Genomic DNA, 57,215 nt, shown 5'->3' with positions numbered 1-57,215 from the left:
TGAAGTGTCGAATCGACACACTTGAAGAAGCGCAGATATTCGAGGCTGGCGGTTTGCTGCCACGTATCGCGAACGAATGCATCGCTGCGGCCTGAGGCAACGAAAGCTATGAAACCGATTTTTGCCTACGTTGGCTGTCGCACGACACGCGAAAGAAACGCGCGCGGCCGCGGCATCAGCGTCTTTGCAGTCGATCCGGTGAACCAGCGCTGGGAACTGACGGATATCTGCGAGGTCCCTGACAACCCGTCCTTTCTCGCATTGAACGCGCGGCAGGATGTCCTCTATGCGGTTCATGGGGACGGCAGCGAGCTTAGCAGCTATCGCGTCGAACATTCGAGCGGACGTTTGAGCCTGTTGAACCGGCAATCATGCGAAGGCACAAACCCCGTACATCTTGCGTTCTCGCGCGACGGCTTCTCGCTCATCGTCGCCAATTACGCAACAGGGACCGTGGCCCGGATTCCAGTCGGGCCGGAGGGCGAACTGGCACCTGTGTCCTCGCTCGTTTCGCTGTCGGGCACGCTGGGTCCGCACCGGACCGAACAAGCCGGATCCCATCCGCATCAGGTATCCCGCTACGCCACGACGCGATACAACACCAACTGGCACATCGTCCCGGACAAGGGACTCGATACGGTGTTCGCGATTCAATGGCTCGAGAGCGGCGAACCGCGCGTTGTTGGACGCCGATGCAGGTCCGGCGCGGGTCCCCGGCATGCAGCGTTTCATCCGACGTTGCCGCTCGTCTACGTGGCAAACGAACTGGATTCGACCGTCACGGCATGGGGCTTTGATGTCTTCACCGGAGTGCTGGAACCGCTGCATACCGTTTCGGTGATTCCCTGCAACGCCCACTGCGATACGAGCGCCGCCGGCATTGCGATCGATCCCGCGGGACGGACGCTTTACGTGTCCAACCGCGGTCATGACTCGGTTGCGACGTTGCCGCTCAACGGCACAAGTGGACTGCCAGGTCAGCCGCGATGGACCGACACCCAGGGCAATTTTCCGCGGTTCATCAGTCTGGACCCTTCGGGCCGTTATCTGTACGTCGCCAACGAGCGATCCGACAGCATCGTCCAGTACGCGCTCGACAGGTCGAGCGGCATGCCTTCGCCAACGGGACAGGTGGTGCACACCGGCAGTCCCGTATGCATCGTATTCAAAACCGTTCAGGAGTAGCACGTGACTCAAACCAGAATTCCAGCCGTCTATATGCGCGGTGGCACCAGCAAAGGGGTGTTCTTTCGGGCCGATAGTTTGCCGTTGGACCCGGCAGAGCGAGACTGGATTCTGCTGCGCGTCATCGGCAGTCCCGATCCCTATGAGAAGCAGACGGATGGCATGGGTGGTGCGACATCCAGCACGAGCAAAGTGGTGCTCGTGGGGCCTTCCTCGCGCCCGGACTGCGATGTCGATTATCTGTTCGGTGCCGTGTCGATCGACAAACCGGTGATCGACTGGTCCGGCAATTGCGGGAATCTGACGTCGGCCGTGGGTCCCTTTGCCATTTCGCAAGGTCTGGTCAACGCGCCTGCGGATGGCATCGCGACCGTGCGAATCTGGCAGGCGAACATCAACGCAAGAATCATCGCGCATGTGCCAACGAACAATGGCCAGGTCGAAGAGGAGGGCGGATTTGAGCTCGATGGTGTAACGTTTCCGGCCGCCGAAATCCGCATCGAATTTCTTGACCCAGGTGGCAGCGACGAGGGCGACCAGCTCTCGGGCGGCATGTTTCCGACGGGCAACGTCGTCGACGCCATCGACGTTCCAGGTTACGGGACTTACCAGCTCACGCTGATCAATGCGGGCAATCCCGCTATTTTCATCAACGCGGAAGATCTCGGGCTGAAGGGCAGCGAGATGCAACGCGACATCAACGACGATGAAGCACTCCTTGCCAAATGTGAAGCTATCCGCGCGCACGCGGCGGTGAGAATGGGCCTGGCGGCGACTCCGCAGGAGGTGACTGAGTTGCGCCCCCATACACCGAAACTGGCGTTCGTTGCATCGCCACGTGCCTACACCGCGTCTAGCGGCAAACGGGTTGAACCGGCAATGGTGGATATCAACGCGCGAATCCTGTCGATGGGAAAGTTGCATCACGCAATGACCGGCACTGGCGCGGTGGCCATAGCCGTTGCGGCAGCGATACCCGGAACGGTCGTGAACGTGCTGATGCCGGCGCCCCGGGCGGAACAGATACGGTTCGGCCATCCTTCGGGCGTGATGGCGGTAGGCGCCGAAGCGGAACAACGCAATGGCACATGGGTGGTCAGCAAGGCAATCATGAGCCGGAGCGCCCGCCGCCTGATGGAAGGTCACGTGCTGGTGCCGACCCCGCTGGCACATAACTCATCCCGCTGAAACCGGCAGAACGTTTAAGGTCCGCTTGCGGAATCCACTATAAAAAGGAGACGTCCATGAATTTCCCGCTTCGCCGTCTTGCGATGCTCACTATAGTGTCGAGCGCTTTCTGCGCATGTGCCGCTCATGCGGACGAAAAGATCACGATCATCGTCGGCGGTATGAACAAGCTGATTTATCTTCCACCGAAGCTGGCGGAAAGCCTGGGTTATTTCAAAGACGAGGGACTCGATGTCGAACTTCAGTCCCAGCAGGCGGGTGTCGACGCCGAAAATGAACTGCTCGCGGGAGCCGCCCAGGCGGTCGTCGGCTTCTATGATCATTCGATCGACTTGCAGGCGAAGGGCAAGGCCGTTGAATGCATTGTTCTTTTCGGGCTTGTGCCCGGAAGCATGGAAATGGTCCGCGTCGACGCCGCGAACCAGATCAGGAACATGGGCGATATCAAAGGGAAAACGCTCGGCGTGACGGGGCTGGGTTCCTCATCCACTTTCCTCGGGCAATATCTGGCGTCGCAATACGGTCTGAAAACGAGTGATTATTCGATGCTGCCTGTAGGTGCCGGAAATAGCCTGATAGCGTCCTTCAGACAGAAGCGCGTCGATGTGGCGTGGACGACAGAACCGACGACATCGTTGCTGCGTACAAGTGGCGATGCGAAGGTTCTCGTTGACCTGAACAGCGTCGAAGGAACCCGGGCTGCCTTGGGCGGCCTGTATCCCGCGTCCAGTCTTTATGTGCAGCGCAGCTGGGCGCAGTCACACAAATCCGAGGCCGGCAAGCTCGCCAGGGCCTTTGTCAGAACGTTGCGATTCATTCAAACGCACCCGGCGGAAGACATTGCGGCGAAGATGCCGGCGGACTACTACGGCGGAAACAGGGCCCTTTACGTGCAGGCGTTGAAGGCTTCTCTGCCCATGTACTCGCCAGATGGCAAGATGCCGCCGGGAGGGCCGGAAACGGTCCTGAAAGTGATGAGCGAATTCAATCCCAATATCAAAGGCAAGCATATCGACCTGTCGAGCACCTACACGAACGAGTTCGTGGAGCAGGTCAAATAAGGAGTCGGCATTGATGAAACTGAACGACACAATCGTCTCGGCGCTCGCGCCCAACGGTACGCTGCGTGCAACGATCAATCTGGGTAATCCCATTCTCGCGAACACGGATCAAGCCACGGGAAGACCTTTTGGCGTTTCAGTCGATCTCGCTACTGAGTTGGCTGAGCGGCTGGGAGTGCCGGTCGAGTTTCTTGTGGTCGACGCTGCGGCCAAAGCCGTCGACGCGGTGACAAATGGCCGTGCTGACGTCGGTTTTTTCGCCGTCGATCCTGTTCGTGGAGCAGGTATCGCTTTCAGTTCGCCGTATGTATTGATCGAAGGTTGTTATCTGGTCAGGCAGGATTCACCGATCACCGACATTAGTCAGGTAGACGAATCGCACAATCGCGTGGCGGTCGGCGGCGGCAGCGCGTACGACCTTTTTTTGAGCCGGGAGCTAATTCGGGCCGACATCATTCGTGTCCCGACGTCGCCGGTTGTAGTCGATACTTTTGTCGAGCAAGGCCTCGAGGTTGCTGCCGGGGTGAAACAGCAACTACTTTCCGATGCGATGCGACATAGCGGGCTGCGCCTTCTGGAAGAACCGTTTATGGTGATTCAGCAGGCGATGGGGGTGGCGAAAGCGCGGGGGGATGCCGCGACGCAACTGCTGGAGGCGTTCGTTGAAGAACTGAAAACATCAGGTCACATTGCCGGCCTGCTGGCGCGGCACGACATACGCGGTGCTACGGTAGCGCCCCCTGCAAAATGAGGCTGGACTTAGGGATGCGCGACGAAATGTGAAGAGGGCGTGCGTCCGCTATAAGTTCCCAATCGGCCATTCCAGCCCCATGGGCGACTGACTCTTGACGGTCGGCCACGGTCTGACGCGTCGGACGGCGATCGGCCAGGAGGAAACACTCGTCGCGGCCATCGTTTGGACATTCGTGGAACTGCTTCGCTTCGTCAACGGCCGCTCGACCACCTTTGTTGCACGTCGCGTCGCCGGCCACAGCCGTCATTAGTCGCTCAAAGACTCAACGGCTAGTATGGATTTCTCACCCGACGATGGTCGGCCGGTCCAGGCGAACTTCCCGGTCAAGAGGAGGAGCCGTCGCGGATGGCCCGCCCGGCGGCATTTGTCTTCTGCCGGCGGTATCAAACCGCCGGTCGCGGTGCTACCCAATAACCCGATGCAGCCGTCCCGGCTGCCCCCGAAGCTCCCGAACATGGGGGCGCCTTGAGGGTTCGGGCCGCATCCGATCGCCTCAATCTGCTTGATCAGTTGGCAATCGATGCGCCGCTGATCGCATCGTTTAAAACTGACGATGCAATGACGCCGTCACGCTTCTTTTTTGCAACGAAGTCATCGAGCCAGCGAGCAGCTCTTTTGGCCGCAAGATCGCACTGCAGTGCGGCACACTTCGCCACGAACTCCAGACAGCTTGTCAGCAAAAGTGAACTCTCGATCCATTGCTGGGGTAGGGAGCACTTTCGCCGTGCCCATCTAGGGCGGTATGGCGCGCAACTCAGTCGAAACGCAGCTTGTGCAGGTGTCGGCGGCCCGGACCGACAATAACCAGCTTTACCCTGGTGACTCAGCGCCTTGCCAATTTGTGCTCACCATCAAAAATTATGCACCCGGAGAATGAGTTATCCGCAAACCGGGCGACGCCGCACCCGCAGCTAGCCTTGGCGATACCTTGCCAAGCACGGGATGCGACGCCAAAAGGATTTCACGATGCACGTAGACGAAACGGCCACCTACTACACGGCCACGAAAAAGTATGAGCTGAGCTTTCCTTCTCTCGAAGACGACGTTCAGGCCGAGGTCGTCATCATCGGCGGCGGTTTCTCCGGGATTCATACCGCGCTCGAACTGGCTGAGCAGGGCGTGACGGATGTCGTCGTGCTCGAAGCGCGTTATCTCGGGTATGGCGGCACTGGCCGCAACGGCGGACAGGTGATGGCCGGCATCGGGCATGACCTGGATGCGATCCGGAGCGACGTAGGCGACGACGGCGTAAAAGCGATTCTCGCGCTCAGCGATCTCGGCCCGCAGATCATGCGCGAGCGTATCGCCAAGTACAACATCGACGCGGATTTCCGGAGCGGCTACGGCTATATGGCCTACAACGCGCGCCAGGCCAAAACGTTGCGCGGTTGGGAGAATGACTTCAAGTCGCTGGGTTCGCCCTACGAGATTCAGTATGTCGAAGGAAGCGACGTGCGCAAAATCATTGGCTCCGACGTATACCAGGCCGGCTTGCTTCACATGGGCGGCGGACACGTGCATTCGTTGAACCTGCTGCTCGGCGAGGCGACAGCGGTGTCGGAAATCTACGGCGCGCGCATCTTCGAAAACAGTCCCGCGCTGGAAATCACGTATGGCGAACGCATTCGTGTGCGAACCGCCAAGGGCACCGTGACCGCCAAAAAACTGGTTTGGGCCTGCGATGGCTTCAACAACGGTATCGAGCCGGAACTGCATCGCAGCACGATCAATGTCTACGCGTACAACTCGATGACCGAGCCGCTGAGCGCGGAGGTAATCCGGCAGATCAGTCCGATCCACGGCGCATATAGCGACATTCGCCCTGTCATCAACTACTACCGTGTGACCAACGAGAACCGGTTGCTATTCGGCTCGTCCACGGCGCTCGTCGAACATATTCCTTCGAACCTGAAGGAATGGAACCGCAAGCTGATGCTTGAAGTGTTCCCTTATTTGAAGGACGTGCAGATCGATCTGGCGTGGGGCGGCCCGATGGCGTCCACGCGCAATCTGTTCCCACAGATCGGCACCTTGCGGGATCGGCCCAACGTGTTCTTCGTGCAGGGCTATTCAGGATTCGGCGTCACGCCCAGCCAGATCATCTGCAAGATTCTCTCGGAAGGCATTCTGGGCGGCTCTGAACGATATCGGCTGGTCAGTTCGATCCCGCGCGCCAGCATTCAGGGCAAGGACAAGTACCGAGCGGTGCTAGTCACGCTGGGCAAGGTCATGCATCAGACGTCGGGTTACTGGCACGGTCGCCGTTGACGTCATCACATCCATCGAAGTCACATCAATTTCAACGGAGTTCAGGATCATGAGTTTCACAGCAATCAAACATGGCGTCGCACTTTCGGAACTGGACGCATGGGGCAGCCTCACCGGCCTCGGCGGCGAAATTCTGGATGGCAGCGATGTCCAGGCTTTCGGGAAATTCACGCACGGCGCGCCCACCGATGCGATTTCAGCGGGCTATTTCGGCACCTCGAAGGGCAAGTTCCGCCTCGTCTATCCGTTTAGCGAACAGGCCACGCTGCTTGCCGGCGAGATCAGGATAACCGACGAATCCACCGGCGAAACCCGTCATTTTCGACCGGGCGATACGTGGTTTGTGACTAAGGGCACGCCAACCGTCTGGGAAGTCATCGGTGACGAATTCACAAAGCACTATCTGTCGTTCGCATAAGTCTGTTGCAGGCTCACTGCTCGCGCGCCCGTCAGTCAGGGTTTTGCTGGGCGCGCGGGTCATTGAAGGATCGCAACGCCGGTCGCCCAACAGGCGCGGCGCGGCCACTGTAGGCGTTCACCGGATCGTCCAGCGACGCGTCATGCAAAGGAGGACGCACACGATGAGAGATACCCGCCAAACCACCGTTTGCGCGGAGCTCGCGCATCCGTCGGAGTTGACCGACCTGCTACTGTATTGCGTTGCGGCCGTGCAGGTCGAACCGGCCGGCGCGCCGGGCTGGTTCCGGCGTTACCGCAGCGCGCTCGCGGCGGTGATTTCCCGTGAAGAAGATGTATCGGACATTCTGTTGAGGCTGCCCGACTGCTGGAATATCGTCGATCACGCGCGCTGCAAAGGGTTGCACGATGAACCCGATATCGTGAGTGCGGACCCGCGCTTCAAATACGGCTTCGTCGACGCCAGTTGCGCGATCGTCGCCCACGACGACGGTGTGCGTTTCGTTCTGCTCATGCAGATTAACGCCGCCGAAGCTGCACTGTTGCCGCAGCGGCCGTTTCGCGAACGCACATCGTTCGAGCAGTGCATTTGCACCGTCTAGAAAATCGACACGTTTTCGTGTTGATAGCTTTGGCGCAAATCCGCTCAGTGTTTGCCCGTAATGTCGATGGCGATGCCAATTTGGGCTAACGCACAACAATTGGGCTGCTTAGAGTCCATCCAATCCGGTCGCGTAGCCAGGGTCTTCGCGGCACGACGACCGCCGCGCGCCCATGCGCATGTTACGAGGCGGGCGCTGCATTCGAGCAGCCCATCAGCTGCGAGCGGGCATCCGCGAGCAACCCGTGAGCGACTGCTGCTGTCCAGCTGTGAAACCTGCCAACTGAAACCTGTCATCCTTAGCCACGAGAGTGATGCGATGAATAACGTTGCAAACGTTGCCTTGAGCGAAGCCGCTCAGAAATTCCTGTCCCGCGAACACTGTCTCTTTATCAATGGCGGTCCGCAGTCCGCGCATTCGTCGCGCCGTCTTGATGTATTCAATCCCGCGACGGGCGAAGTCCTCACGACGGTGCCGGACGCCGACGCACAGGATGTCGATCGTGCCGTAGCCAACGCGCGCGACGCATTCGATCAGCGCGTGTGGAGCGGTCTACGCCCCGCCGACCGCGAACGTATCCTGCTGCATTTCGCGGACGTCCTCGAAGACAATGCAGAAGAACTCGCCCAGCTCGAAACGCTGAATCAGGGCAAGTCGATCAACATCGCCCGAGCGATCGAAGTTGGCGCAAGTGTCGAGTATGTTCGCTATATGGCGGGATGGGCCACCAAGATTACCGGCGAAACGCTCGACGTGTCGATTCCGTTTCCGCCCGGCGCACGCTACACGGCATTCACGCGCAAGGAGCCAGTCGGCGTCGTCGCGGGTATCGTGCCGTGGAATTTCCCGCTGATGATCGCGATCTGGAAGCTGATTCCGGCATTGGCGGCAGGCTGCACCATCGTTATCAAGCCGTCGCCGGAAACGCCATTGACCGCGTTGCGACTCGCCGAACTCGCTATCCAGGCGGGTATCCCGCCGGGCGTATTCAACGTTGTGACGGGCGGTCGCGAATGCGGCTCGGCACTTGCCGCACACCCAGGCGTCAACAAGATCTCGTTTACCGGTTCGACCCCGACCGGAAAACTGGTCGGCGCGGCGGCGGGGCAGAACATGACACGCTTTTCGCTTGAACTGGGCGGCAAGAATCCGGCCATCATGCTGGCCGATGTCGACGTGGATCAGGCGGTGCAGGGTGCGCTCGCAGGCGGGTTCCTGAATCAGGGACAGGTGTGTGCGGCGGTCTCGCGCATCTACGTGCATCGCAGCAAATACCGGCAGATTGCCGACGGTCTGGCCGATATGGCCAACGCGATGACACTTGGCCCCGGTCTCGATCCGTCCGCGCAGATCAACCCGCTGGTGTCGAGCCAACATCGCGATCGCGTCGAGCAGCATATCGCGCAGGCGAGGCACGACGGTCTGCGTTTTCTGGCGGGCGGCACGCGCGTCGATGTGGCTGGCTACTACGTGCGTCCGACCGTGATCGCCGATGTGCCGCACGACGCGGCGATCATCCGCGACGAAGTGTTCGGGCCGGTCCTTGCGCTCGTCCCTTTCGACGATCCCGCCGACGCGTTGCGCCTCGCTAACGACTCGCCCTATGGTCTTGCCGCAAGCCTGTGGACGAACGATCTGCGCGTTGCGATGAACTTGGTCCGCGACATCGACGCCGGCACGGTGTGGGTCAATTCGCATGTGCCGCTCGATCCCAGCATGCCGTTCGGCGGCATGAAACAGTCGGGCATGGGCCGCGAATTCGGCAAGCATGCGGTCGAAGCATTTACCGAAATCAAGTCGGTGTGCATCGCGCATTGACCGACGGCACGCCTCTTTGGTGGCGCTTGTCGGCATTTCGGAAAATTGACGGCTATGTTTTCGAAAATAGACACTGCTATGCTTTGAAATAGCGGCGAAAGCCGGCATTGATAGGATGATTCATTGGCGCGGGTTTCACGCGATGAATCTTTCCGACCGGCATGCGTATGCGGGAGACATAGATGGAGTTCAGGGTCAGCGCGCTCGACGACGTACACGACCATTCGCTCGCGGTGGACGGGTGGGAACAGGTGTACCGTCAGATGACGCCTGGACGGTTCGAAAGTACGCTTGTCCAGGCCTGCGACGACAACTTTCAGTTCTTCCGCGAGTCGACCAACCGTCGCGTCGCGCAGGCGGGCATATCGCCACCAGGCTATTCGTCGATTGCCGTGCCGCTGTACGCGCTTGCGACGGGCACCTTCCAGGGGCATCATGTCGACGGGTTTGCGCTGATGCTGCTCGGACCGGGCGAAGAGTTTCATTTGCACACGCCCGAGTCGATGCACTACATCGGTGTGAGCCTGCCCACGCAACTGATGCAGCAACTTGTCAGCGAAACCGTGGACGAAAGCGCGGTGGCGAAACTGTCGCAAAGCGTGTTGCGCTTGCCGGAAGAGGCCGCCGCCGCGCTTCGACAGCAGCTGGTGCCGTTTCTGGATGCGACGGAACAGAGCGCGGACCGTCTCGACGCGGCCGCTTCCGCGCGACGCTTCCAGGACGAGGTGACGAGCATGTTTCTCAGTCTGTTCGAAGGCGCAACCGGCGACGCGCACGACCTGACGCATGCCACCTATAGCGACATCGTCCGTCGCTGCGAGCGGTTCCTGCAGGAGTACGCCGATCATCCCGTCACCGTGCTCGATCTCTGCCGTATGGTGCGGTGCAGCCGTCGTACGCTGCAAACCAGCTTCCAGCGCGTCGCCAACGTCACGCCAGTGGAGTATCTGCGTTCGCTGCGCCTGAACGCCGTCCGTCGCCTGTTACGCTCCACCAGCGCCCCAGAGCTTCTCATCGGCGATGCGGCGGCGCGTTGGGGCTTCACGCATCTGAGTTACTTCGCCCGCGAGTATCGCGACCTCTTCGGCGAACTGCCTTCGCAAACGCTTCGTAAATCCTGAGCGGCGCTCCCGCGTTTTCGACCACTTCGACGCGTGTCCGGACTCTGTCCCGATGGATCAGGCCGTGCATGTACGGCTACGTGTCGGCGTTTTCCCCAAGCCGATATCGTATTGCCAATTTGTGCTCCCGGTAACCAATTTTGGCTTCCTACATTGCAACTCATCTGCTCTGGATCGGTAGAGCAGGCGGTTCCCCGCTCAATGCGGAAGTGCAATCGGGTGGCTCAGGCGGCCCGATATAAACAATAGTGATGTCAACCGGAGCGAGAGCCATGAGCGTCGCGTTAGAAACCAAGTCTTCGACCGAGTTGCGCCAGGGCGCACTTGGGTTGGGCTTTATCGTTTTCTTTGTCATTTCAGCTGCCGGACCACTGGTGGCTATTGCAGGCGGCTTTCCCATCGGCATCATGCTCGGCAATGGCGCTGGCACACCGTCGCTGGTCGTCGCGACCGTTGCGATCCTGCTGATGTTCGCAGCGGGTTATACGGCGATGTCGCGTCACATTACGAATGCGGGTGGCTTCTATGCATTCACCGCGCGCGGGATGGGCGGCGTCGCGGGCGGCGCGGCCGCGCTGATCGCGCTGCTCGGTTACAACACGATGCAGATTGGTCTGTACGGGATGTTCGGCGCCGTGTGTTCGGGATTCCTGAGCGCGCATTTCGGTATCAATGCGCCGTGGTGGGCGTGCTCTTTCGCGGCGATGGCCAGCATTGCGGTGCTCGGCTACCGGCAGATCGATCTGTCCGCGAAGGTGCTGTCGCTGCTGGTGTTCGGCGAGTACATCGTCGTGCTGATTCTCGATGTCGCCATCCTCAAGTCCGGCGGCGCGCACGGTATCGATCTGGTGTCGTTCAAGCCAGCTACCTTCCTCGGCGGCACGCCCGCAATCGGCTTTCTGTTCTGTTTTGCGAGCTTCATCGGCTTCGAGGCCACCACGATCTATAGCGAAGAAGCGAAGAATCCCAAGCGGACCGTGCCGCTCGCCACTTACATTTCGGTGCTTCTCATTGGCGGCTTCTATGCATTTTCGTTGTGGTGCATCGTGATCGGTGCAGGCAGTGGCGAGATCGTCAAGACACTTACCGCGCTCTCCGATCCGACAACCTTCATGTACTCGCTATCGGATCACTACGCGAACCGCGCGCTGACGGCGGCAATGAGCGTGCTGTTCATCACGAGCGTCTACGCCGGTCTGCTCGCATTTCACAACTCCGCGTCGCGCTATTTCTACGCGAGCGGTCGCGAAGGCCTGTTGCCCGCTTCACTGGGCCGCACACATGCGCTGCATAACAGCCCGCATATTGGCTCGCTGTGGCAATCGGCGATTGCCGCGATCGTGGTGCTGATGTTCGTCCTCGTCCACGCAGACCCGGTCCTGACCCTGTTCTCGTGGCTCACCAATGTCGCGACGCTTTGCATCATTGCGCTGATGACGCTGTCATCCGCGGCGGTCATAGCGTTCTTCGGGCGGATTAAAAACCGAGAAGAAAGCACGCTGCGCGTAAAGGTGTTCCCGTTGATCTCCGGTGTCGCGCTGGTTGCCGTCCTCGCGCTGGCTGTCGTCAACTTCCCGCTGCTCACGGGTGCGGGGCCGCTGCTGTCCTACAGCCTGACCGCGTTGTTGCCGGTGTTCGGCGTGATTGGCGTAATTGCCGCGTTGCGTCTGAAAGCGCGGGATCGGAACGCGTTCGACAGGCTCGGTAGTTCGCGCCTGTAGGCAATCCGCGAGCCGGACCTCGCGACGCATCTATTCGCAGACTTCCACGACTGCTTGTCTGATAAAGGCGGCGGTCCACTTCACACCCGCCGTTTGCGGCACGCTCCGACCGTTTTTCCTGGTTGCATTTCATTTTCCGGTGTTCAGTTCGGTGTCGGGCGTCGCCTGCCACCGCCGATGACGCACGCCCTCGACTTAAAAAACATCATGAAAAAGCACTTATTGCTGTCTTCGCTGCTCTCCTCCCTGCTCGGTGCCGTCGGTATATTCGGTGCGCAAGATGCCAATGCACAGAGCAGTGTCACGCTGTACGGCACCGTCGATGCCGGTGTGATCTATTCCACCAACCAGCAGGTCACTGACGCAGGAGGTGCGGTCCATGGCGGCCACGACGTGCAGGTCGGAGGTGGCAATCTTGTGCCGTCGCGTTGGGGCCTGATGGGAACGGAAGAGCTGGGCGGCGGACTCAAGGCGATGTTTGCGCTCGAAAACCAGTTTCTGACCGGCAATGGTGCCATGCTGCAAAGCGGCTCGCTATTCAGCCGGCAGGCGTGGGTCGGCGTGCGTGACGATCGCTTCGGCACGTTCAGTATGGGACGTCAGTACGACTCATACTCGGATTTCCTCGGCGTCTACGCGTCGAGTAATGTGTGGTCGACGCTCTATGGATCGCACTTCGGCGACGTCGACAACCTGAACGAAGCGTTCAACATGAACAACGCAATCAAGTTCACGAGCTCCGATTTCAGCGGTCTGACGTTCGGCGGCACGTTCAGCTTCGGCGGTCAGGCGGGCGATTTCGGTGCGCGTCGCGGGTACTCGCTCGCAGCCGCCTACAACCACGGGCCGGTATCGCTGAGCGCAGGATATCTGTCGCTGAACGATCCGTTGAACGCCGCGCTAGGCGGTTCGAGCGGCTATATCGGCGACTTCGCGTGCAGCAATCCGGCGGCCATGTATTGCCAGTTGCAGAACGCACGGTCGATGAAGGAGTTCGGCGCGGGCGGATCGGTAGTTGTCGGAAAGGCTACGGTGGCCCTCGTCTATACGCATACGCGTCTCGAAGACAGCGCCTATTTCAAAAGTGCCACGCGTCCCAATGGCTCGACTGCGACCTTCGACATTGCGGAGTTGAACACGGTCTATACGCTGACGCCGGACTGGTCACTCGGCGCTGCGTATATCTTCAACAACGTGCGCGTGAGTGGCGCAAGCTCGACGCGTTTTCATCAATTGAATCTCGGTGCGACGTACTCGCTGTCCAAGCGTACGGCGCTCTACGCGGTCGGGATTGCACAAAAGGCTTCGGGTGCAGGGCTGGGTGTCGATCCGGCCACGGGCTCGTCTGCGAACTACGCACAGATCCCGAATCTGGTGAACAGCAACTCTGACCGTCAACTTGCCTTGATGGCGGGCATTCGCGTCAACTTCTGATGAAGTGAGATCCCGGGCATGGTTGTCATGCCCGGACCGCTTTGCGCACGGCGTTCGACGACACGGTTTTTCGCGAGGGCCGCAGACTGATTTGAGCACTGAGGGCGAAGACGTCGATGCACCAGAACCTGATCGATATGCGGCACGCGATGGACCATTTCGGCGACAAGTTGACCATCATGCGTAGCATCGCAGACAGGATGAAACAGTTTTATACCGGCAGTTGAACAACGACGATTTCACAGTGATCTATGCGACGCGCTCGATGCATGCCCTGACGGATTATCCGCGTGAAGACTTCATTCGCAATGCTGTGCGTACGCTGCCGTCGCTGACGGAAACCGAACCTATTGCTACCGCGCCACATCTCGACCCTACCGCAAGTACGCATCCGCTTGAAGTGATACCCGTACTCTAGGTCACATGACAGGGGGCTAACGCTATGTTTCACTACCTTGATAAGTACGCGCTCGACGGCAACGCAACAAAGGCGATTTTCGAGCACTTCCGGAATCTGCTTACTGCTGCTGCAATATTGGCGGCAGGGCAATGGCTATCCAAGCATGGCATGGCCGCGAATGTTCACGGTCTGGTGAAACAGCCAGACGGAGGCGTACTGTCGATGATCGGCATAGGGCTGATAGTGATCGCCGTCATGAACGCTCAGGTAAAAATGCTCTGGGTGGGGTATAAGGGTCTATGGATCGTGCTTATGTGGGCAGTGCACATCGGCTTCGCTGTCGGTGGCCTCTTCGCCTACTCAATGCTTCATTGAATGGCCTGCGGCCCCGACGCTGAATGCGCTGGCTTTAGTGTGCGCGGGGACGTTCTTGGCGCCCGGACTTTTTTAAGCACGACATTGGGGAGACGGCTGGCCCTTGGTGTAAGAGCAGGGCCTTCGAATCGACACCCCTATAGGCTGCGTCAGATATTCGCTGAGGTCGCATGCAAGTGCGAGTCCGACATTCAATTGAGCAACGCATTTCGATGGCGAATGACCGACACTGGCCGATTCTGTTGAAAAAGTCGCCGTAGATGCGGAATGTTGGGTATCCTGGGAGACATCGAACGACGGGAGTGAATCGTCATGACGGCTCGATTGGACGGCGGACAGGACGAGCTCTTCCACTCGTTCAACCTCGACAACCACGTCCCGCAATCACACCTGTTGAGAGGCATTGATCGCTTCCTTGATCTGCGAGATCTGCGTCAACACCTCGCACCGTTTTACAACCCGATGGGTCGTCCATCAATTGACACGGAGCTCATGATCCGGATGTTGATCGTGGGTTACTGCTTTGGCATCCGGTCCGAGCGACGTCTATGCGAAGAGGTGCATCTGAACCTCGCATACCGCTGGTTCTGCCGGTTAGGTCTGGAGGATGCCGTACCGGAACACTCATGAAGCTGCACGTGATGAAGCGAGGCGTATCGCGACAACCCCAGAATACAAACAGTCGCGCCGGCAGCGAAAGAAGGTGGAAATGCTCTTCGCCCACCTCAAACGCATCCTCAAACTTGATCGCTTGCGACTGCGTGGCCCAAGCGGTGCCCATGATGAGTTTCTGATGGCAGCAACTGCGCAAAATCTGCGAAGAATGGCCAAGTGGCTCATGCCTGACGGTAAGCAGACAAACGAGGCGGCTACATGACGAGAAACGGGGGGCGTCGCACCTTGCAGGACCGCTGCCTCTCTGAACTTTCCAGCTCGGAACGTATTGCCAAAGCCCGTGCCCCAATCAAAACGCGACTTTTTCAACAAAATCGACCCATAGCGGTCGGTCGACGTTGCCGTTCAGATCGTTAGCAATCGCTTGGATCGATCAATCCGAGATCCTTTGGCAGCGATGGCGGCACCGGCCGGGCCAACGTGACCGCGCACGCCAGTAACATGCGAATGGAGCAGAATACGATTGCGAGCACGTTCAAGCGTGTGAGAGGACGTGGCGCCTAATTCCGGTCGTTAGGGCCCTGGCGTTAGCGACAACTTTTCTGCAGAGCGACAAAATGAAAAAAGGAAAGACGAAACTTACCCGGCATGATGCTGAGCGCCTTTTCGAGGGATTGCCCGAAGGGAAGGTGAGCGTATCGAGCCGGCCCGTGAACCCATTTGAGGCAGGGGTGTTCGACGTGGTCAGGCGCGTCGACGACGAAACCAAACTCTGGAAAGACAACCTCATCAATCTTCCGGTGGCGATCGAATTGCCTGCCGGCTACGAGTCGGTGGCTCGTATGCGCGAGGCGATAGTGCGGGCATGGCGCGTCAGGTGGGTGAGGGAAGGGAAAAACGAGGTTGTCACCGAATTCCCTGAAGGATGGACAGCCGTTCGCCCGAAAAGCGGACCCATCGAGTTGCGGGATCCCTCCGGCGTCGTCCGCGCCTTATACGGGTGGGCAGAGGATGCTGAGCTCAGGATTCTGCCAAGGTATCTGGTGGAGACACAGGCGAACAGTTCAAGCGGACTGAGCAGCGTGCTGGTCCGTGACCGCGAGAACGGTCAGATCCTTGAGAGGTCGTCGATCTGGTCCGCTCAAACAGGTACCCACCATCCAGATTGGACGAGGCTGTCGCAGTGGCTCAACCTACGCTATCCAGAACATCGCGATCCGCTTCGGTACTGGGAAGATTGCGAGGACAACATCCAGAAATGAACGGCTTCTTTGGCTGCTCTGTTTTCGCGCCTATTTGACCCCGTTTGACGGAGCCGAAAGCAGGGCTTACCGCTTGACTGGACTTCTACGGCCAGCAACGAACCTTCTACATCTTGACCGTGATCGTCGACACCCATTGGCGAGCCCGGTGAATGGTTCTGGATCGGTGCCGGCGCTCCCCGTTTCGGGCCGCCGTGGAACCAGCACTTTGTTCAGATCATAAGGTGACTAATAAAACGGGTTCGCGCAGCAGGAAGGGTATACAGTGAGTGGACCGTCCTCACTCTGTGGAACGGTCTTTCAGGGGCAGTCATGCGATTAGATATCAAGAAAACGTTTCCTCTCGCGGTAAATGAGACTGCTTACAACCGGGATCGTCGGGCGCAGCTTCTCTTTCTCAAAACTGCGGACGATAACCGGGCAGACCAGAGGCGCATCAGTTATTCACTCATCGATTCCACCGCAAGCAAGTGGCGATATTCCGCTAACACCACAAAGAGCTGATCGTGGCGCTCCGTTTTCCGAATCCGAGCCGAAGCTACGATGCCACTAGGCATTGCGTGTTTTTCTGGGGATATGACGATTCCCGGGAAATCACGTTCGAGGTCGACAGCGCAACGCTCAAAGGCCTGCAACCCGCACTTGGATCCGACGAACGGTCGTTTCTCGTGGCATTTGACGAATTTCGCGAAAAGCTACTTGAAATCGCGAAAAGCCGATACGTTCGTGGTCCGCAGAATCGATATTCGATTTGATGAAGGCCACGGTCTGGTCTAGCTGTTCGTGCAGCGAATGGCCGCGAAGCTTCGTCGAAGCGTCGCTGGCAGCGGTGTAAACCGATCAAGGTTGTCTTTCATGAACCGAATGATCGCGTATCGGAGCTTCGAGATTCACGTCGAATTGACTCCGGTTGCTCAGGACATGTTTGACGTGACTTTTCAGGTAAAAGGCGGCACAAACCTCGAAGTGCTGGGCGCGCGAGGAGGCCGCATAGTGCTGCGCAACGGCCCCTTTACTGAACGATGGGCCTATCTGGTAGCCGAAATCGCCGGCCAAGCCGCAATCGACGTGTTACTCGGCCCAGTCGACTGATTCCATCGTGGTTTGCTCGACCCGGGTACACTCAGTGGTCGTACAGGTGCGCCCCCTAGCCGCGTTCGACGCTACGCTCGGGATGTTTGACAATCACCCGTGGCCGGAATCGGATTCTTGGTAGTCCCCAAATTCCCGACCGGAAGTACGGCGTTAAATGCGATATATACCGTGGTGCCGCGGCGGTAAGGCAGCAGGTGATTGTTTTTGAATGCGAGCTTGAGGCCCTGTATCGTGGGATTATTCTTGTCGCTGCCTCGGGCGGCGTCCCTTCGAAAGGCGAGGCCCAACGCCCTCCCCGAATCAGCCGAATCCCGGAGGATTCATGAAGCTTCGCGTCGGGTACGAACTATCGTACGAGTGTCCGCAGCTCACGCCGATGATGCTGATGCTCAACACGCATTTTTCGCATGCGAAGGATATTGTCGTGGCGGATCTGCTCGTTACAGATCCGCCGGTGCCCATCAGGCAGTATCGCGATTTGTTCGGCAACCTGTGCAGCCGGATCGTCGCGCCCGTCGGGCGTCTGGAATTGCGCACAACAGCGCTGCTGAATGTGTCAAGTGCAATGGAAACGCGCCTCAGCGGCGGTTGGGGGCATCCGGTGGAGCAGTTGCCCGACGATACGCTGATTTTCCTACTTGGCAGCCGCTACTGCGAAACCGATCTGCTGGTCGAAACCGCGTGGCGGATTTTCGGCCAGTGCGCGCCGGGGCGCGAGACTGTACTGGCAATATGCGACTTCGTGCACCGTCACATCGAATTCGACTACGGGCACGCGCGGCCGACCAAAACCGCACTGGACGCGTACCACGAACGCAAAGGCGTCTGTCGCGATTTCGCGCATCTGGGCGTCGCGCTATGCCGCGCGATGAATATTCCGGCGCGCTACTGCACTGGCTATATTAGCGATGTCGGCTTGCCGCCCGTTGCTGCACCGATGGATTTCGCGGGGTGGTTCGAAGCCTACGTAGGTGATGGCTGGGAGACCTTCGATCCGCGAAACAACGCGCCACGCATCGGGCGCGTACTGATGGCGTACGGTCGTGACGCCGCCGATGTCGCAATCAGCAACGCTTTCGGGCCAGCCGTACTAACGCACTTCGAGGTGCACTGCGACCAGGAGTGAGCGCGCTACAATCCGCCAAGGCTGAGCCGATGCGCAAGTCTTTGGATTAAATGCGGTAGCGTTAAAGTGTCGCCGATTCGAACCGAAACGGGGCATTGCGGATTGCTGAGTCTTCGGGGCAGGCTGTGTGGGAATGGCCTTCGCATGGAGGTTTCTCCCAGCGGCCGCTTAGGAGAAAGTCGAATGCCCGCTGTGGGTCGAAACTACCCATTCATTGAACTCGGTAGCGGTCGTTCGCCGGTGGCCCTTAATGAACGACCGGTGAGCCTCCGTAAGCCGGCATATCCGCTTCGACGTGCAACCGTCGGCTACGGCCGAACTGCAGTCAGACGCCTCTCTGCCCTACGGAATCCACAATTTCTATCAAGAGTCGGTTGCCGTGATAACGGGGGTTATCGCGGCCACTCCGCGGGCCCGTCAGGAGGCCGCACCACCGGGCGCTTCCCGCCCCGCCTGTCAAGCGCCGGGCACAGCCGGGATCGTCCCTGAACTGGCCGTTGTCTCACCTCAAGTGCAGCGTCGGCATTTGAATCCGCAAAGCACAACGGTCGTTGGTGTCGGCATAGAGGTCGGCAGCTGATCGGTCATTGCCGACATTCGAGCGGGCTGCGTTCTACGTCAGCAATACGGTGGCGGATTGCTGACGATGGTGGCATTGAGCAGCCGGACGGCAGCATGCTTCAGCGAACTCAGACTCTCGACCCATCGCAGACACTCGTCCCCGCATTCCCAAACGTCCAAAGCCGAGTGCGATTAGGGCATTCGCCTCGCGATGCCCCTCACAACGAAGTAGTCAGTCGGCAATTCTTCGCCTTCGCGGTCGTTCAGAGGTACGGTGCTTCATTTAATAGCGGCTTTGATTGCGCGCGCCGCATCGTTCAGAGCGCTGGCAGTTGCAAGCGACTCGCGTGGAATGGCTTTTCCTGCTGCTGCGCTTGTCGGCCGCGCGGCCTGATCGGGATATGATGAAAACTTGACGATCGTGATACCGGCTTTGGGGTTCACGAGAATCGATTGACCAAATCGGCCGCCGGCCGCGAATGATCTCTCACCGTCGTTCACCTGGTACCAGTAGTCGTGATAGGAATAGCCGGGCCGCCCCGCGGCAAGATTACCCTTCGCGAATGCGCCAGCGTTGTCGGTGGGTTTCAAGGCAAGACGGATCGACGAAACCGGGAGCTGCGTTGAAGCACCAGCCGCTCCCTTTCGCATCAATTCACCGAAGCGCGCGGCGTCGCGCAGCGTCGTATTGAAGCCGCCGCTTGCCATTTCCGTCCCCGTGCGATCCACGACGACGTCACCGTCATCTTCAGCGATTTTTTGCCAAACCGAGCGCGATACCATCTCGCTCCACGGTAACCCGGTAATGCGCCGGAGCGCCCAGCTGACCGCTTCCGGTGACCCGTTCTGGTAGTACCACACCTTACCCGCTGTCACATTCGGCGTTGCATGTGTCACCTTCAGAAAATCGTAGATGCTGTCCGGTGCATCGCTGCGCCTGGGAATAAATCCTACGGCGCCAAAGAGCCCCAGATCCGGCGGCAAATCTGCCGGATAACTGACCGGCACCTCCATATCGAGGTTCTGCTGCACGGTGGCTTCCCCAAACGGGGTCCCCGCCAATTCAGGCACGTATGCGGACAGTTTCGCTTCGGGGTCGAGCTTCCCCTCGTCGATCAATTGCGCGGCAATCAGTCCCGTCACCGATTTGGTCATGGAGGCCCAGGCGTGAGTCTGATGCGGCGTATAGGAGTTGAAATAACCCTCGTAGACGATCTTTCCATCGTGAATAACGATAAAACCATCGGTGTAGGTTCGCCTCAGATAGTCGCTCAGACTCAACGTCGTTCCATCCACCGTGAACTGCACTTTGTCCGGATCGAGCGTGTACGCGGCTGGCAAAGGCATCGGCACACGCGCATGCTGGACATGGGCCGTCGGCATCATCATGCGGGTGTGTCGCAGCGCCCAGACAAGATTGGGAAAGCGCATGGAGTTCGCCTTCGTTACCAGTTTGTCCTCCGGCGGAGGAAAACCTTGCATGACACCAAGTTCAACGGGATCGGTAACGGGCGCAGCCAGTTGCGAATACGCGGCTGTCGGCAGCACTGTGCCGATGAGCATGGCGGACGCGGCAACGCGCACGCAGATTGTCGAAGCCAACGAAAGTGTGCTGATGTTCATACGTTTTCTGTGGGTAGGCGGTCTTGCGGGTTTATCGTTGTCGCCGTTGCCTTCCCGGTAGCAGCAAGGCTCGACGTCGCGTGATACGAGGTTTCTCAACGCTACTAGAGCGACGGCCCGGCGACGCGGACGAAATTCTCCACAGTCTTGACGCCGTCGACTTGCCTTGCGGCATCAGCAGCCAACGAGACCTGCTCGTTATCGGTTACCGAGCCGTTTAGCGTGACATGCCCGTCGCGAACCTTGACGAGAATACGGGCCGCATTCAGTCCGCGGGTTCTCTCGAGCGCGGTAGCAACACGGTGAGCAAGCCTCCGGTCCGCAGTCTTCGAAGCCTTCGCGGAGACTACGGCAGAGGCACTGGCGGACGCCCCTTCTGCCGGGACGGGCCTGACCTGCGCCATGGCATTGCAGGCGAATGCTAGAAGCGTCGCGGCAAACAGCGCATGCAGGTTTCGGTCTGGATTAATCATGCTATTCCTTCGGTCAATGTGAACAAGAGGGGACGATGAACGCTCATCACGTCGCCATGAATGGCTAGAAGCGGGTCATCAGGCCGACTGAAACGCCGGTCAATGTATGGCCGCCAGGATTGAGACCAAGGGCCGTGATGTTCGCAGGGTCATAGCGATACGCACCCGAGAAGCCGTTGCGATCCACCTCGGCATAAAGTTCGGTCTGCTTGGAAAGAAAATACTCGGCGATCGCGAAGGTCGTGATTTTGTGACCGCTGGCTGCCTGAACGTTGCCGAGGTCGCTGGCGATATCGTCGATGAACGCCGCTGTGACTTGCAATGACGGTGTGACTATCCACACCATGCCGCCGCCCGGAATTTTGTCGCGACGCCGGGGCGCGCCCGGTGTCGTGCCCGTGACCGTGAGGTCGGCATAGCTCAGGTAAAGGCGCGCCGGCCCGATCTGCAGCGTGCCGCCGGTCTGGAACGTTTGCGCCCACTGCATCGCGGTGGCGCTCCAGGTCTTCTGATACGACACGCCGCCGAGCGCCGGTCCCCATTGATACATGGCGGCGCCGGAATAGTTCGTGCCGGCGCGCGAGTTGCCGGCCACGCCACCTGGCGAATAGCTTGCGCCGAAGCGAAATCCGCCGACCTGCCCGAGGTACTTGATGGTGTTATTGAAGCGCGAATCGAGCGTGAAATAACTCGCGCTGTACACAACGCCAGGTTCGATCGCGATGGACTGCCCCCGGCCGCCGGCAGGATCGATGAGAATGCCAAAGTCTTCGTTGGCGTTCAGTTGCCTGCCGAGTGTCAGGCGCCCGAAATCACCGGTCAAACCGACAAAGGCCGCTTGAGAAAATAGCGTACCCGTGGTTTTCACCGCACCCGTGCCGCTATTGAATGCGCCCTCGAGCTTGAAGATCGCCTTGAGACCATCGCCCAGGTCTTCTTTGCCGGTAAAGCCGAACTGATTACCGGCGATGATATTGTTGTTGTAGCCGACTACACTACCGCCCTTAGTGCCGTTCGTCCAGCGGACGCCTCCACCGATGTCTCCGTACAGCGTGACGCTCGATTGCGCGTAGGCCGCACCGGAAAGCACACTCATCAGCGTCGCATACAAAACCTTCTTCATACGTCTCCTTGATTATTTTATATATGTTTATATGGATAACTAACAAAACATGAAACTGTCACGTATCCCGAGACACGCGACGAAAGACAGTCTTACTGGTGTGTCAGCCCCGTTCCACCAGGTTGATCTCCCCCGGCACACATGTCGTGCCGAGAGCAAGGCGGCGTTGCGAGCGCTGCGCGTCGAGGCAGTAAGCACAGAGCACGGCGCATCCCAGCAGCACCACACCGCTTGCGACACTCGCCTGTTCGAACCCGGCAGCAGTCGATCGGCCGGCGCCTTCGATCAACAAGCCGGTCACGATCGGCGCAGCGAGTCCGGCGAGTGACGAAAAGCCGTTACTTAGCGCGAGAATGCCGCCTCGCTGTGAATCAGGCGTCACTTCGCCGAGCACGGCTGGCCCAATTGAGTACGTCACGAGCGTCATGCCGCTGCCGAGCGTTAGCAGGACGAACCTGAGCATTGGCGAGAGACCCGGCCACGCCTGGGAGACAAGCAGCACACCCGCCACGACGAGCGTCACGGTCAGGAAGCCGCCACGCCCAACCCGCGACGGCACGCCGCGCACCAGCAGGCGCTGGGACAGCCAGGCCAGGCCCAGGCTAAGCGGCGCGGTGACCGCCACGAACAGCGCGAACATTCGGCCTGCCGTCTGGGCCGAGTAGCCCATCCCAAGTTGCAACCAGGTCGGCGTCCAGGTGAGCGTCATCGCGAGAATCCAGTTTGCAGCGAAATGCCCCGCGAAAATGCCCAGAACTGTTCGGTCGGTCAGCAGCAGCCCATAAGGAACGCGCGCGGTATGACCCGATCGCACCGGACTCGACAGGGCCCCCTCCGCGCCAAACACCAGCCACGCGACGCACCAAAGGCTGCCGAGTGCGGACAGCACGAGAAAATTGGCACGCCAGCCCCAATGGGCAGTAATAGCCGGAATCGTCAGGCCCGCCAGCAGCAGGCCGAGCGCGCTGCCTTGATGAAGTACCGCGACAGGCAGATTGCGCTTTGCGTCGGGAAACCACTTGTAGAGCGCGTGCACGGCAACCGGCGACGCAGGCCCTTCGCCCGCGCCGAGCAGGACACGGCATGCGATAACGCTCCAGATCGAGCCAGCCACCAGCATCGGCAATTGCAGCACGGTCCATGCGCCGGCCATCAGTAGCAACAGCCATTTTGTCGATGCCCGATTCGCCGCGAGCCCGCCGAGCACTGCGGAGATCGAGAACAGCCAGTTGAGGCTGCCGCCGATCAGCCCGAACTGCGTGGGCGACAGATGAAGCTCACGCATCATCGGCACAGATACGAGGCCAAGCACGACCTTGTCCAGAAAGTTCACGAGCATCATCAAGGCCAGCATGATCGCGATGGACCACGCCCGCCAGGGCCGATACCGGCCTGGTTCGATTCCCATTCGGTTTGTCTCCATGATTGTCGGAACGTCTTTGCGTCCCTGGTATTGCGTTGCCTCAGTCATCGTGCTGACCGAGCAGTGGGACTGTGTCGCCGGCGTCGGGCAAACCTGCGGAGAACTTCACGGGAAAGCGCACCGCGATGGAGCCGTCGTGAGCGAACTCGCGGACCATGCCGCGTGCGCGCACGTGCGGATCGAGAAACAGCTCGTGCGCTTCTAGCAGCGGCGAAACCGGCAGATCGAAAGTCCCTAGCGTGTCGAGCCATTCCGCGAGCGTGCGCGCCGAGAACATCTGGACGAGCAGCCCGTTGATCTCGCGCTTGAACTGCTGCCGGCCGAGGCGCGATGCGAACCGATCGTCCATCAGCGCGGGGTAGTCGGCTCCGAGCGCTTCGCGCAGGGTCAGCCAGAACTTGTTTTCCAGAATGCCGAGCGCGAGGTAGCGCCCGTCCCGGGTTTCGAAAACATCGTTCTCGGGCATGACCGTCGGCGATGCCATGGGCTCCTCCACGTAGTCGCGCGACGTCCATGCGGCGGGCGCCGTCCACGCCATCACGCAATCGTGAATCGAGACGTCGAGATGCTGGCCTTGGCCACTCTGACGTGCACTAAGAACTGCCACGGCCAGCGCGAGCGCGGCATGACTCGACGCGGCATAGTCCGCGAGGCGAACCCGTGGACGCGCAACGCGGTCGTTGACCTGAACTGGAATCGACCAGAAGCCGCCAAGCGCCAGATAGTTGAGATCGTGGCCGGGCAGCGCCGAATACGGTCCGGTCTGCCCGAACCCGGATATCGAGCACATGACGATGCGCGGGTTCACCCCGGCGAGCGTGGCGTAGTCGAGTCCGAGCCGCTGCATGACACCCGGCCGGAAGCCTTCGACGACCGCATCCGCGCCCCGTATCAGATCGAGAAACGTCGCCTTGCCGACGGCACTTTTCAGATCGAGCGCGACAGAGCGCTTGCCGCGGTTGAGCTGCGCGAACACCGCGCCGCCAAGTTGCCGCGCCGGATCACCCATGCCCGGCGGTTCGACCTTGACGACGTCCGCACCCAATTGCATCAGCATTGAAGTGGCGTGCGGCCCGGGCAACAATTGACTCAGATCGACAATCTTGACGCCGTTCAGGCATGACCAGTCCGGTTTCATCTGCATTGTTTCCTTGCAAAGGGTACGGCGTGTATCACGCGTACTGTGCTGGCCCGTCAGGCCACTGTGCCGGCAGGGTCGAGAATCACGCGGGCGATCGTATTGCGCTGGATTTCGCTCGTACCGGTAAAGACACGGAACATGCGCAGTTTGCGGAACGTCTGCTCGATCGGATGATGACGCGTCACCCCGACGTTGCCGTGAATCTGCACGGCCTTGTCCGCGATTTCAAAACAGCGTTCCGACACGAACAGCTTGCAGGCAGCCGCCTTCATGCGCAGATCGGCGCCCGCGTCGGCGAGCGCGGCCGTCTGCGCGATCATGCTTTCGCATGCCCATAGCGCCGCGGCCATGTCGGCGAGCATGTGCTGGATCGCCTGAAACCGCGCGATCGGACCGCCGAACTGCCGGCGCGTGCGCGCGTAATCGAGCGACGCTTCATAGGCTGCGGTGGCAAGGCCAAGCATCGTCGGACAGTGCAACAGCCGGTTGACGTTGATGCGCGACATGCCGAGCTTGAACCCGTTGCCCTCCCCGCCGAACACGTTCGCGCGCGGCACGCGCACATCGACGAAGCGGATGTCGGCATCGATGTGCTGCCCTGACATCGGCACGTATTGCTGTTCCACCGTCACGCCAGGCAGATCGAGTTCGACGAGCACCGCGGTGATGGCGGGCGGCGTGGTCGTTGCGTCGGTCACGCACATGACGATCGCAAAGTCGGCGAACGGTGCACCGCTGATGTAATGCTTGACACCATTGATCACCAGTTCGTCGCCGTCCACGACCGCGGTGGTGGAAATGCTCTGCGCGTCCGAACCGGAGTGCGGTTCGGTCAGCGCGAAGCAGGTCGACTTCTCGCCGCGAATCACCGGGGCGAAATAGCCCGCGAGCTGATCCGCGCTTGCGTACTTGAGCATGTTGCCGACACGCGGCGGACCACCCAGGTCGCCGAGCACATGTGGCGCGAGCGCCGACCCGGACGCGGCAAGGTCCGCCTTGAGCGCGCACTGCTCAAGAATCGAGAGCCCCTTGCCGCCCTGTGCGGCGGGCAGGCATGCCGCGTAGAAACCGAGTGCGGCGGAGCGGCGCCATACGCGGCGCAGTGTCTCGCGCGGCCAGACGTCTTCGCTGCCGAGGCCGAGCTCCTGCTCCATCGGCCGCAGCTCTTCCGCCACGAAGCGGCGAATACCTTCGCGGGTTTCGACGAACGCCGGACTTTTCAGGTAATCGAACATAGCATTCCTCTTCAATTGACTCGACGCGAGACGCCCTGCCAGTACTGCTCGCGAACCAGCTTGCGGGCGATCTTTCCGCTCGCGTTCTTGGGCAGATCGGCAACGAAGCTCACGGTCCGGGGCAGTTTGTAGTCAGCGAGCCGCGCGCGGCAATGGGAGATGATCTCGTCCGCAATCGTGTTACGTCCGCTCTTCAGCACCACAACGGCCTTCACGCTTTCTCCCCACTTCTCGTCGGGAACGCCGATCACGCAAGCTTCCATGACATCAGGATGCTGATAGAGCGAGGCCTCGACTTCGGTCGGATAAACGTTGAAGCCGCCGGAAATGATCATGTCTTTCTGACGATCGACGAGGTAGATGTACCCTTCGTCATCGACGCGCGCGAGATCGCCGGTCCGCAGCCAACCGTCGACGAGCACTTCGCGCGTAAGCTCCGGCGCACCCCAATAGCCTTGAAACACATCTGCGCCGCGAATGATGATTTCACCAATCGCATCCCCGGAGACCTCGCGGCCGTGTTCGTCAACGACGAGAACTTCGGTCTCGCCCGTGGGCCGGCCGCACGACGCGAGCCGCTCGGGGCGATGTGCAATCGCTTCCGCGTGGTCCGCGATGGAAAGACGCGTGACGCCCGAAGTCGACTCGCTTGCGCCGTAACCTTGCGACAGCACCGGACCGATACGCGTCCACGCTTCCTGAATACGCGCCGGCGCCATTGGCGCCGCACCGTAGCCGAGCATCTTCAGGCTCGTCAGATCGGCCGTGTCCAGCGCGGGATCGTTGAGAAGCATATTGATCATCGCGGGCACCATGAAAACGTGCGTGATCCGCAGCCGCTCGATTTCCCGTAGAAAGTGCGCGGGCTCAAACGTGTCGAACAGCACGAGTGTGGCGCCCGAATAGAGGTACGGCTGCATCAGCATGCCGGACGCGTGAGTGACCGGACCGATCAGTGCGAGCCGATCGCCGGGTTTCGCCGGACAATCCATGCCCTGCAGGATTTTGCGCAGCGACGCGAGGCGGTTGCCGTAGGTCTGCATGGCCGCCTTGATCTTGCCGGTCGAGCCGGACGAGAAGTGCAGCACAGCGAGATCGTCGGACGACAACGCGACCTCGGGCAAATGCGGGCTGGCGCGCGAGATCAGTGTTTCGTATTCGGCGTACCCGTTCGCAGGAACGCCGAGCGAAATGAACGACTCGACCGAACCGAACCCGGGCGACGCACGATCGTAAGCCGTGAATCCTTCGCCCGCGATCATGACGCGTGGCGCGCAATTCTCCACAACGTCAGCCGCTTCGTGCATCGTAAAGCGCGGATTCAGCGCGGCCTTGACGAGCCCCGCCTTGTATAGCGCGCATTCGATTTCCACCAGCTCCGAGCAGTTGCGGGCCTGGACCGCAACCCGGTCGCCTTTCGCGAGCCCCAAGCCGAGTAGTGCATTCGCCAGCAAGGTCGAGCGCTCGTCGAGCTGACGGTACGTCAGCTCGCGGTTGCGATGAATTACCGCAACGTTGTCGCCCCAATAACGCGCGGCGCGGCGCAGAAAGTAAGCAAAGCCCAATCGGTGTCTCCTTTATCAATGCTGGCGTTAGTCTGTAAGATGCACGTCATCACCACAATGCGCCGTTGGCTATAAAGTCATAGCCAAGAGGAATGTCTATGGAAACGCGGGATCTGGATTACCTGCTTGCGGTAGAAGAGCACGGCGGCATCGGCAAGGCCGCGGAAGCGCTGGGCATGAGCCAGCCGGCGCTGACGAAAGCCATTCAGCGTGTCGAAGCGCAGACCGGCCTCGCGCTGTTCCAGCGCACGGCGAATGGGGTCACGCCGACTCAGGCGGGTTCGCTATTCCTCGCGCGTGCGCGACGGATTGCACTGGAATACGAGGACGCGCTCAAGGAAATGCACGCGATCCGCAGCGGCGAACAGGGCGTGCTGAGTCTTGGCTATTCTCCGACGGTGCCGGCGGCACTCGTTCTGGGCGCATGTCGCCAGTTGTTGAAGGAACGACCTGCTGCACGCCTGCGATTGCGGCGCCGGCTTGCGCGCGACCTTGTCGACTTACTCGTTGCGGGTGAACTCGACCTGATCGTGGCTCCCGAGCCGAAAGCGGATGCAGACGGACTGTCGTTCGTCGAACTCTTTCGCGACAACCTGTCCGTGCTCGCCGATGAGTCGCATCCGTTGCACCTCAAGCGCAATCTTCGGCTGGCCGATCTGGCGGATCAGGAATGGCTGCTACCGGGGCCGACCATACCCGTTCGTCAGCAAGTGGACGCGGCCTTCGCGAGGCTTGGTCTCGACGTGCCAAGGTTACGTGTGGAAACTGATTTCGGCAGCACCTCGCTTCTGCATCTGTTGCGCGGCACCGCGATGCTCTGCGTAGCGGGCACGGAGTCATTTGACGCGCTGGAAGGATTGCGCGCGCTCAATGTCGATACCAGCGAACTCGACTTGCGACGGCACATCGGGGTGGTCTTCCGGAAGGACGCTTACCTTTCTCCGCTCGCGCAGCGCGCGATTGCACTGCTACAGGAATGGACCAACTGAACAATGCCGCCACCGTCAGCAATCTGCGGGCGGATTCAACCGGTGGCAGCAGGTACGGCGTCTCGGCGCGCTCGAGCGGCTGAGGGGAGGGCGGAGACATGCCCGTGATAAGAGGCGTTATCGTTTGGTAGTCTGGATAAGCTGAGTTTCCCCAGTTTTAGTTTCCAAACCTTCCAGATTTCGCTCCCTGCGGTTACCGATTATCTAGTGTTCGCCGTTGGATTAATCATGCTGGTACACGTTTCACTTGTTTCGTGAACTCGAACGAGGATCCGAAAGAAGGGGTGCGCAAGCTCGCCGCTGCGGCCAAGGTCAAGTGACCAACAGTGTCGGGCGAAGCAGCGTTGAAACCAGCGCTGTTGCCTGCGGCGGCAACCACCTTGCATGGGGCAGGAGACAAAGATGGATCCGGTAGCGAAGCGAAAATGGCCGCGTTCAGGGCTCGAGACAACCGTGATGGGCTTCGGCGCCGCGCCGATCGGCAACATCTTCAGGCCGATCAGTGAAGAGGATTCAGCCGCCCTGATCAAGGCTGCGTGGGATGCGGGCGTGCGTTACTTCGACACCTCGCCGATGTACGGGCATGGGCTGAGCGAGGCACGTTGCGGGCAGGGGTTGCGGTGGTATCCGCGCGACCAGTATGTGCTATCGACCAAGGTCGGACGTATTCTGAAACCGCGCAAGCGCGCCGGGATCAACTTCGCGCCTTGGGTGGACGGACTGCCGTTCGAACCGGTTTTCGACTACAGCTATGACGGCACGATGCGCTCGATCGAGGACAGTCTGCAGCGTCTTGCGCTGGAGCATATCGATATCGCGCTGATCCACGATATCGATGTCTTTACGCACGGAGAGCGTCAGCCCGAGATGTTCGAGGCGGCGATGCCGGGTGCGTCGAAAGCATTGCTGAAACGCCGCGACGAAGGCGTCGTGAAGGCGGTGGGGCTCGGCGTCAACGAGTGGTGTTCCCCTTGACAGTCGACGGGGTGCCGTCATATATTTTATTGAACGTCGTTCAATTATGTGCAACGTTCAATTATGTGGGTGACATGACCGATTCGGACACGCCAGGCCGTCGCGCGAGGAAGCGTGCGAGTACGCTCGATGCCCTCGCGGAAAACGCTATCCGCCTGTTTCATTCGCACGGCTACGAAGCGGTGACGATGGAGCAGATCGCTCTCGAAGCGGACGTAGCCAAGGGGACGCTCTACAACCATTTCGCCACCAAAGAGGCGGTGCTAGCGCACTGGATTCACGCGCAACTGGCAATCGACATGGCGCATCTGGGGCCTCGTATCGAGCGTGAACCGCATTTCGCGCCGGCTATCTCGGTCATGCTCGATGCTTCGGCCGCCTGGTGCGAAGCACATCGGGCCTGGATCGCGCCATATCTTCGATTTCGCTTCCTGAGTTTCACGGGTGTCGAACGCGAAGCGGGCACGTCTTCACCCAGCGACCATATTGATGGCTTTGCCATGCTGATCGGTAGAGCTCAGCACACGGGCGAACTGCGCAACGATCTCGCCGCATCTCATCTCGCGACGCTGTTGCACCATCTTTATCTCGGCGCACTGATGCGCTGGCTTGCAACCCCCGAACTCGACCTCCAGGAAGAATTCGCGGCGATCGTCAAGCTGTTCATCGAGGGTGCCGCGTGCCCGTCCGCTCCCACCGTCAAGAGCCGAAAATCATGAGATTCGTTGCCGCAACCTATGGCACGGAAGGCGATACGCGCCCGCTCGCGGCACTGTGCCGTGCGCTAATGGATGCCGGCCACGAGGCGGTTTTGCTGGCCGACGGCGCGACGCTTGGCGCGGCCCGCGCACTCAAGGTGCCGTCGGCGGCACTGGCTGGAGACATCAAAGGGATGTTGCAGCCCGCGCTCGCCAGCTCCGGCGTCGAGGCTGGGAAAAGCAGCTTCTCAGGCACGGCGAACGCGCTGGCGTACATTGCCAATACCAACGCTGAGGCATGGCTGCGTGACATCGTGGCGGCGGGCAATGGTTGCGACGCCGTTATCGTGTCCGGGCTTGCGGCATTCGCTGGTCTATCGGCCGCCGAATATCTCGGCGTCAAGGCCATCGGTACGGGGTTCATCCCGATTACGCCAACCTCGGCGTTCGCTTCACCGTTCCTTCCACCCAGGTACGTACCGGCGATTTTCAACCGCGCAAGCCATCACTTCGTCAACGGCATGTTGTGGCGCGCCTTTCGAAAGAAGATCAATGCGGCGCGGGCAGCCGTGTGCGGGTTGCCGCCCAGAGACGAACTGTGGACCGATCATCCGATGCTCTTCGGCGTGTCGCCCAGCTTGCTGACTGCATCTGGACAGCAGCCCGGCGACTGGCCTGGGAATGCGCATGCCTGCGGACAATGGGTACCTTCGTCGCTCGACTGGTGTGCACCGAAGGCGTTGACCGATTTCCTCGAGGCTGGCGAAGCGCCCATGTATATCGGCTTCGGCAGCATGGTTGGGTTCGACAGGCCGAAGTTGCTCAACGATCTTATCGAGGCCGCCGCGGGGCGCCGCGCGGTGTTCTATCCTGGCTGGAGCGGCGTGGACGGGGCGGCGCTGCCAGTCAATTTCCACGTGATCGGCGACACGCCTCATGACTGGCTATTTCCAAGGACATCGCTGGTGGTTCATCACGGCGGCTCCGGCACTACGCATTCCGCGGCGCGGGCGGGGGTGCCTTCAGTCGTGGTGCCGTTTGCGGGCGACCAGTTTTTCTGGGCCGATCGCCTCAGGCGTGCAGGCGTTGCCGCCGAGCCCGTAGGCGGAAGGCGTGTGCGAGCTTTATCGTTTGCACAGGGCATCGAATTCGCGGAACGGTCGGAGGTGCGTATGCGCGCGCGCGAGCTTGGCATCCAGATGAGCGCCGAGCACGGATTGACACATGCTGTGTCCGCGATTGAGAAACTGATGGCCGGTTGAACGCCGCCTGGTGGATTCAATTCATGACCGGCCATTATCGAGACGCCCGGCAGTCTATTCCGCTTCCGTCACCGAAACCGATGCCTCGCTCGTCAGCATCAGGAATGTCAGCGTCTCGCGCAGATAGAGTCGCACGACTGTGTCGGTATGGCTCGTGTAGCCGATCGACAGGTCATCGCCCAGGTGCAGTTCGAAGTCGCCGCCGCGCGTGGACAGCACACAGCCGCCGGTGAGCGCGGGCGCCCAGACGATGTCGCCGTTCACGATCCGCTTGATGTGCTCGATGACCGGATACCCCTGATGGCTCGCTTCGCCGAGGGCGGTGAACGCGTCGGCGCCGAGCAGCACGGAGTAGGGGCCGTCGACGCCGGCGAGCCGCAACTGTTCGAGCGCGCCGCTGATTGCGGCCGGATAGTCGCTGACGTTGGCGGGCAACGCGAGGGGCGGATTCGACGAACCTTCGCGAATCCCGCCGATGCCCGCCGCCTGATAGCCGTCGAAAATCGCGCGATCTTCCACATAGGCGAGTTCCTTCGCGGCATCTTTCGCGGGCTGCCAGTCGGCGTCTTTCGCGCCGCGCGCGACACTGTCGATTGCCTCGCGTTGCAGTTCGAATGGCACGGTCAGTTGCACCAGCGCCTTCACCTCGGACAGTTTGGCCACGACACCGGCTTGCGGCGCGGTGACGGCGATCTGATGACCCGTGCCAACGCCAGACAGTTCCGTGCCGCCAGGGCCCTTGACGTCGACCACGCGACGGCCCGCGACACAGCGCTTGAAGGTGCGCGCGACTTCCTCTTCGATCTGCGACCAGGCGGCGCTGGAGATGGGAGCAAGCTCGCGATGCAGATTATTCATATTGCGAAGTTCCTTTGAGAGAGCCGATATTCAGTGAACCGTCGTGGCGTGGTTCGGCAGGCGAGGGCGCAACGGGCTGCTGGCCGGCGCAGGCCGCGTTGCTCTGGGGGGCGCGTTCCGCGAGCGCCTCGAGCAAGGTGGCCGACGGGAGGAAAAAGAGGCCGCCCGTGACCGCGCGGCTGTAGTCGAGCAGCCGGTCGTAATTGCCCGGCGGCCGCCCGACGAACATGTTTTCCAGCATTTGTTCGATCGGACGAGGCGAGCGCGCGTAGCCGATAAAGTAAGTGCCGAACTCGCCCATGCCGGGGCGGCCAAACGGCTTGTTGTCGCGGAGGATTTTCACTTCCTCGCCGTTTTCCACGAGCGTGGTCAGCGAACTGTGCGATGACGACGGTTTGACCGCTTCATCCAGCTCGATGTCGGAGAGTTTGGTACGGCCGATAATGCGCTCCTGGGTCTCGACTGAAAGCGCATTCCAGCCGGCCATGTCGTGCAGATACTTCTGCACGAGGACATAGCTGCCGCCGGTGAACTCCGGATCTTCGTCGCCGATCAGGGTGAAATCGGCGGCCTCGCGGCCTTCCGGATTCTCGGTCCCGTCGACGAAACCCACCATGCTGCGCATATCGAAGTAGCGAAAGCCGTGCACTTCATCCACTACGGCGATCGCTTCGCCGAGCCGTCCTACCAGTTGCGTGGCGAGGTCGAAGCAGAGATCCATCTGGTCCGCGCGGATATGCAGCAGGATATCGCCCGGCGTCCCCACGGCGCGGCGTTCTCCCTCGCCGACTTCGCGGAACGGGTGCAGGCCCGCCGGACGCGGCGCGCCGAACAGCGTATCCCAGGCCTTGGAGCCGAAGCCGCACACGCACGACAGATTGCCGGAGGGGACGCGCTTGCCGACCGAACGTACGAGGGCGGCTATATCGGCGCACCATGCGCGCACCGTGTCGGCGTTGTTCTCGCCGTCCACCAGGGTCGCTACGATGAAAATCGCGCTACGCGTGACGGTATTACAAACGGACTGCGATTCTGGAGTGTCTTTTGGCATCGGATCGAATGGTGATGAGCTATGACGGGTTCCAACAACAGCGGATTGTCTGTCGCGCCGGCCGCTGTCTTCTGAGCAGACCGGGTCTGACTGCAAGGAGAGGGCGCAGATGAACGCAAGGCCGCTCAACGTCCACAGATGTTATACCGCTCAGTCCCCTTAGGGAAACTGTACAACATCGCTGTGTCGCTGCCGTTACTTCTATGAACTTCGGGCGAGCCGCATTGCTCCGGGCTTATTTTTTCGGGGCGAAAAATCAAATCAAAATTAATTTGTATTCCGAATCGATTTTTTGCGGAAAATCCGCTTGTTTGACGAAAGCGACCGACCCGCGTCACCACGAATCGTGACCCTTTCCCGTTCGGCGTTACATGCCTGACTATTGCTGCTGGTGCTGTATGAATGTACAGTACTCAGGCCGCACGGCTCAACCTGAACGACGAATGGAGATGTCACCCCATGCCGGCTCTACCCGGTCAGGCGCAAGATGCCTGAACAACTCTGGCTGCCCGGACTCGAGGCGCCGCCAACACCGACAGACGGCCTCTTCTTCGCCGTCTTCCCTGACAGCAATACGGCGGCAAGCATCGCAAAGCTCGCGCAACAGCTTTGCGCAGAGACACGTGCGCGGAGCAAGCCGCTCGTGGCCGGCCGTCTGCACATCACGCTGCTGCACCTGGGCAATTTCGCGGGCGGTTTGCCGGGGCCGCGAGTCGATGCCGCAATGCAGGCGGCAGCATCGATCGCAATGGACCCGTTTAGCGTCGAATTCGACACGGTAGTCAGCTTTGCCACGAAACGGCGACCGGGGCCGCTGGTCTTGAGCGGGGGCGATGGCGTCGCGGGCCTGTGCGCGCTCCACGACGCGCTGGAAGGCGCGTTGCAGAACGCGGGTTTCGGCGATCGTTCGAACGCCGCCGTGCCCTTTACGCCGCATGTCACACTGGCGTATGGCATGCCGTGGACCGCCGCGCGCCCTGCGGAATCCCTGTGCTGGAACGTCCGTGAGTTTGCCTTGATGCACAGTTTGCTCGGGCGTACCCGGCACATCGCGCTGGCTCGCTGGCCGCTGTCGGGCGCCGGGTCATAGCGCGCAGCCTGGTCTACGGCCATGTGCGCGCCCGTATGCGCATTATCCGAAAGCTTAGGGGTGTTCGTCGGTTGGAGAAACGAAACGCTCGTGCGCTCCCTGATAGAATGCTTGGGCCGCAACGTAGTGGATTGCAGATGAAATTGCTTGATGCATTGGTCGAACAGCGAATTGCCGCCGCCGCCGCGCGCGATGAGTTCGACGAGTTACATGGCGCGGGTGCGCCGCCGTCCTTGGGCGACGACACACAGGTCCCCGAGGAAGTGTGCGTCGCCAACCGGATTTTGAAGAGCGCGGGCTTCGTGCCGCCCGCGGCTGAGCAGTTGCGCGCGTTGCGTGACCTGCAATTGGAATGGAATGCCGCGAGCGACCGGGCTGCGCTTTGCCGTCTCAAGGCGCGCATGCTGGCGCTCGATATGGCACTTGAATCGCTGCGGGGCGGCCCGCTGGTTCTGCCGCGCGAATACTGCCGGCGAATCGCCGAGCGGCTGTCCGAACGTGCCGGCAATCTCAATACGGCCGACGTGAGTTCGCAGTGAGCGAACCGCTCGTCCATGCCGCCCAGCCGAATCCGGCCGACCTACCCGCGTCCCCCCCTGTTTCCGAGCGCGACCGCTACTTCATGACGCTGGCGCAAGCCGCCGCCGAAGAGGCCCGCGCGGCCGGCGAAGTGCCGGTCGGCGCGGTACTCGTGCGCGGCGACGAGGTCATCGCCAAGGGTTTCAATCACCCGATCGGCGGCCACGATCCCTCGGCACATGCGGAAATGGCCGCACTGCGCGCTGCCGCGCAATCGGTCGAAAATTACCGGCTGCCGGGCTGCGAACTTTACGTGACGCTCGAGCCTTGCCTGATGTGCGCCGGCGCAATCATGCACGCGCGCATCGCCCGCGTGGTGTTCGGGGCGCGTGATCCGAAGACCGGGGCGTGCGGCAGTGTGGTCGACGCCTTTGCGAATCCGCAGTTGAACCATCACACTACCGTGATCGGCGGCGTGCTTGAAGACGAATGCGGCGCGGCGCTCAAATCGTTTTTCGCCGAGCGGCGGCGCGCCGGCCGCGAGGCACGTGCCGCGGCGCATGCCGGCGAAGGTGGCGAGGGTGGCGAACCGGACCAGGCCAAGCCGCTCTAAAACAACAACATCCAGCAGGTCTCGTCAAATGACCGTCCATCGCACTATCGAATTGATTGCGCCGTCCGGCTACCCGCATGACCCGGAGGTCCTGCATCGTGCATTGCAGCGCTTCCATGCGCAGGGGCATCGCGTCGAGGGTGTCGAGGCGGCGAAGCGCCGCTATCAGCGCTTTGCCGGCACCGACGGCGAACGTGCAGCGGATCTGAACCGGCTTGCCGATCCGTCGCGCCCGTTGCCGGACATCGTGCTGACCGTGCGCGGGGGCTACGGCGCGGCGCGCATTCTGCACGGGCTCGACTATGAAGGCCTGCAACGGCGGCTCGCCGGCCAGCCGGTTGTGCTCGTCGGACACAGCGACTTCACCGCGATCCAGCTCGCATTGTTGGCGCGCGCCGGCGTGAAAACCTTCGGCGGTCCCATGCTGATGAGCGACTTCGGCGCGGAAGAGCTCAGCGAATTCACCATGCAGCATTTCTGGTCGGCAGTGACGAAGCCGACCATGAGCGTCACGAGTACCGTGCCGCAGGCGCAAGCGGTGGACGTCTCGGGCATGCTGTGGGGCGGCAATCTTGCCGTGCTGGCGTCGCTGATCGGCACGCCTTACATGCCGCCGGTGGAGGGCGGCATCCTGTTTATCGAGGACGTCAATGAGCAGCCGTTCCGCGTCGAACGGATGATTTATCAACTGCACCTGTCCGGCATCCTCGCGCAGCAACAGGCGCTCGTGCTGGGCGACTTCTCCGGTGCCAAGTACTACGAATACGACAACGGCTATGACCTGCACGCAATGATCGAGCAGGTGAGGTCGGTGATTGGCATTCCGATCGTCACGGGGCTGCAATTCGGGCATGTTCGCAACATGCTGACCCTGCCGGTGGGCGCGGATGCGCACCTTATCGCCGACGCGCACGGCTTCAAACTGAGCTTGTCGGGCTATCCACATCTGGCCTGAAGCCACGGGACAGGGAAGCGGGCGCATGCCCGTTTTTCTTCGCACTAGAACGCAACTAACGGCATATTTTTCCGAGCCTACTTCCAGCAGAGCGCGCGGTGAAGGTCCATAGATTTTGTTGACAAAATCCGCCACCAATAGACGGCGACTACCTAACCTAATTAAACTCGTACTGAGGCGGCACGGCGCATCCAGGCCGTCCCGGCTGGCCGCCAGTACAGCCGTTCCATGGAAATTGTTGAAATTCGCCGCAAAAATTGTTGACAATTTTTATGTCCATCCTATGATGACCTACATACCGAGACACATATCATGTCCGACACAGAGTCCGCCAACGCGAGTAGTTCGAAACCTGAGGTGATCGCCGAGCGCATCCGCTCCGCGATCCTCGAACATCGGCTCGCGCCGGGCGCCAAGCAGACAGAAGCACAGTTATGCGAAGTATTCGGCGTCAAGCGCGGCCCAATCCGGCAAGCGCTGGCGCAACTGGCGACCGACCACCTCGTCGATCTCGAACCGAATCGCGGTGCGTTCGTGGCGAGTCCGTCGCTGCAGGAAGTGCATGAGGTGTTCGAAATGCGCCGCATCATCGAACTGGCTGTTGTTGAAAAGATTTGCAGCGGCGGTCACGGAGTGCGGCGTTTGAAGAGCATCGGCAGCATGATCGGCCGTGAACGCAAGGCATTCGAAACACGTGATTTTCCGGCATGGATTCGCCTGTCGGGCGAGTTTCACACCGAGTTGGCCGGCCTCACCGGCAACGCCGTGCTGTGCGATTGCCTGAACGGACTGGTGGCGCGCTCCACGCTGATTTCCGCGCTGTACGAGTCGCTCGGACGCAGCCCGTGCTCGTTCGAGGACCACGAAGCGATTCTCGCCGCGCTCGACGCCGGCGATGCCAAAGAGGCTGCGGCCCTGATGTCGCGCCATCTGCAAAGCGTCGAGTTGAAAATGCTGGACCGTCCCGCCGTTGGCGCGGCGGATCTCCATGAAGTGTTCGGCGCACTGAACGGCGCGCCGAAGGATGCACCCAGAAGAAAGTCCGCGCCAGGTTAGGCAGGCGGCCGGCGAGCTCCCTGGCGGTGCGCGCCGCACTGAAATGAACTGAACTGAACTGAATCAAGCGTTGCAAGGCGGCTCGGCGTGAGCGCTGCCGGCTTGCGCACGCGTGTCCGCCGCCGGGCGACGGGCTTCGAGTACGGGCTTCGAGTAACAACGCATCGCTGGAATTCGCGGCTGCTGGCGGTGCGATAACCACAAGTACCTCAAGTACGGAGACATCCGCGGCACGGCACGACAGCCGACGCCGGCTCCCTTTGCCTCACCTGGGCGAGGAGGGCGCGGCTGGCACAGCCGATGCATCGTCCTTCGATTTTGCTATCGACGGTCCCTATCCCAAGGAGGAATCATGGCTCAGTTCAGTGCAGCGCCCAGCAGTCCGGCAATCCCCGCTTATGCAGACGACAGCGCGCCCAGCGATCCGTCGATCCCGGCAGGCTACAGCGAGCGGCTCTACAACGAAGACCTCGCACCGCTGCGTCATCAGACCTGGGGCGCGTACAACATCTTCGCGTTCTGGATGTCGGATGTGCACAGCGTCGGCGGCTACGTGTTCGCGGGCAGTCTGTTCGCGCTCGGGCTGACAAGCTGGCAGGTGCTGGTGGCGCTGCTGGTCGGCATCACGATCGTCAATCTGCTGTGCAATCTGATCGCCAAGCCGAGCCAGGCGAACGGCGTGCCGTATCCGGTGGCGTGCCGCGCCACTTTCGGCGTGCTGGGCGCAAATATTCCCGCTGTGATTCGCGGCCTGATCGCGGTGGCCTGGTACGGCATCCAGACGTATCTGGCGTCGAGCGCGCTGGTGATCGTGGTGCTGAAATTCGTCCCGCAACTGCTGCCTTACGCCGACGTTCATCACCATGGCTTCATGGGTCTGTCGACGCTCGGCTGGGCCGGATTCATGCTCCTGTGGGTCCTGCAGGCGCTGGTGTTCTGGCACGGCATGGAGACCATCAAGAAGTTCATCGACTTCGCCGGTCCGGCCGTCTATGTGGTGATGTTCATTCTCGCGGGCTACATGGTGTATCGCGCGGGTTGGCGCAACATCGGCATCAACCTCGGCGGCGTCAAGTATCACGGCATGGAAGTCGTGCCGGTGATGATCACGGCTACCTCGCTGGTGGTGTCGTATTTCTCGGGGCCGATGCTGAATTTCGGCGACTTTTCGCGCTACGGCAAGAGCTTTCGCAGCGTGCAGCGCGGCAACTTCTGGGGTCTGCCGGTCAACTTCCTCGCTTTTTCGCTGGTGACGGTGATCACGACCGCGGCTACGCTGCCGGTGTTCGGCGAGCTGATCACGGACCCGGTCGAAACGGTGGGACATATCGACTATCCGACCGCTGTGATTCTGGGTGCGCTGACTTTCACGGTGGCGACCATCGGCATCAACATCGTGGCCAATTTCGTGTCGCCGGCTTTCGACTTCTCGAACGTCGCGCCGCGTCTGATCAGCTGGCGCGCGGGCGGCATGCTCGCCGCCGTGGCATCGATCTTCATCACGCCGTGGAATCTGTTCAACAACCCGGCCGTGATTCACTACACGCTGGACGTGCTCGGCAGCTTCATCGGACCTTTGTATGGTGTCCTGATCGTTGACTACTACCTCGTGAAGCGCCAAAAGATCGTTCTCGACGACCTGTACACGGTCGCGCCCAGCGGTTCGTACTGGTATCGCAACGGCGTCAACTACCGTGCCGTGGCGGCGCTGCTTCCGGCCGCCGTGATCGCCGTGATCTGCGTGATGACGCCGGCGCTCGAAAGCACAGCTAATTTCTCATGGTTCATCGGCGCCGGCCTGGCTGCGCTGTTCTATCGCGTGCTTGCACGCTGAGTTTCGCGGGTCCCTCAAGGTGACGTTCTTTGGGGCATCGCAACAGGAGTCGATATGCGCATCAAACTGATTAACCCGAATACGACCCAACGCATGACGGAGGCAATGGGCCGTTGCGCGCGCGAAGTGGCCGCGCCTAGCACCGAGGTGGTGGCGGTGAGTCCGACCATGGGGCCGCCGTCGATTGAAGGCTACTACGACGAAGCGCTCGCTACCCCCGGCCTGCTGGCCGAGGTCATCGCGGGCGAGCGGGAGGGCTATGACGGTTACGTGATCGCCTGTTTCGGCGATCCGGGTTTGTACGCCGCGCGCGAACTGGCGCGGGGCCCGGTGATCGGTATCGCCGAGGCGGCGATGCACGCGGCCAGCGTGGTGGCGCCTGGTTTCTCGGTGGTGACGACGCTGGCGCGCACCTGCGGCATGGCATGGCACCTCGCCGAGCGCTACGGCATGAAACGTTTCTGCCGCAACGTTCGCGCCACCGACGTCGCCGTTCTCGATCTCGACACGCCCGGCTCGGCGGCGCGCCGCATCATCCTCGACGAATGCCGGCGTGCCCTCGAGGAAGACGGTTCGGATGCCATCGTGCTCGGTTGCGCGGGCATGGCCGAACTGTGCGCGGAGATTGAAGACGCGCTGGGCGCGCCGGTGATAGAAGGCGTGACGGCGGCCGTCAAGTGGACCGAGGCGCTGATCGCGCTGGGCCTTGCCACCGCCAAGCGTGGCGACTACGCCCGGCCGCTCGCGAAGCGCTACGACGGCGCGCTCGAATCGTTCAGCCCGGCTGACGCAGGCCACAATCCGCTTCCGGTCCGTGGTTCTGCCGGCGTTTCCTTGGCAAATGGCCGGGAAAGCGCCGCAACGGCCGATTTACCGCGGGTAAACGCGAGGGAAACGGAGCAGCACATACATTCAGTCTGACTCGCACTATCTGCCCGGGTGTATGGGCACACCCGGGTGTTTTCGCTACACTGGTTCAACTCAGTGCGGGTGCCTGAAAGGCTTTTAAAAGCCGATTATGGCGTTGATTTTAAGGTGTTTTGACCCGCGCCGGCGTGACTCGAGCGCACGCCGCACGCAAGCCCACGTCCAATCCATGTGCTTGCCACATGAGTCTCACGCGAATATTACGTACCGTCACCACGCATTCGTCAAATCATGCCACTCGACCCGAACTACCCACGCGATCTGATCGGCTACGGCCGCCACCCGGTGCAGGCAAACTGGCCGGGTCAAGCGCGTGTTGCGGTGCAATTCGTCCTGAATTACGAAGAGGGCGGTGAAAACTGCGTGCTGCACGGCGACCCCGGTTCGGAGCAGTTTCTGTCGGAAATTGTCGGTGCCGCGGCCTATCCGGCTCGCCACATGAGCATGGAGTCGATCTACGAATACGGTTCGCGTGCGGGCGTCTGGCGTATTCTGCGCGAATTCGAAAAGCGCGGTCTGCCGCTCACGGTGTTCGGCGTCGGCATGGCGATCGAACGCCATCCCGAAGTGGCACGCGCGTTCGTCGAGCTCGGTCATGAGATTGCCTGCCACGGCTATCGCTGGATTCACTACCAGGACGTGTCTCCGGAGAAAGAGGCGGAGCATATGCGCCTCGGCATGGACGCGATCCAGCGTGTGACGGGCGAGCGTCCGCTTGGCTGGTACACCGGCCGCGACAGTCCCAATACGCATCGACTCGTCGCCGAATACGGCGGCTTCCTGTACGACTCGGATAACTACGGCGACGACCTGCCGTTCTGGATGGACGTCGAGGTCACGGGCGGCGCGAAGGTGCCGCAACTGATCCTGCCGTACACGCTCGACACCAACGACATGCGCTTCGCCAGTCCGCAAGGTTTCAACACGGCGGACCACTTCTTCACGTACCTGCGCGACGCATTCGACGTGCTCTACGAAGAAGGCGACGAAGCGCCGAAGATGCTGTCGATCGGCATGCACTGTCGCCTGCTCGGACGCCCTGGGCGTTTCCGCGCATTGCAGCGTTTTCTCGACCATATCGAACAACACGATCGCGTGTGGGTGACGCGGCGCGTCGATATTGCGCGCCACTGGCGCGAACATCACCCTTACCAGCAAAACAACCGCGGGGCTGCGGCATGAAGGCGATGCAATACACACTGGACCAACTCAACAGCACCTCGGCCGACGCGTTCGTCGCAGCACTGTCGGGCATTTTCGAGCACTCGCCGTGGGTCGCGGAAATCGCCGCGCGGCAACGGCCGTTCGCCAGCATCGACGAATTGCATAGCAAGATGTCGAACATCGTCGAAACGTCCGGTGAAGCGAAGCAACTGGCGTTGATCAACGCCCACCCGGAGCTCGCCGGCAAGGCGGCCGTGCGCGGTGAACTGACGGCCGAATCGACGCGTGAGCAAAGCGGCGCCGGTCTCGCGCAATGCACGCAGGAAGAGTTCGACAAGCTGATCTCCCTGAACGCCGCGTATCGCGAGAAATTCGGCTTCCCGTTCATTCTCGCGGTGCGCGGGTATGACCGCCACGGCATCATCGCGAACTTCGAGGCGCGGGTGAACAACAGCCGCGCGGACGAACTGCGCGCGAGCCTCGACCAGATCTACCGTATCGCACGTTTCCGGCTCGACGACCTGATCGACGCGTGAGGTGTCAGGCGTGGCTTGTTCACACCTGAGCCACGCCTCAGCCACGCGCCACGGACCTCGAACCGAAACGTTTTTTCAGCACTGACAAACATTAAGGAAGACAAAGATGGCACTCCCGATTCTCGATCCCAACGCCCCGGAATTCACGCGCCGCTATGTGAATCTGGCCGACCCGCGTCTGGGCGCGCAGGCGCTCGAGGCTAGCGACGATTTCTTCGCACCGAAGGAGCGCATGCTGAATCCGGAGCCGGCCGTCTTCATTCCTGGCAAGTACGACGACCACGGCAAGTGGATGGACGGCTGGGAAACCCGCCGCAAGCGCGCCAACGGCTACGACTGGTGCGTGATCAAGCTCGCGCGCCCGGGCGTGATCAAGGGCCTCGATCTCGACACCAGCCACTTCACGGGCAACTTCCCGCCGGCAGCATCGGTGGAAGCCGCGCGCGTGGTAGACGGCGTGCCGAACCAGTCGACCCAGTGGACCGAAATCGTCGCGTCCACCACGCTGCAAGGCAATAGCCACCACTATCACGAAGTCAGCGACACGAACGCCTACACGCACCTGCGCGTGAACATCTACCCGGACGGCGGTATCGCGCGTCTGCGCGTGTACGGTCAGCCGCAGGTCGACTGGGCGGGTGCGAGCCGCACCGAGTTGTTCGACCTGGCCGCAATGGAAAACGGCGCGTATCTGGTTGCGGCGAACAACCAGCACTTCGGCGCTGCGTCGACGATCCTGATGCCGGGCCGTGGCGTGAACATGGGCGACGGCTGGGAAACGCGCCGCCGCCGCGAACCGGGCAATGACTGGGCCATCGTCGCGCTGGCGCAACCGGGCGTGATCAAGAAGATCGAAGTCGATACGGCGCACTTCAAGGGCAACTTCCCGGACCGCTGCTCGGTCCAGGCTGCTTATGTGACGGGCGGCACGGATAGCTCGCTGATCACCCAGGCAATGTTCTGGCCGGTCCTGCTGGGCGAACAGAAGCTGAAGATGGACAACCAGCACTACTACGAAAGCGAAATCGCGTCGCTGGGCCCGGTGACACACGTGCGCTTCAACATCATTCCGGACGGCGGCGTGTCGCGTCTTCGTCTGTGGGGCACGCTCGCATGAAAACGCTCGCTATCGAACCGTTGACGAAAGACGCGTTCGCGGCGTTCGGCGACGTGGTCGAACTCGAGGGCGCGAAGCAGATTCCGATCAACCTCGGCACGACGATCCGCTATCACGATCTGGCGAAAGTTGACGTCACCGACGAGAATGGCCGCACGCTCGTGAACCTGTTTCGCGGGCAGCCGCGCACGCTGCCGTTCGAAGTGAAGATGCTCGAACGGCATCCGCTCGGCAGCCAGGCCTTCGTGCCGCTGAACGACAAGCCGTATCTGGTGGTCGTGGCGCCGGCAGGCGAGCTGGATGTCGCGAAGATTCGCGCGTTCGTGACGAGCGGCTGGCAGGGCGTCAACTATGCGAAGGGCGTATGGCACCATCCGCTGATCGCGCTGGGTGACGTGAGCGACTTCATCGTCGTCGATCGCGGCGGGGATGGACTCAACCTCAACGAGCAGGATCTCGCCGAGTCGCTGTGGTTGACGGAAGATGCGTTGAACGCGGTGGCTGTTTGAGGTTTGCCGCTTTGGTCTGATCTGACCTGCCATGCAGGTTGATTCAGAAGAGCCTGCAGTGCGACAGCGCTGCGGGCTCTTTGCTTTGGTGGACCGGAAAGCTGGCGCGGCGCGGATGTTGCCGCCTGCGACGGAGCGCCTCGATGGCACGATCTGATAGCAGAATGGCGTCGTTCGCCAGTGCGTGGCGCGATCTGCGATCCTAAGATGCCTGCATCGAAGCCCCACCGGATGAGAAAGTCATGACCAAGCAATCCAATACCGCCCTGATCACCGGCGCATCCAGCGGCATCGGCTGGGAACTGGCGAAGATCCATGCAAAGAAGAGCGGCGACCTCGTGCTGGTGGCGCGCTCGCGCGACAAGCTCGACGCGCTGAAACTGGAACTGGAGGCTCAGTACGGCATCTCCGCGACCGTGATCGCCGAGGATCTGTCGAAGCCGGGCGCCGCGCAACGCATCTTCGACGAAACGCAAGCGCGTGGCATTACGGTCGACGTGTTGATCAACAACGCCGGCTTTGGCGGGCATGGGCTGTTTCACGAGCAGAACCTGGTCAACATTCAGGCGATGATGCAGGTCAACATGGCGACGCTGACCGAGCTGACGCACCTTTATCTCAAGGGCATGGTGCAGCGCAAGCGCGGCCGCATCCTGAACGTGTCGTCGACGGCGTCGTTCATGCCTGGCCCGCTGCAGGCGGTGTACTACGCGACCAAAGCCTACGTGACGTCATTGACCCAGGCCATCGCCGAAGAGGTGGCCGTCGATCACGTCACGGCGACCGCGCTGTGCCCAGGGGCAGTGGCCACCGGATTCGTGGCAGCCGGCAACCTCGAAGGCGTGGATATCTGGAAGCAGGCGAAGTCGGCGCAGTCGGTGGCACAATTCGGCTACGGCGCCATGGAGCGTGGCGAACTCGTCGCCTTCAACGAGGGCAAGCTGAAGTTCCTGCTGAACTGGGTCGTGCCCCTGCTGCCACGCAAGACCATGCTCAAGATGTCGCGCCAGGCAATGGAAAAAGCGTGACCATCACGCTGCATCGGACAACACACGATGAAACGAGCCAACCGATTCGTGATCGGCACCAACTGGAGGTTGATGCTGAACGACATGCGGATCGATCCTGCCGCGGTGCTGGCCCACGCGGGGCTGCCCGCCGATCTGCTCCATCGTGACGACATCGCGCTGTCCGCGCCCGATTACTTCCGGTTGTGGCGCGGCATGGAGCTGGCCGCGGGCGACCGGGAAGTGGCCTTGCTGCTTGTCGAGCACTTCAGGGCCGAAGCGTTTGACGCCCCCATCTTCGCCAGCCTGTGCAGCCCGAATTTCAACGTCGCCGCGAGGCGGCTGAGTCTGTACAAGCCATTGATCGGTCCAATGCTGCTGGACGTGGATCAAGGCCTGAAATCGACGCGCTTGACCTTAAGCATATATGGCGCGGAGGGCCGACTTCCCCATACGCTCAGTCTTGCCGAACTGGTGTTCTTCTGCCAGCTGATCCGGGTCGGTACGCGCGAGCACATCGTGCCGCAGGCCGCCTGGCTACCCGAACTGCCGCGAGACATCGCGCCCTATGAAGCGTACTTCGGGTGCCCATTGCGCAGGGCCGACCGAACCGAAATATGTTTCTCGGCGGCCGATGCGGCCCGGCCATTCCTGACCTCCAACGCCGCCATGTGGGACTTCTTCGAAAGCAGGCTGAACCAGAAGCTGGCGGACATGGACGCTCGCGCCAGCACGGCGGCGCGCGTTCGCGCGGTGCTGCTCGAGGCGCTACCGAGCGGCGAGGCGAGCATCGAAACGGTCGCCGACAGACTGGCCATGAGCAAGCGCACCTTGCAGCGCAAGCTGACGTCAGAGGCCGAGAGCTTTCAGGGCATCATGACGTCGACCCGGACCGAACTGGCCGACCACTACCTGAAGCAATCGGCGCTGTCGTTGGCAGAGATTTCTTTTCTGCTGGGCTTTCAGGAGCCCAACTCGTTTATCCGCGCGTACCAGGGCTGGAAAGGGATGTCGCCGGGTTCCTTTCGAATGCAGGTCCATTGATCTATCGACCAGCAACCCGCTGCGGGGCCTCGCTGTGCTGTGCCATCGAATCGGCCGCTGCCGCCAGATCCGGGGGGCCGGAACGCGGCGAAATGGGCAACGGCCATAAAAAAGCGGGCTTCCCGCTCGCGCGAAAAGCCCGCTTCATAGTACTTCGGTACTTCGTCCATCACCTGGGCGGGCAGGGCGCCCGGCCAGGTATTAACACTTACTTCGCGCCACCCTCGAACCACGCGGCGATCTTCATGCGCTCGTCGTCGGTCATGTGCGTGACGTTGCCAAGCGGCATCGCCTTCAGCGTCACGGCCTGCTGATAGATACGCTGGGCGTTCTGCGAGATCTCATCCGGCGTATCCAGCAGCACGCCGGCCGGGGCGCTGCCCATCATCGTCGGATGAGCGGAGTGGCATGCCACGCAGCGCTGTTGCAGCACCGGAGCGATGTCGCCCACCTTGATCGTCGGTGCATTCGCGGCTTGCGCTTGCGCCACCATCGGCTTCGGCATAGTCCAGAAGAGGGCGGCGAACATCAGCACGATACCGACCAGAGGCAGGTACCACAGCACCTGGCCACGGTGACGCATCACGAAGAACTGGCGGATCAGCGCGCCGGCCAGCATGATCATCAGGAGCACGACCCAGTTGTACTGATTCGTGTAGGTCATTGCGTAGTGGTTCGACAGCATCGCGAACACCACCGGCAGCGTGAAGTACGTGTTGTGCACCGAACGTTGCTTGCCGCGCTTGCCGTAGATCGGGTTCGGCGTGTCGCCCTTGAGCATGGCGTCAACCATCTTGCGCTGGCCCGGAATGATCACGAAGAACACGTTCGCCGACATGATCGTCGCCAGCATCGCGCCCATGATCAGGTAAGCCGCGCGGCCCGCGAAGATATGGCACGCGAGGTATGCCGCGATCAGCACGTAAATGCCCACGCCAACGCCAAGCAGCTTGTCCTTGTTGCCAAGCAGGCGGCACAGCGAGTCGTACACGATCCAGCCCGCCGCGAGGAAGCCGAGAGCGGCCGCGACGGCCACCACCGGACCCATGTCCAGCACGTTCTTGTCGATCAGGTACGTGCTCGGCGCGAACAGGTACAGCACCGTGAAGAGGCTCGCACCCGACAGCCACGTGGTGTACGACGGCCACTTGGACCAGTGCAGGTCGTCCGGCATTTCCGGCGGCGCGACGGTGTACTTCTGCATGTTGTAGAAGCCGCCGCCGTGCACGTGCCACAGCTCGCCGAACACGCCGCGCTTGCGCTGGTTCGGATCCGTAGGCGGTTTCAGGCTGTTGTCGAGCGCGACGAAATAGAACGATTCGCCGATCCACGCAATGGCGGCGATGACGTGAAACCAGCGCAGGGCCAGATTCACCCAGTCAGTAATAAAGCCTTCCATGAAACTCCTCCACTTCTGATTCGTTGTACGCGCAACGACGTTGGTGCCTTGATCGCGCCTTCGGCGACCTAGTTGAAGGGTCGTCGGCGCGCATGACGTCGCTGCGCAAAGTGCGGGGCGCCCCCAGGGGGACTGCGCCCCTTCAGGGCGAAGACGCAGTGCGCTCAGTTCGCACGACGCCGTTTTTTATGGGTGCTTCGGGGCGGGTTGCTTGCGTCCGATTGCTTTTCGCGGGTGCTCGCGTGAGTCCTGCGAGCATCTGCGCAAGGCAATCGGGCGGGATCGGAATACTGCGCGAACCCGGCCTCGATTCTTCCAGCGCCTTCAGCATCTCTCGGCAGCTGTCTCCTAGCTGCCGCGATACGTGCTGTACGACCACGGCGACACCAGCAGCGGCACGTGGTAGTGCGCGCCGGCATCGGCTACGCCGAAGCGCAGCACGACGCGATCGACGAAACGCGGCTCCGGCACCTTCGTGCCGATCGACGCGAAGTAATCGCCGGCGCCGAATACGAGTTCGTATTCGCCGGTGACGAGCGCTTCGCCTTCGAGCAGCGGCTGGTCGCAACGGCCGTCGTCATTGGTGAGGGTGGTTTTCAGCGCGCGGCGCGTGTCGCCCGAGAGCGCGAAGAGTTCGACCTTGATGCCCGCGCCGGGACGGCCGTTCGCGGTGTCGAGCACATGAGTAGTGAGCTTTCCCATTCGCAATTTTCCTTATGTGAATGCGAGGTTTCGGCGGCGGCCCGATCCAGAAACGTTTGCGGCGGATCGAGGCTCCACGTCAGTGGCTACATACCCGTCGGCGAATTGAAGCGAGCGCCGTGGCAGCCATTGTAAAAAGGTTGTTCCGCTCAGCGCGCGAGAGATAGGAAAGATAATACCTGGCGCATGACAGACAGCCTGTTGAAAGCCGCCACGGACCACGTGACTCGACTATTCCAGTGTATTTAATCTGGCGGGGAATCGTACTGTCACCAAAAAAGGCCCACTATATTCCCGGCGTTAGGTTGGGTATCGCATTGGCGCGAGTTGCCAGCATTATTTTGGCCGCTGAAGGTTACACCCGTGCACCGCGGCAGAGACGGTTCCTGTGCGACTCAAGCCAGGTTCGAGCGCGGCGCACACCCCGAAGACGGCAGAAGCATGCTGGGTAACCGGGCCAACGGCGTTCAACGAGACGCGGCGGCACGGTGGCGTGCCGTCACATCGCGTTCGAACGGCTTTGCACGGAAGCAATAAAGCGGAGAAACGAATGACGATGGAGCAGGCGGCTAACAAGCCAAAGAAAACGATGCTGGTCAAGCACGCGGACGTGCTGGTCACGATGGACGGCGCCCGGCGCGAACTGCGCGACGGCGGACTGTACATCGAGGACAACCGTATCGTCGCGGTCGGCCCGACGGCGGAATTGCCGCAAACGGCCGACGAAGTGCTGGACATGCGCGGGCATCTGGTCATCCCGGGGCTCGTGAACACGCACCACCACATGTATCAGAGCTTGACGCGCGCGATCCCCGCCGCGCAGAACGCCGAATTGTTCGGCTGGCTGACTAATCTCTACAAGGTGTGGGCGAACCTCACACCGGAAATGATCGAAGTCTCGACGCTGACCGCGATGGCCGAGCTGTTGCTGTCCGGTTGCACGACATCGAGCGACCATTTGTATATCTACCCGAATGGCAGCCGTCTGGACGACAGCATCGCCGCGGCACGCCGGATCGGCATGCGTTTTCACGCCGCGCGCGGCAGCATGAGCGTGGGCCAGAAGGACGGCGGCTTGCCGCCGGATTCGGTGGTCGAGCGCGAAGCCGACATCCTGAAAGATACGCAGCGCCTGATCGAGACCTATCACGACGAAGGGCGTTACGCGATGCTGCGCGTGGTGGTCGCCCCGTGCTCGCCGTTCTCGGTGAGCCGCGATCTGATGCGCGAATCGGCGGTCATGGCGCGGCAGTACGGGGTGTCGATGCACACGCACCTGGCGGAGAACGTCAACGACATCGCGTATAGCCGCGAGAAGTTCGGCATGACGCCGGCGGAGTATGCGGAAGACCTCGGCTGGGTCGGTCACGACGTGTGGCACGCGCACTGTGTGCAGCTCGACGACGCGGGCATCGAACTGTTCGCGCGCACCGGCACCGGCGTCGCGCATTGTCCGTGTTCGAACATGCGTCTCGCCTCGGGCATCGCGCCGGTCAAGCGCATGCGCCTTGCTGGCGTGCCGGTGGGGCTGGGCGTGGACGGTTCGGCGTCGAACGACGGCGCGCAGATGGTCGCCGAGGTGCGCCAGGCGCTGCTTCTGCAGCGCGTCGGCTTCGGGCCGGATGCGATGACCGCGCGTGAAGCCTTGGAGATCGCGACTCTCGGCGGAGCGAAGGTGCTCAATCGCGACGACATCGGCGCGCTGGCGCCGGGCATGGCGGCGGATTTCGTGTCGTTCGATCTGCGTCAGCCGCTCTTTGCGGGCGCGTTGCATGACCCGGTCGCGGCGCTGGTGTTCTGCGCGCCGTCGCAGGTGAGCTACAGCGTGATCGGCGGCAGGGTGGTCGTGAAGGATGGGCAGTTGACGACGCTGGAACTCGATCCGGTTATCGAGCAGCACAACCGGCTGGCGAAGACGCTTTACGAAGCAGCGGCGTAACAGGAGAGGGCAAGGTTATCGGCAATGGCTGCCGATAACCTGCAAAACAAAGGCTTAAGGCTTGTCGATCAACGTCTTGGTCGCTTCGGCGACCAGACTGCGCAGCCACCGCACTTCGTCGGAATAATGCACGCGTTCGTGCCACAGCTGGTAGTACTGCATCGGCGGGAAATCGAGCGGTGCCGGCACCACGGTCAGCGGCAGGAACTTGGCGTAGTAATCGGCAAAGAGGCGTGTCGTCGTAAAGATCAGATCTGACTTGATCAGCACGTACGGCGCCAGATTGAAGTAGGGCAACGTAACGACTACATGGCGCTTTAACCGCTCGCGCGCGAGATGCACGTCGATCGCGCCGCGCTGGCCCACCGAGTAAGGAGTAGGCGCAAGATGCGGAGCATTCAGGTACTGATCGAGCGTCAGCCCGCCGCGCTTGGCGAACGGGTGCGTGTTGCTCATCAGGCAGACGATCTGGTCGACGAACAGATTCGACAGGTGCAGTTGCTCCGGCGGTTCCGGCCAGTTGCCGACCACGGTGTCGAGCTTGCCGTCTTCGAGCGCGAGCTCGTAGTCGAAGGCCGGGCCCAGCGAATGAAATTCGAGCGTCGCGTTCGGCGCAGCCTGGCGAAAGCGTTCGACCACCGTCGGCACGAACAGCACGTTCAGGTAGTCCGGGCAGCCGATCCGGTAGCAGCGGATCGAGGTTGCGGGGTCGAAGTTGTGCTGCTGAAACTTGATGCGTTCGATCTCGCGCAGTGCGTTCTGCACCGGTTCGAGCAGGCGCAGGCCGTATTCCGTCGGCACCATGCCGGACTTGCCGCGCACCAGCAGCGGGTCGCCGGTAATGTCGCGCAAACGGCGCAGCGCCGCGCTGATGGCGGGTTGCGATTGATTCAGTTTGACGGCCGCGCGCGTGACGCTGCGTTCCATCAACAGGGTGTGCAAGACGCGTAATAGATACGTATCGATCGCCTCGCGTTGCTGACTCATGACTTCTCCGAAATATATGTTCTGGCTGATCGAACGGGCGTGGGTATATATGCTTTTTAATATGAACATGCGCCCACGTCAAGAGTGGGATACCCGCAGAGCGCGCTGCGACGGGGGTTTGCGGGGAATTTTGGCGGCTCGACTGACTGGGTCGAATTAGGTATTGTCATCCGGTTATGGTGACGGATCGTCGGCCGGCACGGTGCGCGGATGGGCACCGACCGGCAGTCACTCAATGACGTATTTCGGTACTACGGAATCACATGAGCCACTCTTCTTATAGCGACGGCGCCGCCGCGCAGCCGGCAGACAGGCCGGAACAGGCGGCGCCCCGGCTGGTGCTTCAGGGCATCACCAAACAGTATCCGGCCGTGCGAGCCAACGACGACGTCACGTTGATCGTCGCGCCGGGCGAAATCCATGCGGTGCTCGGCGAAAACGGCGCCGGCAAAAGCACGCTGATGAAAATCATCTACGGCGCGGTGCGGCCCGACGCCGGCGAGATTCGCTGGGAAGGCCAGACGGTCGAGATCGCCAGTCCGGCAGCGGCGCGCAAGCTCGGCATCGGCATGGTGTTCCAGCATTTTTCGCTGTTCGAGACGCTCACGGTCGGCGAAAACATCGCGCTGGCACTCGACGAGCCGTTCGATCTGAAGACGCTCTCCAAACGCATCCGCGAAGTCTCGGCGGATTACGGCCTCGACATCGACCCGCAGCGCCACGTGCACAGCCTGACGGTGGGCGAGCGGCAGCGGGTCGAGATCGTGCGTTGCCTGCTGCAGAACCCGCGCCTGCTGATTATGGACGAGCCGACCTCGGTGCTCACGCCGCAGGCGGTGCGCAAGCTGTTCGAAACGCTGCGGCGCCTCGCGGCCGAAGGCTGCAGCATTCTCTACATCAGCCACAAGCTCGACGAAATTCAGGAGCTGTGCGACACCGCGACGGTCATGCGCGGCGGCCGCGTGACAGGCCACGTGAAACCGAAGGGCGAGACGCACGCCTCGCTCGCCCAATTGATGGTCGGCCATTCGCTGCCGGACTACACGCGGCGCGAACACAATCCGGGCGCCGTGCTGCTCGAGGTCAAACAGCTGTCGGTGGAGAGCGACGACCCGTTCGGCACGTCGCTCGATAACGTGTCATTCGGCGTGCATGCCGGCGAGATTTTCGGCATCGCGGGCGTCTCGGGCAACGGACAGGCGGAGCTGCTGTCGGCGCTCTCAGGTGAAAAGCGCGGCGTGCGCGCCGACGCGGTGACGATTTGCGGCACGGCGGCGGGGCGCCTCGGCGCTGGCGGGCGGCGCGCACTCGGCTTCGGCTTCGTGCCGGAAGAGCGCCTTGGGCGCGGCGCGGTGCCGGCCATGACGCTGTCGGAAAACGCGCTGCTCACCGCGCACCGGCAGCAAATGGTGAATTCCGGCTGGATCAAGGCGGGTGCGATGCGCGCGTTCGCGAAACGCTGTATCGAAGCTTTCGACGTGCGTTGCGGTGGCGGCGAGGCATTGGCGCAAAGTCTCTCGGGCGGCAATCTGCAGAAATACATCATGGGCCGCGAGATTCTGCAGGGGCCCAAGGTGCTGGTGGTTGCGCAGCCAACTTGGGGTGTCGACGTCGGCGCCTCGGCGTTCATTCGCCAGCAGCTGCTCGACCTGTCTGCGCGTGGCGTGGCGATTCTGGTGATTTCGGAGGAGCTGGAGGAGTTGTTCGATATCTGCGATCGCATCGCGGTGCTCGCCGGCGGCAGACTCTCGCCGGTGCGTGCCACGGGGGCGACCAACGCGGAGGAAATCGGCCGCTGGATGGCGGGCCTGTTCGGCGGACGCGAGGGCTCGGCGCCCTCGGCGGAACAGCCGGCGCATGCCTGATCCGACAGTCGCGCCGGCCATGGCACCGATGGATGTGCCGCAACCAGGTCCGTGATACGGCGCGAGATCAAGAACCCGATAAATCACACGCTAACCATGATTCTTCCGTATCGACTCGAAGCCCGCACGACGCCTTCGCGCACCATGCAGCTCGCCGTGCCGCTGATCGCCGCGTTGCTCACGCTCGCGATCGGTTTTCTGATCTTCAGCCTGGTGGGCCGCGATCCGCTGCAGGCCATGCACGCGTTCTTCATCGAGCCGCTGTCCAGCGTGAACGGGTGGTCCGAGCTGCTGCTGAAGGCGTCTCCGTTGTGCCTGATCGGGCTTGGCCTCGCGATCGGCTATCGCGCCAATGTGTGGAACATCGGCGCTGAAGGGCAGATGCTGCTCGGCGGCATTGCCGCGAGCGGCGTCGCGATCTATTTCGATCAGGCCACCGGCTGGTGGATCCTGCCGGCCATGATGACCGCCGGCGTGCTGGGCGGCATGGCTTGGGCCGCGATTCCCGCGTTGCTCAAGAGCCGTTTCAACACCAACGAGATTCTCGTCAGCCTGATGCTCACGTATGTGGCCACGCAGCTGCTGATTTATCTGGTGAGCGGTCCGTGGCGCGATCCGCAGGGCATGAACTTCCCGCTCTCTGAGATGTTCACCGGCGACGCGCTGTACCCGACCTTCTCCGGCGACTGGCACTGGAAATGGCTGCGCGGTACGCGTCTGAACGCGTCGGTGTTCGTCACGCTGGTGGCGATTCCGCTCGTGTGGGTCTTCATGCGCAAGAGCTTCGCTGGGTTCCGGATGAACGTCGGCGGTCTCGCGCCGCTCGCCGCGCGCTACGCCGGTTTCTCCGACAAGAAAACCATCTGGACGTCGCTCCTGATCAGCGGCGGCCTCGCGGGACTCGCGGGCATGGGCGAGATCGCCGGCCCGATCGGCCAGTTGCAGGCGACGTGGTCGCCCGGCTACGGCTTCACCGCGATCATCGTCGTGTTCGTGGGGCGGCTGCATCCGCTCGGCATTGTGCTCGCGAGCCTGCTGATGGCGCTGCTGTATCTCGGCGGCGAAGCCGTGCAGACCTCGATGCAATTGCCGCAGGCGCTGTCCGGTGTGTTCCAGGGGCTGTTGCTGTTCTGCCTGCTGGGTGCCGACCTGTTCGTGAACTACCGTGTGCGCCGCCGGCCGGTCGCCGCGCAAGCTCACTAATCAGCTCACTGCTCATCGCTCACTGCCCACTGATTCCCGCCGGATACACATGGATATTCAACAAGCCAGCTCGCTCACCTCGAGCGCCATCACCGCCGCGATTCCGCTGATGTTCGCGGGCGCGGGCGAACTCGTCGCCGAAAAATCGGGCGTCCTCAACCTCGGCGTCGAAGGCATGATGCTGATGGGCGCGGTAACCGGCTACGCCGTCACCGCGATCACCGGCAACCCGTGGCTCGGTGTCGTGGCCGCGATCGGCGCCGGTCTCGTGATGTCGCTGCTGTTTGCGTTTCTCACGCTCACCATGCTTGCCAACCAGGTCGCCACCGGTCTGTCGCTGACGATCTTCGGCATCGGCCTCTCGGCGTACATCGGCAAACCGTACACATCGGCGGCGGTGCGCGCGACCATCGACACATGGACCATTCCCGGCCTCTCGAAGATTCCGGTGCTCGGACCCGCGCTGTTCACCCTGACGCCGCTGGACTACCTCGCGTTCCTGATGTTCGCCGTGATCGGCTGGTTTCTGTACCGCACGCGTGCCGGTCTCGTGCTGCGCTCGGTCGGCGAATCGCCGCAAGTGGCGCACTCGGTGGGCTTTCCGGTGGTCGGCGTGCGCTACGGCGCGGTGGCCTTCGGCGGCGGCATGGCCGGACTCGCGGGCGGCTACTACTCGATCGTCAATCTGCACCTTTGGCAGGAAAACCTGACCTCAGGCCGCGGCTGGATCGCGCTCGCGCTGGTCGTGTTCGCGACGTGGCGCCCGGGGCGCCTCCTGATCGGCGCGCTGCTGTTCGGCGCCGTGACCGGCCTGCAGTTCTATGCGCAGGCGATCGGCGTGCCGGTGCCGACCCAGTTCCTCGCGATGCTGCCGTACATCGCGACGGTGGTCGTGCTGGTGCTGATCTCCCGCAATCCGAACACGATTCGTCTGAATGCACCCGCATCGCTGGGCAAGCCGTTTTTCTCGGCGGGCTGATTGACGGGAAATGGACCCCAAGTTTTACATCGTTCGATACACACGACAGGAGAAAACATGAAGAGAAGAAATCTGCTGACCGCATTCGCATGGGGCGCAGCCTCGCTGGCGCTCGCCGCGCCGCTCGCGCAATCCGCGCAGGCCGCCGACGCGCCGGGCGTCGCGTTCGTCTATCTCGGCAATCCCGGCGACGCCGGCTGGACGTTCGCGCACGACCAGGGCTCGAAGGAAGCGGAAGCGAAATTCGGCAACAAGATCAAGATCACCCGCATCGAAAACGTGCCGGAATCGGCCGACTCCGAGCGTGTGTTCCGCGATCTGGCAAACAAGGGCAACAAGATCATCATCGGTTCGAGCTTCGGCTATCAGGACTTCGAACTGAAGGTCGCGAAGGATTTCCCCGACACGGTGTTCCTGCACGCAACCGGCTACAAGAAGGCGCCGAACTTCGGCACCTATGACGTGCGGATGTATCAGGGCGCGTACCTCGCCGGCGTCGCCGCGGGCTACGTGACGAAGACCAACACGCTCGGCTTCGTGGCCTCGGTGCCGATTCCGGAAGTGATCCGCAACATCAACGCGTACACGCTCGGCGCGCGCTCGGTGAACCCGAAGGTGCACACCAAGGTTATCTGGATCAATAGCTGGTTCGATCCGGGCAAGGAAAAGCAGGCGGCTGAAACGCTGATCGGCCAGGGCGCCGACGTGCTGCTGCAAAACACCGATTCGAGCGCCACGCTTGCTACTGCATCGGAAAAGCACGTGCACGCGTTCGGCTGGGATTCGGACATGAAGAAGTTCGGTCCTGACGCCCACCTCGGCTCGGTGGTCGCGCATTGGGGCGTGTATTACAACGCGGCGATCCAGCAGGTGCTGGACGGCAAATGGAAGAACGATCCGGTGTGGTGGGGCATTCCGCAAAAGGCCGTCAATCTCGAGGACCTGAACACCTCCGCGATTTCGGCTGACGCGCAGAAGCAGGTGGCGGCGAAGCGCGACGAACTGGCGGGCGGCAAGTGGGACGTGTTCACGGGCCCGATCAAGGACCAGTCCGGCGCGGTGAAGGTGCCCGCCGGCAAGACGCTGGCCGATCCTGAACTGCAACGCCTGAACTGGTATGTGGAAGGCGTGGACGGATCGCTGCCGAAGTAAGGCCGCGACAATGCGCGGCGTCGCCGTCGAAGGGGCCCCCCCGATGGTGGCGCTGTAGTGAAGGTCGCGATCGACCAGGCGGCGGTCTCAGCAACCGCTGCCTTGAGAAGCTGCGTCCCGTGCGGACGCAGCTTTTTTTGCTCCAGGTATTCCGGGTATTGGCGCTGGCCGTCGCCTCGACTGTGGGTCAGTCGTCGATGCGCAAGCCGACCTTGATGGTCACTTGCCAGAACGCCACCTTATCGTTCTCGATCTGGCCCCGCGTTTCCGTCACTTCGAACCAGTGCAGATTGCGCAGCGTCTTCGACGCTTTGGCAATCGCCGTGCTGATGGCGTCGTCGATCGATTTGGTCGATGAGCCGGTCAGCTCGATTTTCTTGTAGACGTGGTCTGACATGAAACGCCTCCGTTGATCGTCGTTGGTGTTCAAAAAGTATAGGCAACGGCAAGCGCAACCGGCGGCGGTCGCGAGAAATGGCATGAAACGGCGAATCGGCGGGTCATGCCGCGGATCGCTTGTCCGATATGCCGGGGCGAGGCGTGGCCGTTATCATGTCCACGCAACTCAATCTGCAACCTGACGAGGCTCGAAAGTGGAAATTGGTTTTTGCGGTCCGGGTTTGATGGGCGCGCCGATGATCCGGCATCTGCTGCGCGCGGGGCACACCGTGCATGTCTGGAATCGCACGCGGGCCAAGGCGGAGGCGCTGGTGGCCGATGGCGCCAAAGTAGTCGAGACTCCGCGTGAACTCGCCGCGCGGTGTGAAGCGGTGCTGCTGTGCGTCGCGGATGCGGCGGCCGTGGAGGAGACCGTGTTCGGCGCCACCGGGCTGTTGAGCGGCGATACACCAGCGCAACGCCGGGTACGCTGGATCGTCGATCACTCCAGCATTCCGCCGGCTGCGACGCGCGAGCTCGCGCAACGCGCGGCCGCGCTGGCCGCGGCTCGCGAGAGTGAGGGCGCGGCGGGACTCGGCTGGATCGACGCGCCGGTGTCGGGCGGCGTGGCCGGTGCGAATGCCGGCACGCTGGCGGTCATGGCCGGCGGCGCCGCGGCGGACGTCGAGGCTGTCAGGCCGGTGCTCGGCGCCTACGCGTCGCGCGTCACGCATATGGGCGACGTCGGCGCGGGGCAGACCGCCAAGCTGTGCAATCAGACCATCGTCACCGCCACGCTGGCGGCAATTGCCGAGGCGGTG

General features: G+C 61.6%; 55 protein-coding genes and 1 pseudogene (1 of these 56 running past the window's edge). 42 read left to right on the top strand and 14 right to left on the bottom strand.

The genetic code is table 11. From position 1 onward, the window contains the following. The 5 genes in view from acnA to A6V37_RS16295 are tightly spaced (at most 56 nt apart) and all read left to right on the top strand, a layout consistent with a single transcriptional unit that may run on beyond the window. Nucleotides 1-95, top strand: the end of a protein-coding gene (gene acnA, locus A6V37_RS16315) for an aconitate hydratase AcnA (protein ID WP_064269316.1). The gene continues 2,506 nt to the left of window position 1, outside the view; only the last 95 of its 2,601 coding nucleotides appear in the window; the start codon falls outside the window, past its left edge; it ends in the stop codon at nt 93-95. Nucleotides 96-108: 13 nt separating this feature from the next. Continuing rightward, the gene (locus A6V37_RS16310) at nt 109-1,185 is read left to right on the top strand and encodes a lactonase family protein (protein WP_082902753.1); all 1,077 of its coding nucleotides are present in this window, start codon (nt 109-111) and stop codon (nt 1,183-1,185) included. Between the two features lie 3 nt (nt 1,186-1,188). After that, nucleotides 1,189-2,373 (top strand): 2-methylaconitate cis-trans isomerase PrpF, encoded by a 1,185-nt coding sequence (prpF, locus tag A6V37_RS16305; protein WP_064269315.1) that lies wholly within the window; start codon nt 1,189-1,191, stop codon nt 2,371-2,373. Between the two features lie 56 nt (nt 2,374-2,429). Continuing rightward, a complete protein-coding gene (locus A6V37_RS16300) occupies nt 2,430-3,434 on the top strand; it encodes an ABC transporter substrate-binding protein (RefSeq protein ID WP_064269314.1) in 1,005 nt (334 codons plus the stop codon). A 13-nt stretch (nt 3,435-3,447) separates the two neighbouring features. Further along, nucleotides 3,448-4,185: a transporter substrate-binding domain-containing protein gene (locus tag A6V37_RS16295; protein ID WP_064269313.1), complete on the top strand. Its 738-nt coding sequence runs from the start codon at nt 3,448-3,450 to the stop codon at nt 4,183-4,185. A 509-nt stretch (nt 4,186-4,694) separates the two neighbouring features. Here the strand turns inward: A6V37_RS16295 and A6V37_RS40755 are convergent. After that, nucleotides 4,695-4,844 carry a hypothetical protein gene (locus A6V37_RS40755; RefSeq protein WP_157447880.1) on the bottom strand — a complete coding sequence of 50 codons (150 nt, stop codon included), beginning with the start codon at nt 4,842-4,844 and terminating at the stop codon, nt 4,695-4,697. Between the two features lie 310 nt (nt 4,845-5,154). On the opposite strand from A6V37_RS40755, the gene A6V37_RS16285 reads away from it, so the two are divergent. From A6V37_RS16285 to A6V37_RS16220, 14 genes and pseudogenes are all read left to right on the top strand, one after another. Further along, nucleotides 5,155-6,456 carry an NAD(P)/FAD-dependent oxidoreductase gene (locus A6V37_RS16285; RefSeq protein WP_064286136.1) on the top strand — a complete coding sequence of 434 codons (1,302 nt, stop codon included), beginning with the start codon at nt 5,155-5,157 and terminating at the stop codon, nt 6,454-6,456. Nucleotides 6,457-6,505: 49 nt separating this feature from the next. Further along, nucleotides 6,506-6,874, top strand: a complete 369-nt coding sequence (locus tag A6V37_RS16280) for a cupin domain-containing protein (RefSeq protein WP_064269310.1) — start codon at nt 6,506-6,508, stop codon at nt 6,872-6,874. Nucleotides 6,875-7,037: 163 nt separating this feature from the next. Continuing rightward, entirely contained in the window at nt 7,038-7,475 is a 438-nt protein-coding gene (locus tag A6V37_RS16275; protein WP_082902752.1) for a hypothetical protein, read from the top strand. A 318-nt stretch (nt 7,476-7,793) separates the two neighbouring features. After that, nucleotides 7,794-9,293, top strand: a complete 1,500-nt coding sequence (locus tag A6V37_RS16270) for an aldehyde dehydrogenase family protein (protein WP_064286135.1) — start codon at nt 7,794-7,796, stop codon at nt 9,291-9,293. Between the two features lie 182 nt (nt 9,294-9,475). Beyond that, nucleotides 9,476-10,414, top strand: a complete 939-nt coding sequence (locus A6V37_RS16265) for a helix-turn-helix domain-containing protein (protein ID WP_064269308.1) — start codon at nt 9,476-9,478, stop codon at nt 10,412-10,414. Between the two features lie 272 nt (nt 10,415-10,686). Then, nucleotides 10,687-12,135, top strand: coding sequence for an APC family permease (locus A6V37_RS16260; RefSeq protein ID WP_064269307.1), 1,449 nt, complete (start codon nt 10,687-10,689; stop codon nt 12,133-12,135). 207 nt (nt 12,136-12,342) lie between these two features. Then, on the top strand, nt 12,343-13,569 hold the full coding sequence (locus A6V37_RS16255) for a porin (RefSeq protein WP_064269327.1): 1,227 nt from the start codon (nt 12,343-12,345) through the stop codon (nt 13,567-13,569). Nucleotides 13,570-14,011: 442 nt separating this feature from the next. Further along, a complete protein-coding gene (locus tag A6V37_RS16245) occupies nt 14,012-14,344 on the top strand; it encodes a hypothetical protein (RefSeq protein WP_064269305.1) in 333 nt (110 codons plus the stop codon). A gap of 312 nt (nt 14,345-14,656) precedes the next feature. After that, nucleotides 14,657-14,971: pseudogene (locus A6V37_RS42380) on the top strand (IS1182 family transposase); the annotation flags it as partial. Next, entirely contained in the window at nt 14,952-15,221 is a 270-nt protein-coding gene (locus A6V37_RS42375; protein WP_075643506.1) for a transposase, read from the top strand. The pseudogene A6V37_RS42380 and the gene A6V37_RS42375, both read left to right, overlap by 20 nt. 355 nt (nt 15,222-15,576) lie before the next feature. Next, nucleotides 15,577-16,221 (top strand): hypothetical protein, encoded by a 645-nt coding sequence (locus tag A6V37_RS16235; protein ID WP_064269303.1) that lies wholly within the window; start codon nt 15,577-15,579, stop codon nt 16,219-16,221. 506 nt (nt 16,222-16,727) lie between these two features. Next, nucleotides 16,728-16,976: a DUF1488 family protein gene (locus A6V37_RS16230; RefSeq protein ID WP_064269302.1), complete on the top strand. Its 249-nt coding sequence runs from the start codon at nt 16,728-16,730 to the stop codon at nt 16,974-16,976. A gap of 100 nt (nt 16,977-17,076) precedes the next feature. After that, a complete protein-coding gene (locus A6V37_RS16225; RefSeq protein ID WP_064269301.1) occupies nt 17,077-17,313 on the top strand; it encodes a hypothetical protein in 237 nt (78 codons plus the stop codon). A gap of 325 nt (nt 17,314-17,638) precedes the next feature. Then, a complete protein-coding gene (locus A6V37_RS16220; RefSeq protein WP_064269300.1) occupies nt 17,639-18,442 on the top strand; it encodes a transglutaminase-like domain-containing protein in 804 nt (267 codons plus the stop codon). A gap of 840 nt (nt 18,443-19,282) precedes the next feature. Here the strand turns inward: A6V37_RS16220 and A6V37_RS16215 are convergent. The 7 genes from A6V37_RS16215 to A6V37_RS16185 all read right to left on the bottom strand — a co-directional run bounded on the left by A6V37_RS16215 (nt 19,283) and on the right by A6V37_RS16185 (nt 27,586). Then, complete coding sequence (locus A6V37_RS16215) at nt 19,283-20,626, bottom strand: serine hydrolase domain-containing protein (protein ID WP_064269299.1); 1,344 nt, start codon at nt 20,624-20,626, stop codon at nt 19,283-19,285. A gap of 104 nt (nt 20,627-20,730) precedes the next feature. Then, nucleotides 20,731-21,099, bottom strand: a complete 369-nt coding sequence (locus A6V37_RS16210; RefSeq protein ID WP_064269298.1) for a BON domain-containing protein — start codon at nt 21,097-21,099, stop codon at nt 20,731-20,733. Nucleotides 21,100-21,163: 64 nt separating this feature from the next. Further along, a complete protein-coding gene (locus A6V37_RS16205) occupies nt 21,164-22,222 on the bottom strand; it encodes a porin (RefSeq protein WP_064269297.1) in 1,059 nt (352 codons plus the stop codon). Between the two features lie 103 nt (nt 22,223-22,325). Then, the gene (locus A6V37_RS16200; RefSeq protein ID WP_064286134.1) at nt 22,326-23,630 is read right to left on the bottom strand and encodes an MFS transporter; all 1,305 of its coding nucleotides are present in this window, start codon (nt 23,628-23,630) and stop codon (nt 22,326-22,328) included. Nucleotides 23,631-23,685: 55 nt separating this feature from the next. Further along, nucleotides 23,686-24,783, bottom strand: coding sequence for a CaiB/BaiF CoA transferase family protein (locus tag A6V37_RS16195; RefSeq protein ID WP_064269326.1), 1,098 nt, complete (start codon nt 24,781-24,783; stop codon nt 23,686-23,688). Nucleotides 24,784-24,839: 56 nt separating this feature from the next. Further along, nucleotides 24,840-26,021 (bottom strand): acyl-CoA dehydrogenase family protein, encoded by a 1,182-nt coding sequence (locus tag A6V37_RS16190; RefSeq protein WP_064269295.1) that lies wholly within the window; start codon nt 26,019-26,021, stop codon nt 24,840-24,842. A gap of 11 nt (nt 26,022-26,032) precedes the next feature. Beyond that, a complete protein-coding gene (locus tag A6V37_RS16185; RefSeq protein WP_064269294.1) occupies nt 26,033-27,586 on the bottom strand; it encodes an AMP-binding protein in 1,554 nt (517 codons plus the stop codon). A gap of 98 nt (nt 27,587-27,684) precedes the next feature. Between A6V37_RS16185 and A6V37_RS16180 the strand changes: the two genes are divergently transcribed. From A6V37_RS16180 to A6V37_RS16165, 4 genes are all read left to right on the top strand, one after another. Then, on the top strand, nt 27,685-28,575 hold the full coding sequence (locus tag A6V37_RS16180) for a LysR family transcriptional regulator (protein WP_064269293.1): 891 nt from the start codon (nt 27,685-27,687) through the stop codon (nt 28,573-28,575). Between the two features lie 402 nt (nt 28,576-28,977). After that, nucleotides 28,978-29,550 carry an aldo/keto reductase gene (locus A6V37_RS16175; protein ID WP_242665835.1) on the top strand — a complete coding sequence of 191 codons (573 nt, stop codon included), beginning with the start codon at nt 28,978-28,980 and terminating at the stop codon, nt 29,548-29,550. Nucleotides 29,551-29,624: 74 nt separating this feature from the next. Next, complete coding sequence (locus A6V37_RS16170; RefSeq protein WP_064269325.1) at nt 29,625-30,269, top strand: TetR/AcrR family transcriptional regulator; 645 nt, start codon at nt 29,625-29,627, stop codon at nt 30,267-30,269. Continuing rightward, nucleotides 30,266-31,510, top strand: coding sequence for a glycosyltransferase (locus tag A6V37_RS16165; RefSeq protein WP_064269292.1), 1,245 nt, complete (start codon nt 30,266-30,268; stop codon nt 31,508-31,510). Before A6V37_RS16170 ends, A6V37_RS16165 begins: the two co-directional genes overlap by 4 nt. Before the next feature lie 54 nt (nt 31,511-31,564). Here the strand turns inward: A6V37_RS16165 and A6V37_RS16160 are convergent, their stop codons facing one another. Together A6V37_RS16160 and A6V37_RS16155 are read right to left on the bottom strand one after the other, a co-directional pair. Continuing rightward, complete coding sequence (locus A6V37_RS16160) at nt 31,565-32,368, bottom strand: family 1 encapsulin nanocompartment shell protein (RefSeq protein ID WP_064269291.1); 804 nt, start codon at nt 32,366-32,368, stop codon at nt 31,565-31,567. Then, entirely contained in the window at nt 32,361-33,419 is a 1,059-nt protein-coding gene (locus A6V37_RS16155) for a Dyp-type peroxidase (protein WP_064286133.1), read from the bottom strand. The genes A6V37_RS16160 and A6V37_RS16155 overlap by 8 nt, the downstream gene beginning before the upstream one ends. A 487-nt stretch (nt 33,420-33,906) precedes the next feature. On the opposite strand from A6V37_RS16155, the gene A6V37_RS16150 reads away from it, so the two are divergent. The 13 genes from A6V37_RS16150 to A6V37_RS16090 all read left to right on the top strand — a co-directional run bounded on the left by A6V37_RS16150 (nt 33,907) and on the right by A6V37_RS16090 (nt 45,790). After that, entirely contained in the window at nt 33,907-34,509 is a 603-nt protein-coding gene (locus A6V37_RS16150; protein WP_064269289.1) for a 2'-5' RNA ligase family protein, read from the top strand. Nucleotides 34,510-34,646: 137 nt separating this feature from the next. Beyond that, on the top strand, nt 34,647-35,048 hold the full coding sequence (locus A6V37_RS16145) for a DnaJ family domain-containing protein (protein WP_064269288.1): 402 nt from the start codon (nt 34,647-34,649) through the stop codon (nt 35,046-35,048). Beyond that, nucleotides 35,045-35,641 (top strand): tRNA adenosine(34) deaminase TadA, encoded by a 597-nt coding sequence (gene tadA / locus A6V37_RS16140; protein ID WP_075643505.1) that lies wholly within the window; start codon nt 35,045-35,047, stop codon nt 35,639-35,641. The genes A6V37_RS16145 and tadA overlap by 4 nt, the downstream gene beginning before the upstream one ends. Nucleotides 35,642-35,669: 28 nt before the next feature. After that, complete coding sequence (gene ldcA, locus A6V37_RS16135) at nt 35,670-36,596, top strand: muramoyltetrapeptide carboxypeptidase (protein WP_064269286.1); 927 nt, start codon at nt 35,670-35,672, stop codon at nt 36,594-36,596. A 312-nt stretch (nt 36,597-36,908) separates the two neighbouring features. Beyond that, nucleotides 36,909-37,652 (top strand): GntR family transcriptional regulator, encoded by a 744-nt coding sequence (locus A6V37_RS16130; protein ID WP_064286132.1) that lies wholly within the window; start codon nt 36,909-36,911, stop codon nt 37,650-37,652. Between the two features lie 352 nt (nt 37,653-38,004). Next, the gene (locus A6V37_RS16125) at nt 38,005-39,486 is read left to right on the top strand and encodes an NCS1 family nucleobase:cation symporter-1 (RefSeq protein ID WP_064269284.1); all 1,482 of its coding nucleotides are present in this window, start codon (nt 38,005-38,007) and stop codon (nt 39,484-39,486) included. 54 nt (nt 39,487-39,540) lie between these two features. After that, nucleotides 39,541-40,407, top strand: a complete 867-nt coding sequence (locus tag A6V37_RS16120; RefSeq protein WP_064269283.1) for an aspartate/glutamate racemase family protein — start codon at nt 39,541-39,543, stop codon at nt 40,405-40,407. 237 nt (nt 40,408-40,644) lie between these two features. Beyond that, a complete protein-coding gene (gene puuE, locus A6V37_RS16115) occupies nt 40,645-41,595 on the top strand; it encodes an allantoinase PuuE (RefSeq protein WP_064269282.1) in 951 nt (316 codons plus the stop codon). Then, nucleotides 41,592-42,113, top strand: a complete 522-nt coding sequence (uraD, locus tag A6V37_RS16110) for a 2-oxo-4-hydroxy-4-carboxy-5-ureidoimidazoline decarboxylase (protein ID WP_064286131.1) — start codon at nt 41,592-41,594, stop codon at nt 42,111-42,113. Before puuE ends, uraD begins: the two co-directional genes overlap by 4 nt. Before the next feature lie 106 nt (nt 42,114-42,219). Beyond that, on the top strand, nt 42,220-43,230 hold the full coding sequence (gene alc, locus A6V37_RS16105; RefSeq protein ID WP_064269280.1) for an allantoicase: 1,011 nt from the start codon (nt 42,220-42,222) through the stop codon (nt 43,228-43,230). Continuing rightward, nucleotides 43,227-43,739 carry an ureidoglycolate lyase gene (locus A6V37_RS16100; protein ID WP_064269279.1) on the top strand — a complete coding sequence of 171 codons (513 nt, stop codon included), beginning with the start codon at nt 43,227-43,229 and terminating at the stop codon, nt 43,737-43,739. The genes alc and A6V37_RS16100 overlap by 4 nt, the downstream gene beginning before the upstream one ends. Before the next feature lie 242 nt (nt 43,740-43,981). Further along, a complete protein-coding gene (locus A6V37_RS16095; RefSeq protein WP_064269278.1) occupies nt 43,982-44,767 on the top strand; it encodes an SDR family NAD(P)-dependent oxidoreductase in 786 nt (261 codons plus the stop codon). 27 nt (nt 44,768-44,794) lie between these two features. Then, the gene (locus tag A6V37_RS16090; protein ID WP_064269277.1) at nt 44,795-45,790 is read left to right on the top strand and encodes an AraC family transcriptional regulator; all 996 of its coding nucleotides are present in this window, start codon (nt 44,795-44,797) and stop codon (nt 45,788-45,790) included. Between the two features lie 208 nt (nt 45,791-45,998). On the opposite strand, the gene A6V37_RS16085 is transcribed toward A6V37_RS16090, so the two are convergent. Together A6V37_RS16085 and uraH are read right to left on the bottom strand one after the other, a co-directional pair. Beyond that, the gene (locus A6V37_RS16085) at nt 45,999-47,189 is read right to left on the bottom strand and encodes a urate hydroxylase PuuD (protein ID WP_064269276.1); all 1,191 of its coding nucleotides are present in this window, start codon (nt 47,187-47,189) and stop codon (nt 45,999-46,001) included. Between the two features lie 348 nt (nt 47,190-47,537). Next, complete coding sequence (uraH, locus tag A6V37_RS16080; RefSeq protein ID WP_064269275.1) at nt 47,538-47,891, bottom strand: hydroxyisourate hydrolase; 354 nt, start codon at nt 47,889-47,891, stop codon at nt 47,538-47,540. 550 nt (nt 47,892-48,441) lie between these two features. Here uraH and A6V37_RS16075 point away from each other — a divergent pair. After that, nucleotides 48,442-49,830 carry an 8-oxoguanine deaminase gene (locus tag A6V37_RS16075; RefSeq protein WP_064269274.1) on the top strand — a complete coding sequence of 463 codons (1,389 nt, stop codon included), beginning with the start codon at nt 48,442-48,444 and terminating at the stop codon, nt 49,828-49,830. A 54-nt stretch (nt 49,831-49,884) separates the two neighbouring features. On the opposite strand, the gene A6V37_RS16070 is transcribed toward A6V37_RS16075, so the two are convergent. After that, nucleotides 49,885-50,817, bottom strand: coding sequence for a LysR substrate-binding domain-containing protein (locus A6V37_RS16070; RefSeq protein WP_064269273.1), 933 nt, complete (start codon nt 50,815-50,817; stop codon nt 49,885-49,887). Between the two features lie 263 nt (nt 50,818-51,080). Here A6V37_RS16070 and A6V37_RS16065 point away from each other — a divergent pair, with 263 nt between their 5' ends. From A6V37_RS16065 to A6V37_RS16050, 4 genes are all read left to right on the top strand, one after another. Beyond that, on the top strand, nt 51,081-52,682 hold the full coding sequence (locus A6V37_RS16065; protein ID WP_064269272.1) for an ABC transporter ATP-binding protein: 1,602 nt from the start codon (nt 51,081-51,083) through the stop codon (nt 52,680-52,682). Between the two features lie 96 nt (nt 52,683-52,778). Next, nucleotides 52,779-53,885, top strand: coding sequence for an ABC transporter permease (locus tag A6V37_RS16060; protein ID WP_064269271.1), 1,107 nt, complete (start codon nt 52,779-52,781; stop codon nt 53,883-53,885). 49 nt (nt 53,886-53,934) lie between these two features. Then, on the top strand, nt 53,935-54,864 hold the full coding sequence (locus A6V37_RS16055) for an ABC transporter permease (RefSeq protein ID WP_064286130.1): 930 nt from the start codon (nt 53,935-53,937) through the stop codon (nt 54,862-54,864). A 57-nt stretch (nt 54,865-54,921) separates the two neighbouring features. Beyond that, on the top strand, nt 54,922-56,016 hold the full coding sequence (locus tag A6V37_RS16050; protein WP_064269269.1) for a BMP family ABC transporter substrate-binding protein: 1,095 nt from the start codon (nt 54,922-54,924) through the stop codon (nt 56,014-56,016). 187 nt (nt 56,017-56,203) lie between these two features. Here A6V37_RS16050 and A6V37_RS16045 read toward each other — a convergent pair whose 3' ends face one another. Beyond that, the gene (locus A6V37_RS16045) at nt 56,204-56,413 is read right to left on the bottom strand and encodes a dodecin (RefSeq protein WP_064269268.1); all 210 of its coding nucleotides are present in this window, start codon (nt 56,411-56,413) and stop codon (nt 56,204-56,206) included. A gap of 196 nt (nt 56,414-56,609) precedes the next feature. Here A6V37_RS16045 and A6V37_RS16040 point away from each other — a divergent pair. Continuing rightward, the coding region (locus A6V37_RS16040; protein ID WP_167361441.1) for an NAD(P)-dependent oxidoreductase at nt 56,610-57,215 on the top strand (606 nt) is incomplete at its 3' end.

Origin of the sequence: Paraburkholderia ginsengiterrae (genome assembly GCF_001645125.1) — a bacterium.
Taxonomy (GTDB): Bacteria; Pseudomonadota; Gammaproteobacteria; order Burkholderiales; family Burkholderiaceae; genus Paraburkholderia; species Paraburkholderia ginsengiterrae.
The sequence above is the reverse complement of the archived record's forward strand: the minus strand, read 5'-3'. Positions and strand labels throughout refer to the sequence as shown.

Coding starts and splice junctions, on each gene's coding strand:
- A6V37_RS16190 (WP_064269295.1), bottom strand. CDS start 26,021: ATGTTCGATTACCTGAAAAGTCCGGCGTTCGTCGAAACCCGCGAAGGT.
- A6V37_RS16280 (WP_064269310.1), top strand. CDS start 6,506: ATGAGTTTCACAGCAATCAAACATGGCGTCGCACTTTCGGAACTGGAC.
- A6V37_RS16050 (WP_064269269.1), top strand. CDS start 54,922: ATGAAGAGAAGAAATCTGCTGACCGCATTCGCATGGGGCGCAGCCTCG.
- A6V37_RS16275 (WP_082902752.1), top strand. CDS start 7,038: ATGAGAGATACCCGCCAAACCACCGTTTGCGCGGAGCTCGCGCATCCG.
- A6V37_RS16300 (WP_064269314.1), top strand. CDS start 2,430: ATGAATTTCCCGCTTCGCCGTCTTGCGATGCTCACTATAGTGTCGAGC.
- puuE (WP_064269282.1), top strand. CDS start 40,645: ATGCCACTCGACCCGAACTACCCACGCGATCTGATCGGCTACGGCCGC.
- A6V37_RS16120 (WP_064269283.1), top strand. CDS start 39,541: ATGCGCATCAAACTGATTAACCCGAATACGACCCAACGCATGACGGAG.
- A6V37_RS16165 (WP_064269292.1), top strand. CDS start 30,266: ATGAGATTCGTTGCCGCAACCTATGGCACGGAAGGCGATACGCGCCCG.
- A6V37_RS16175 (WP_242665835.1), top strand. CDS start 28,978: ATGGATCCGGTAGCGAAGCGAAAATGGCCGCGTTCAGGGCTCGAGACA.
- A6V37_RS16155 (WP_064286133.1), bottom strand. CDS start 33,419: ATGCCAAAAGACACTCCAGAATCGCAGTCCGTTTGTAATACCGTCACG.
- uraD (WP_064286131.1), top strand. CDS start 41,592: ATGAAGGCGATGCAATACACACTGGACCAACTCAACAGCACCTCGGCC.
- A6V37_RS16270 (WP_064286135.1), top strand. CDS start 7,794: ATGAATAACGTTGCAAACGTTGCCTTGAGCGAAGCCGCTCAGAAATTC.
- A6V37_RS16180 (WP_064269293.1), top strand. CDS start 27,685: ATGGAAACGCGGGATCTGGATTACCTGCTTGCGGTAGAAGAGCACGGC.
- A6V37_RS16310 (WP_082902753.1), top strand. CDS start 109: ATGAAACCGATTTTTGCCTACGTTGGCTGTCGCACGACACGCGAAAGA.
- A6V37_RS16295 (WP_064269313.1), top strand. CDS start 3,448: ATGAAACTGAACGACACAATCGTCTCGGCGCTCGCGCCCAACGGTACG.
- A6V37_RS16170 (WP_064269325.1), top strand. CDS start 29,625: ATGACCGATTCGGACACGCCAGGCCGTCGCGCGAGGAAGCGTGCGAGT.
- A6V37_RS16095 (WP_064269278.1), top strand. CDS start 43,982: ATGACCAAGCAATCCAATACCGCCCTGATCACCGGCGCATCCAGCGGC.
- A6V37_RS16125 (WP_064269284.1), top strand. CDS start 38,005: ATGGCTCAGTTCAGTGCAGCGCCCAGCAGTCCGGCAATCCCCGCTTAT.
- A6V37_RS16065 (WP_064269272.1), top strand. CDS start 51,081: ATGAGCCACTCTTCTTATAGCGACGGCGCCGCCGCGCAGCCGGCAGAC.
- A6V37_RS42375 (WP_075643506.1), top strand. CDS start 14,952: ATGCCGTACCGGAACACTCATGAAGCTGCACGTGATGAAGCGAGGCGT.
- A6V37_RS16085 (WP_064269276.1), bottom strand. CDS start 47,189: ATGGAAGGCTTTATTACTGACTGGGTGAATCTGGCCCTGCGCTGGTTT.
- A6V37_RS16225 (WP_064269301.1), top strand. CDS start 17,077: ATGAACCGAATGATCGCGTATCGGAGCTTCGAGATTCACGTCGAATTG.
- A6V37_RS16130 (WP_064286132.1), top strand. CDS start 36,909: ATGTCCGACACAGAGTCCGCCAACGCGAGTAGTTCGAAACCTGAGGTG.
- A6V37_RS16070 (WP_064269273.1), bottom strand. CDS start 50,817: ATGAGTCAGCAACGCGAGGCGATCGATACGTATCTATTACGCGTCTTG.
- A6V37_RS16235 (WP_064269303.1), top strand. CDS start 15,577: ATGAAAAAAGGAAAGACGAAACTTACCCGGCATGATGCTGAGCGCCTT.
- A6V37_RS16160 (WP_064269291.1), bottom strand. CDS start 32,368: ATGAATAATCTGCATCGCGAGCTTGCTCCCATCTCCAGCGCCGCCTGG.
- uraH (WP_064269275.1), bottom strand. CDS start 47,891: ATGGGAAAGCTCACTACTCATGTGCTCGACACCGCGAACGGCCGTCCC.
- A6V37_RS16215 (WP_064269299.1), bottom strand. CDS start 20,626: ATGAACATCAGCACACTTTCGTTGGCTTCGACAATCTGCGTGCGCGTT.
- ldcA (WP_064269286.1), top strand. CDS start 35,670: ATGACCGTCCATCGCACTATCGAATTGATTGCGCCGTCCGGCTACCCG.
- A6V37_RS16145 (WP_064269288.1), top strand. CDS start 34,647: ATGAAATTGCTTGATGCATTGGTCGAACAGCGAATTGCCGCCGCCGCC.
- A6V37_RS16100 (WP_064269279.1), top strand. CDS start 43,227: ATGAAAACGCTCGCTATCGAACCGTTGACGAAAGACGCGTTCGCGGCG.
- A6V37_RS16245 (WP_064269305.1), top strand. CDS start 14,012: ATGTTTCACTACCTTGATAAGTACGCGCTCGACGGCAACGCAACAAAG.
- A6V37_RS16075 (WP_064269274.1), top strand. CDS start 48,442: ATGACGATGGAGCAGGCGGCTAACAAGCCAAAGAAAACGATGCTGGTC.
- A6V37_RS16055 (WP_064286130.1), top strand. CDS start 53,935: ATGGATATTCAACAAGCCAGCTCGCTCACCTCGAGCGCCATCACCGCC.
- A6V37_RS16265 (WP_064269308.1), top strand. CDS start 9,476: ATGGAGTTCAGGGTCAGCGCGCTCGACGACGTACACGACCATTCGCTC.
- A6V37_RS16060 (WP_064269271.1), top strand. CDS start 52,779: ATGATTCTTCCGTATCGACTCGAAGCCCGCACGACGCCTTCGCGCACC.
- A6V37_RS16045 (WP_064269268.1), bottom strand. CDS start 56,413: ATGTCAGACCACGTCTACAAGAAAATCGAGCTGACCGGCTCATCGACC.
- A6V37_RS16260 (WP_064269307.1), top strand. CDS start 10,687: ATGAGCGTCGCGTTAGAAACCAAGTCTTCGACCGAGTTGCGCCAGGGC.
- A6V37_RS16150 (WP_064269289.1), top strand. CDS start 33,907: ATGCCTGAACAACTCTGGCTGCCCGGACTCGAGGCGCCGCCAACACCG.
- A6V37_RS16255 (WP_064269327.1), top strand. CDS start 12,343: ATGAAAAAGCACTTATTGCTGTCTTCGCTGCTCTCCTCCCTGCTCGGT.
- A6V37_RS16090 (WP_064269277.1), top strand. CDS start 44,795: ATGAAACGAGCCAACCGATTCGTGATCGGCACCAACTGGAGGTTGATG.
- A6V37_RS16200 (WP_064286134.1), bottom strand. CDS start 23,630: ATGGGAATCGAACCAGGCCGGTATCGGCCCTGGCGGGCGTGGTCCATC.
- A6V37_RS16195 (WP_064269326.1), bottom strand. CDS start 24,783: ATGAAACCGGACTGGTCATGCCTGAACGGCGTCAAGATTGTCGATCTG.
- A6V37_RS16210 (WP_064269298.1), bottom strand. CDS start 21,099: ATGATTAATCCAGACCGAAACCTGCATGCGCTGTTTGCCGCGACGCTT.
- A6V37_RS16285 (WP_064286136.1), top strand. CDS start 5,155: ATGCACGTAGACGAAACGGCCACCTACTACACGGCCACGAAAAAGTAT.
- A6V37_RS16220 (WP_064269300.1), top strand. CDS start 17,639: ATGAAGCTTCGCGTCGGGTACGAACTATCGTACGAGTGTCCGCAGCTC.
- A6V37_RS16205 (WP_064269297.1), bottom strand. CDS start 22,222: ATGAAGAAGGTTTTGTATGCGACGCTGATGAGTGTGCTTTCCGGTGCG.
- alc (WP_064269280.1), top strand. CDS start 42,220: ATGGCACTCCCGATTCTCGATCCCAACGCCCCGGAATTCACGCGCCGC.